Source organism: Caballeronia grimmiae (assembly GCF_000698555.1).
In the GTDB taxonomy this organism is placed as follows: Bacteria; Pseudomonadota; Gammaproteobacteria; order Burkholderiales; family Burkholderiaceae; genus Caballeronia; species Caballeronia grimmiae.
Genome location: NZ_JFHE01000038.1, coordinates 1 through 55395 on the forward strand (window position 1 = coordinate 1; position 55395 = coordinate 55395).

At 64.9% G+C, this 55395-nt stretch carries 60 protein-coding genes (1 of these 60 only partly in view); 32 read left to right on the top strand and 28 right to left on the bottom strand.

What is annotated here, in order from left to right; all coding sequences use genetic code 11:
- Positions 1-553: motility-associated protein (locus BG57_RS25230; RefSeq protein WP_035969277.1), on the bottom strand; the 553-nt coding region annotated here is incomplete at its 3' end.
- A gap of 234 nt (positions 554-787) precedes the next feature.
- On the opposite strand from BG57_RS25230, the gene BG57_RS25235 reads away from it, so the two are divergent.
- Both BG57_RS25235 and BG57_RS25240 read left to right on the top strand, forming a co-directional pair.
- On the top strand, positions 788-1615 hold the full coding sequence (locus BG57_RS25235) for a helix-turn-helix domain-containing protein (protein WP_035969378.1): 828 nt from the start codon (positions 788-790) through the stop codon (positions 1613-1615).
- Between the two features lie 109 nt (positions 1616-1724).
- Entirely contained in the window at positions 1725-1997 is a 273-nt protein-coding gene (locus tag BG57_RS25240; protein WP_035969280.1) for a hypothetical protein, read from the top strand.
- Between the two features lie 55 nt (positions 1998-2052).
- Here BG57_RS25240 and BG57_RS33125 read toward each other — a convergent pair whose 3' ends face one another.
- Together BG57_RS33125 and BG57_RS25245 are read right to left on the bottom strand one after the other, a co-directional pair.
- Positions 2053-2220, bottom strand: a complete 168-nt coding sequence (locus BG57_RS33125; RefSeq protein ID WP_160174750.1) for a hypothetical protein — start codon at positions 2218-2220, stop codon at positions 2053-2055.
- A 145-nt stretch (positions 2221-2365) separates the two neighbouring features.
- Entirely contained in the window at positions 2366-3667 is a 1302-nt protein-coding gene (locus BG57_RS25245) for an MFS transporter (protein ID WP_035969381.1), read from the bottom strand.
- Positions 3668-4160: 493 nt separating this feature from the next.
- Here BG57_RS25245 and BG57_RS25250 point away from each other — a divergent pair, with 493 nt between their 5' ends.
- The 8 genes from BG57_RS25250 (at position 4161) to BG57_RS25280 (ending at position 10893) form a co-directional block, all read left to right on the top strand.
- Positions 4161-4904: a response regulator transcription factor gene (locus tag BG57_RS25250; RefSeq protein WP_035969285.1), complete on the top strand. Its 744-nt coding sequence runs from the start codon at positions 4161-4163 to the stop codon at positions 4902-4904.
- A gap of 160 nt (positions 4905-5064) precedes the next feature.
- Positions 5065-5346, top strand: a complete 282-nt coding sequence (locus BG57_RS32725; RefSeq protein ID WP_152562696.1) for a hypothetical protein — start codon at positions 5065-5067, stop codon at positions 5344-5346.
- Positions 5347-5489: 143 nt separating this feature from the next.
- Positions 5490-6440 carry a 4-hydroxyproline epimerase gene (locus tag BG57_RS25255; protein ID WP_371875845.1) on the top strand — a complete coding sequence of 317 codons (951 nt, stop codon included), beginning with the start codon at positions 5490-5492 and terminating at the stop codon, positions 6438-6440.
- Positions 6437-7585 carry an NAD(P)/FAD-dependent oxidoreductase gene (locus BG57_RS25260; RefSeq protein ID WP_035969287.1) on the top strand — a complete coding sequence of 383 codons (1149 nt, stop codon included), beginning with the start codon at positions 6437-6439 and terminating at the stop codon, positions 7583-7585. Before BG57_RS25255 ends, BG57_RS25260 begins: the two co-directional genes overlap by 4 nt.
- Before the next feature lie 65 nt (positions 7586-7650).
- Positions 7651-7899: a (2Fe-2S)-binding protein gene (locus BG57_RS25265; RefSeq protein ID WP_035969289.1), complete on the top strand. Its 249-nt coding sequence runs from the start codon at positions 7651-7653 to the stop codon at positions 7897-7899.
- Positions 7896-9179, top strand: coding sequence for an NAD(P)/FAD-dependent oxidoreductase (locus BG57_RS25270; protein ID WP_035969292.1), 1284 nt, complete (start codon positions 7896-7898; stop codon positions 9177-9179). The genes BG57_RS25265 and BG57_RS25270 overlap by 4 nt, the downstream gene beginning before the upstream one ends.
- A 98-nt stretch (positions 9180-9277) precedes the next feature.
- Entirely contained in the window at positions 9278-10111 is an 834-nt protein-coding gene (locus tag BG57_RS25275) for an AraC family transcriptional regulator (RefSeq protein WP_167569275.1), read from the top strand.
- Positions 10112-10482: 371 nt separating this feature from the next.
- A complete protein-coding gene (locus BG57_RS25280) occupies positions 10483-10893 on the top strand; it encodes a response regulator (RefSeq protein ID WP_052005988.1) in 411 nt (136 codons plus the stop codon).
- A 38-nt stretch (positions 10894-10931) separates the two neighbouring features.
- On the opposite strand, the gene BG57_RS33405 is transcribed toward BG57_RS25280, so the two are convergent.
- Entirely contained in the window at positions 10932-11102 is a 171-nt protein-coding gene (locus BG57_RS33405) for a hypothetical protein (protein WP_167569274.1), read from the bottom strand.
- Between the two features lie 99 nt (positions 11103-11201).
- Between BG57_RS33405 and BG57_RS25285 the strand changes: the two genes are divergently transcribed.
- The 3 genes from BG57_RS25285 to BG57_RS25295 all read left to right on the top strand — a co-directional run bounded on the left by BG57_RS25285 (position 11202) and on the right by BG57_RS25295 (position 15455).
- Positions 11202-11873: a glutathione S-transferase family protein gene (locus tag BG57_RS25285; RefSeq protein ID WP_035969294.1), complete on the top strand. Its 672-nt coding sequence runs from the start codon at positions 11202-11204 to the stop codon at positions 11871-11873.
- Between the two features lie 65 nt (positions 11874-11938).
- Positions 11939-13576, top strand: a complete 1638-nt coding sequence (locus BG57_RS25290) for an ATP-binding domain-containing protein (protein WP_035969296.1) — start codon at positions 11939-11941, stop codon at positions 13574-13576.
- 34 nt (positions 13577-13610) lie between these two features.
- On the top strand, positions 13611-15455 hold the full coding sequence (locus BG57_RS25295; RefSeq protein ID WP_035969298.1) for an ATP-binding response regulator: 1845 nt from the start codon (positions 13611-13613) through the stop codon (positions 15453-15455).
- A gap of 18 nt (positions 15456-15473) precedes the next feature.
- Here the strand turns inward: BG57_RS25295 and BG57_RS25300 are convergent, their stop codons facing one another.
- From BG57_RS25300 to BG57_RS25315, 3 genes are all read right to left on the bottom strand, one after another.
- Positions 15474-16328: a helix-turn-helix domain-containing protein gene (locus BG57_RS25300; protein WP_035969299.1), complete on the bottom strand. Its 855-nt coding sequence runs from the start codon at positions 16326-16328 to the stop codon at positions 15474-15476.
- 496 nt (positions 16329-16824) lie between these two features.
- Complete coding sequence (locus tag BG57_RS25310; protein WP_035969303.1) at positions 16825-17028, bottom strand: cold-shock protein; 204 nt, start codon at positions 17026-17028, stop codon at positions 16825-16827.
- A gap of 80 nt (positions 17029-17108) precedes the next feature.
- On the bottom strand, positions 17109-17357 hold the full coding sequence (locus tag BG57_RS25315; RefSeq protein WP_035969304.1) for a hypothetical protein: 249 nt from the start codon (positions 17355-17357) through the stop codon (positions 17109-17111).
- 486 nt (positions 17358-17843) lie between these two features.
- Between BG57_RS25315 and BG57_RS25320 the strand changes: the two genes are divergently transcribed.
- From BG57_RS25320 to BG57_RS25335, 4 genes are read left to right on the top strand one after another with little or no spacing between them, the layout of a single operon-like run.
- Positions 17844-18605, top strand: coding sequence for an SDR family oxidoreductase (locus BG57_RS25320; protein WP_035969306.1), 762 nt, complete (start codon positions 17844-17846; stop codon positions 18603-18605).
- Between the two features lie 25 nt (positions 18606-18630).
- Positions 18631-19950, top strand: coding sequence for an MFS transporter (locus BG57_RS25325; protein WP_035969309.1), 1320 nt, complete (start codon positions 18631-18633; stop codon positions 19948-19950).
- Between the two features lie 17 nt (positions 19951-19967).
- The gene (gene rhmD, locus BG57_RS25330; protein ID WP_035969313.1) at positions 19968-21146 is read left to right on the top strand and encodes an L-rhamnonate dehydratase; all 1179 of its coding nucleotides are present in this window, start codon (positions 19968-19970) and stop codon (positions 21144-21146) included.
- A gap of 11 nt (positions 21147-21157) precedes the next feature.
- Complete coding sequence (locus tag BG57_RS25335) at positions 21158-21940, top strand: L-rhamnose 1-dehydrogenase Lra1 (protein WP_035969316.1); 783 nt, start codon at positions 21158-21160, stop codon at positions 21938-21940.
- On the opposite strand, the gene BG57_RS25340 is transcribed toward BG57_RS25335, so the two are convergent.
- Positions 21927-22883: a LysR family transcriptional regulator gene (locus BG57_RS25340; protein ID WP_035969318.1), complete on the bottom strand. Its 957-nt coding sequence runs from the start codon at positions 22881-22883 to the stop codon at positions 21927-21929. The two genes, BG57_RS25335 and BG57_RS25340, sit on opposite strands and share 14 nt — an antisense overlap.
- A 176-nt stretch (positions 22884-23059) precedes the next feature.
- Here BG57_RS25340 and rhaM point away from each other — a divergent pair, with 176 nt between their 5' ends.
- From rhaM to rhaS, 6 genes are all read left to right on the top strand, one after another.
- Positions 23060-23374 carry an L-rhamnose mutarotase gene (rhaM, locus tag BG57_RS25345; protein ID WP_035969320.1) on the top strand — a complete coding sequence of 105 codons (315 nt, stop codon included), beginning with the start codon at positions 23060-23062 and terminating at the stop codon, positions 23372-23374.
- A 25-nt stretch (positions 23375-23399) separates the two neighbouring features.
- Positions 23400-24290, top strand: a complete 891-nt coding sequence (locus BG57_RS25350; RefSeq protein WP_035969322.1) for an amidohydrolase family protein — start codon at positions 23400-23402, stop codon at positions 24288-24290.
- Positions 24291-24298: 8 nt separating this feature from the next.
- Positions 24299-25813, top strand: coding sequence for a sugar ABC transporter ATP-binding protein (locus BG57_RS25355; RefSeq protein WP_035969323.1), 1515 nt, complete (start codon positions 24299-24301; stop codon positions 25811-25813).
- Complete coding sequence (locus BG57_RS25360; RefSeq protein ID WP_035969402.1) at positions 25813-26853, top strand: ABC transporter permease; 1041 nt, start codon at positions 25813-25815, stop codon at positions 26851-26853. The genes BG57_RS25355 and BG57_RS25360 overlap by 1 nt, the downstream gene beginning before the upstream one ends.
- Positions 26846-27850, top strand: coding sequence for an ABC transporter permease (locus tag BG57_RS25365; protein ID WP_035969324.1), 1005 nt, complete (start codon positions 26846-26848; stop codon positions 27848-27850). Before BG57_RS25360 ends, BG57_RS25365 begins: the two co-directional genes overlap by 8 nt.
- A 61-nt stretch (positions 27851-27911) precedes the next feature.
- Positions 27912-28925, top strand: coding sequence for a rhamnose ABC transporter substrate-binding protein (gene rhaS / locus BG57_RS25370; protein ID WP_035969325.1), 1014 nt, complete (start codon positions 27912-27914; stop codon positions 28923-28925).
- Between the two features lie 48 nt (positions 28926-28973).
- Here the strand turns inward: rhaS and BG57_RS25375 are convergent, their stop codons facing one another.
- From BG57_RS25375 to BG57_RS25405, 6 genes are all read right to left on the bottom strand, one after another.
- Positions 28974-29378, bottom strand: coding sequence for a helix-turn-helix domain-containing protein (locus tag BG57_RS25375; RefSeq protein WP_035969328.1), 405 nt, complete (start codon positions 29376-29378; stop codon positions 28974-28976).
- 422 nt (positions 29379-29800) lie between these two features.
- The gene (locus BG57_RS25380) at positions 29801-30079 is read right to left on the bottom strand and encodes an H-NS family nucleoid-associated regulatory protein (RefSeq protein WP_229753878.1); all 279 of its coding nucleotides are present in this window, start codon (positions 30077-30079) and stop codon (positions 29801-29803) included.
- Positions 30080-30521: 442 nt separating this feature from the next.
- Positions 30522-30767 (bottom strand): hypothetical protein, encoded by a 246-nt coding sequence (locus BG57_RS25385; RefSeq protein WP_035969404.1) that lies wholly within the window; start codon positions 30765-30767, stop codon positions 30522-30524.
- A 215-nt stretch (positions 30768-30982) separates the two neighbouring features.
- On the bottom strand, positions 30983-31978 hold the full coding sequence (locus BG57_RS25390; protein ID WP_035969405.1) for a luciferase-like monooxygenase: 996 nt from the start codon (positions 31976-31978) through the stop codon (positions 30983-30985).
- Positions 31979-32395: 417 nt separating this feature from the next.
- The gene (locus BG57_RS25400) at positions 32396-33211 is read right to left on the bottom strand and encodes a phosphate/phosphite/phosphonate ABC transporter substrate-binding protein (protein WP_035969334.1); all 816 of its coding nucleotides are present in this window, start codon (positions 33209-33211) and stop codon (positions 32396-32398) included.
- Between the two features lie 12 nt (positions 33212-33223).
- Positions 33224-34243, bottom strand: a complete 1020-nt coding sequence (locus BG57_RS25405) for a fatty acid desaturase (protein ID WP_081850985.1) — start codon at positions 34241-34243, stop codon at positions 33224-33226.
- A gap of 293 nt (positions 34244-34536) precedes the next feature.
- Between BG57_RS25405 and BG57_RS25410 the strand changes: the two genes are divergently transcribed.
- The 3 genes from BG57_RS25410 to BG57_RS25420 all read left to right on the top strand — a co-directional run bounded on the left by BG57_RS25410 (position 34537) and on the right by BG57_RS25420 (position 37217).
- Entirely contained in the window at positions 34537-35037 is a 501-nt protein-coding gene (locus tag BG57_RS25410) for an OmpA family protein (RefSeq protein ID WP_035969409.1), read from the top strand.
- 218 nt (positions 35038-35255) lie between these two features.
- Positions 35256-36257 (top strand): HoxN/HupN/NixA family nickel/cobalt transporter, encoded by a 1002-nt coding sequence (locus BG57_RS25415; protein WP_052005990.1) that lies wholly within the window; start codon positions 35256-35258, stop codon positions 36255-36257.
- Between the two features lie 93 nt (positions 36258-36350).
- Positions 36351-37217, top strand: a complete 867-nt coding sequence (locus tag BG57_RS25420; protein WP_035969335.1) for a formate/nitrite transporter family protein — start codon at positions 36351-36353, stop codon at positions 37215-37217.
- 37 nt (positions 37218-37254) lie between these two features.
- Here BG57_RS25420 and BG57_RS25425 read toward each other — a convergent pair whose 3' ends face one another.
- The 6 genes from BG57_RS25425 to BG57_RS25450 all read right to left on the bottom strand — a co-directional run bounded on the left by BG57_RS25425 (position 37255) and on the right by BG57_RS25450 (position 41690).
- A complete protein-coding gene (locus BG57_RS25425) occupies positions 37255-37557 on the bottom strand; it encodes a hypothetical protein (RefSeq protein ID WP_035969337.1) in 303 nt (100 codons plus the stop codon).
- A gap of 151 nt (positions 37558-37708) precedes the next feature.
- Positions 37709-38014: a hypothetical protein gene (locus tag BG57_RS25430; protein ID WP_035969340.1), complete on the bottom strand. Its 306-nt coding sequence runs from the start codon at positions 38012-38014 to the stop codon at positions 37709-37711.
- A 282-nt stretch (positions 38015-38296) separates the two neighbouring features.
- The gene (locus tag BG57_RS25435) at positions 38297-38587 is read right to left on the bottom strand and encodes a hypothetical protein (RefSeq protein WP_035969343.1); all 291 of its coding nucleotides are present in this window, start codon (positions 38585-38587) and stop codon (positions 38297-38299) included.
- A gap of 20 nt (positions 38588-38607) precedes the next feature.
- The gene (locus BG57_RS25440; RefSeq protein ID WP_035969346.1) at positions 38608-38940 is read right to left on the bottom strand and encodes a hypothetical protein; all 333 of its coding nucleotides are present in this window, start codon (positions 38938-38940) and stop codon (positions 38608-38610) included.
- Positions 38941-39069: 129 nt separating this feature from the next.
- Positions 39070-40773, bottom strand: a complete 1704-nt coding sequence (locus BG57_RS25445) for a peptidoglycan D,D-transpeptidase FtsI family protein (RefSeq protein WP_035969350.1) — start codon at positions 40771-40773, stop codon at positions 39070-39072.
- 23 nt (positions 40774-40796) lie between these two features.
- Positions 40797-41690, bottom strand: a complete 894-nt coding sequence (locus tag BG57_RS25450; RefSeq protein WP_035969351.1) for an arylamine N-acetyltransferase family protein — start codon at positions 41688-41690, stop codon at positions 40797-40799.
- A 183-nt stretch (positions 41691-41873) separates the two neighbouring features.
- Between BG57_RS25450 and zwf the strand changes: the two genes are divergently transcribed.
- Genes zwf through BG57_RS25465 form a run of 3 tightly spaced genes read left to right on the top strand, consistent with a single transcriptional unit; the run spans position 41874 to position 45129 of the window.
- Positions 41874-43403, top strand: a complete 1530-nt coding sequence (gene zwf / locus BG57_RS25455) for a glucose-6-phosphate dehydrogenase (protein WP_035969352.1) — start codon at positions 41874-41876, stop codon at positions 43401-43403.
- Positions 43404-43429: 26 nt separating this feature from the next.
- A complete protein-coding gene (locus BG57_RS25460; protein WP_035969356.1) occupies positions 43430-44254 on the top strand; it encodes an ROK family protein in 825 nt (274 codons plus the stop codon).
- Positions 44251-45129, top strand: coding sequence for a Cof-type HAD-IIB family hydrolase (locus BG57_RS25465; RefSeq protein WP_035969358.1), 879 nt, complete (start codon positions 44251-44253; stop codon positions 45127-45129). Before BG57_RS25460 ends, BG57_RS25465 begins: the two co-directional genes overlap by 4 nt.
- 85 nt (positions 45130-45214) lie before the next feature.
- Here BG57_RS25465 and infA read toward each other — a convergent pair whose 3' ends face one another.
- The 5 genes from infA to BG57_RS25490 form a co-directional block, all read right to left on the bottom strand.
- Positions 45215-45481, bottom strand: a complete 267-nt coding sequence (infA, locus tag BG57_RS25470; protein ID WP_035969364.1) for a translation initiation factor IF-1 — start codon at positions 45479-45481, stop codon at positions 45215-45217.
- A 554-nt stretch (positions 45482-46035) separates the two neighbouring features.
- Positions 46036-47013: a magnesium/cobalt transporter CorA gene (gene corA / locus BG57_RS25475; RefSeq protein ID WP_035969366.1), complete on the bottom strand. Its 978-nt coding sequence runs from the start codon at positions 47011-47013 to the stop codon at positions 46036-46038.
- Between the two features lie 151 nt (positions 47014-47164).
- Positions 47165-47602 (bottom strand): bactofilin family protein, encoded by a 438-nt coding sequence (locus BG57_RS25480; RefSeq protein ID WP_035969367.1) that lies wholly within the window; start codon positions 47600-47602, stop codon positions 47165-47167.
- Between the two features lie 75 nt (positions 47603-47677).
- On the bottom strand, positions 47678-48034 hold the full coding sequence (locus BG57_RS25485) for a hypothetical protein (RefSeq protein WP_035969368.1): 357 nt from the start codon (positions 48032-48034) through the stop codon (positions 47678-47680).
- Positions 48021-48971 (bottom strand): M23 family metallopeptidase, encoded by a 951-nt coding sequence (locus BG57_RS25490; protein WP_152562698.1) that lies wholly within the window; start codon positions 48969-48971, stop codon positions 48021-48023. The genes BG57_RS25485 and BG57_RS25490 overlap by 14 nt, the downstream gene beginning before the upstream one ends.
- Before the next feature lie 387 nt (positions 48972-49358).
- Between BG57_RS25490 and BG57_RS25495 the strand changes: the two genes are divergently transcribed.
- The 3 genes from BG57_RS25495 (at position 49359) to BG57_RS25505 (ending at position 52404) form a co-directional block, all read left to right on the top strand.
- Positions 49359-50891, top strand: a complete 1533-nt coding sequence (locus BG57_RS25495) for a CoA-acylating methylmalonate-semialdehyde dehydrogenase (RefSeq protein WP_035969412.1) — start codon at positions 49359-49361, stop codon at positions 50889-50891.
- A 16-nt stretch (positions 50892-50907) separates the two neighbouring features.
- Positions 50908-51792 carry a 3-hydroxyisobutyrate dehydrogenase gene (mmsB, locus tag BG57_RS25500; protein WP_035969370.1) on the top strand — a complete coding sequence of 295 codons (885 nt, stop codon included), beginning with the start codon at positions 50908-50910 and terminating at the stop codon, positions 51790-51792.
- 255 nt (positions 51793-52047) lie between these two features.
- A complete protein-coding gene (locus BG57_RS25505) occupies positions 52048-52404 on the top strand; it encodes a hypothetical protein (RefSeq protein WP_035969373.1) in 357 nt (118 codons plus the stop codon).
- Between the two features lie 68 nt (positions 52405-52472).
- Here the strand turns inward: BG57_RS25505 and BG57_RS25510 are convergent, their stop codons facing one another.
- The 3 genes from BG57_RS25510 to glgA form a co-directional block, all read right to left on the bottom strand.
- Positions 52473-53909 carry a dihydrolipoyl dehydrogenase gene (locus BG57_RS25510; protein ID WP_035969414.1) on the bottom strand — a complete coding sequence of 479 codons (1437 nt, stop codon included), beginning with the start codon at positions 53907-53909 and terminating at the stop codon, positions 52473-52475.
- A 28-nt stretch (positions 53910-53937) separates the two neighbouring features.
- Positions 53938-54738, bottom strand: a complete 801-nt coding sequence (locus BG57_RS25515) for an SDR family oxidoreductase (RefSeq protein WP_035969374.1) — start codon at positions 54736-54738, stop codon at positions 53938-53940.
- A gap of 55 nt (positions 54739-54793) precedes the next feature.
- The coding region annotated (gene glgA / locus BG57_RS25520) for a glycogen synthase GlgA (RefSeq protein ID WP_035969376.1) crosses the window boundary (this coding region is incomplete at its 5' end): on the bottom strand, positions 54794-55395 show 602 of its 1060 nt. The annotated region continues 458 nt past the right edge of the window.

Consider the following 55395-nt stretch of genomic DNA (forward strand, 5'->3'; position numbering starts at 1 on the left):
CGACGCCCATCACCGCGGCGACGATGCCGAATGCCGGCAGGCCATCGGCCATCTTCTGGATCGCATTGGCGGCGATGGCGCTTTCCGCGTGATGCGTTTCGAGTTCTTCGTCCATCAGGTCCTGCAGTTCGAGCGCGTTCACATTGCCCGCCGACATCATGCGCAGGTAATCGACGATGAAGTCGAGCAGGTGATGATCAGCCATCACGTGTTCGTACTTTTGAAACAGCGGGCTGGCTTCGGGCGCGTCGACATCGGCTTCGAGCGCCATCATTCCTTCCTTGCGCGCCTTTTGCAGCAGCTCATAGAGCAGCGCGATCAGCGAAAGGTACTTCTCTTTGGTATAGCCGCCGCCCTTGAACACTTTAGGCAGCGCCTGAAGCGTTTTCTTGAGCGTCGCGGTCGGGTTCGATACGACGAACGCGCCAATCGCCGCGCCGAAAATACACAGCAGCTCGAACGGCTGAAAGAGCGCAGCGAGGTGGCCCCCGACGCCGATAAAGCTCCCGATCACCGAGCCGATGACGAGTACCCATCCGATAACGACAAACATGATTTCTCCGCAAATGTCCGGGCTTGGCGAGCCGTGCGCGCTCGTTCGACGAAACACGCACGGCTCGCAAAGCATTGTCTGCATGGTGCTGGGCTTTTTAACGGCGCAGTACACCGGGACATTAAGGGTGGCTCGCGGAAAGATTTCGAAAGCACGTTGGCGGCGGTAAATGTTACCCGGCGATTTACCTGGCAGGTAATGGAAGCACGTCCGCGCTTCATCTACCATCGGCGCATGAACTCGATACTGACAGCCCACACGTTGCGCGCCGCGCCTGCGACGGTTGGCGCGTTGCTGCGCGAATGGCGGCAGCGCAGGCGCATGAGCCAGCTCGATCTCGCGGGCATCGCCGACATATCGACACGGCATTTGAGCTTCGTCGAATCGGGACGCTCGATGCCGAGCCGCGACATGCTGATGCGCCTCGCCGAGCAACTCGACGTGCCGCTGCGCGAGCGCAACACGCTCTTCGTGGCGGCGGGTTATGCGCCGATCTATCGCGAGCGGACGCTGGCCGATCCGCAACTCGACGCCGCACGCCGCGCAGTCGATCTCGTGCTGAAGGGACACGAGCCGTATCCGGCGCTCGCCATCGACCGTCACTGGACGATGATCGCCGCCAACGCGGCGCTCGAGCCGCTGGTCGCGTCGGCGGATGCGTCGCTGCTCGCGCCGCCGGCGAACGTGCTGCGGCTGTCGCTGCATCCACGCGGGCTGGCGGGCGTCATCGGCAACTGGCACGCGTGGCGCGCACATGTGCTCGCACGCGTGAGGCGTCAGCTCGACGTATCGGGCGATACGGCGCTCGCCGCGCTCCTCGCCGAACTGGACGCTTATCCCGCGCCGCCGCACGCGGCAGACGAGCCGCACGGCGAACCAGACGCCGTCGTCGTGCCGCTCAGGTTGCGCACGGCACACGGCGTGCTTTCGTTCTTCAGCACGACGACTGTCTTCGGTACGCCCGTCGACATCACGCTGTCGGAACTGGCGATCGAAGCCTTCTTTCCGGCCGACGAGGCGACAGCCGTCAAGCTGCGCGAACTGGCCGACGCACGGCGCTGACGCTTACAAAGTGGAACCTGGCGGCGTCGTGCGGATCAATAATGAAGCTGAAGCGTGCGACGTCGTGCACGATGCAGTTTTCGTTCAATCAACGCGGAAAAAGGCAGCCATGATTCAGACATTCGAACAAGTGATCGGCGGCGAGCGCATGCAGTTTTGCGCCAGTATCGCGGAAGGCGGCGGGCCGCAACGGGTCATCATCAGCCGGGCGGATTCGGCGGAATCGCTCGTGATCGTGGAGGCCGACGGCATCATCGGCGCGATCAAGGCGGAAGTGGAAGCGCCCGATACGTTCGTCGCGGACGCGGTGCGCAAGGCGCAGCAGGACGCGCTCATCGAGCGTGCGCTGGAGACGGGCGAAGTGCAGACGACGAGCCTCTAAGGCCCGTCTTCGTTCGATGATGCCCGCGCGCGCCGGCGGCCGCGCGGGCATCGCTCTACATGCGCGGTTCGCCGTTATGGGGATCGGCGGGCACGAGCGGCGTCGCCGAATCGGGACCGTCCGGCATGTCGGGGTCTTCGGGATTGGGCGCTGCGTCGGGATCGAGCAACTTGTCCGGGTCCGGCTCGATGGATTCGTCCGGTGAGCGAGGCATGGTCGACATGATGGCGTGTTCTCCGGGAGGGTAGCGAAGGCGCGCGTTCGCGCGTTCCCGGCCAATGCTGCAACGGACGTACCCGGTACTGCGGCCCAGACAAAAACGGCGCACCCCGACCGCGAGTGCGCCATTGAACGTCGAACCGCGCGGCTCAGCGTGCAGCCGGCGCGTCCTTGATGAAGAGCGACGTCAGCGCGCCCACGATGCACAGCGCGCCGACATACAGCGCGGGCGCCATCGGGCTCGACTTCATCATCAGCGAGACGACGATCGGTGTGAGTCCGCCGAACACCGCATACGCGACGTTGTACGAGAACGAGATGCCCGAGAAGCGCACGGCGGGCGGGAAGGCCTTGACCATCACGAACGGAATCGCGCCGATCACGCCGACCGTGAAGCCCGTGAACGCATACCACGGCAGGAGCACGGAGGCATCCGCCGCCACTTGCTTGAAGAGCGCGTAGTACGACACGGCCAGCACGCATCCACCGATGAAAATCGTCTTGCCCGCACCGATGCGTCCCGCGATCGCGCCCGCCAGCACGCAGCCGATGGTCAGGCACAGCGTCGCGGCGCAGTTGGCGGCGAGCACCGTCGCCGGAGCGATGCCGAATTGCTTCTGCAGCAGCGTCGGCGTCATCAGGATCACGACGACGATCGCGGCGGACAGCATCCACGTCAGCAGCATCGACACGATCACCGCGCGTCCGTGGTCGCGCAGCACGGCCTTCAGCGGAATTTCCGCCGCAAGCGACTTGCGCTTTTGCAACTCCGCGAAGACCGGCGTTTCATGCAGCCAGCGGCGCAAATAGACGGAACACAATCCGAACATGCCGCCGAGCAGGAACGGCAAACGCCACGCGAAACCGGCGACATCGGCGGGGAGGAAGGCCTTGTTGATGGCCGTGGCGACCAGCGAGCCGAGCAGGATGCCCGCCGTGAGGCCGGCCGTCAGCGTGCCGCATGCATAGCCGATATGACGGCCCGGCACGTGCTCCGACACGAACACCCACGCGCCCGGCACTTCGCCGCCGACCGCCGCGCCCTGCATCACGCGAAACAGCAGCAACAGCACGGGCGCCATCATGCCGATCGACGCATACGTGGGCAGGAGGCCCACCAGGAGCGTCGGCACCGACATCAGCAGCACGGACAGCGTGAACATGCGCTTGCGCCCGAGCAGGTCGCCGAAGTGCGCCATGATGATGCCGCCCAGCGGCCGTGCGAGATAGCCCGCCGCGAAGATACCGAAGGTCTGCAACTGCCGCAGCCAGTCGGGAATCGACGGCGGGAAGAACAGTTGGCCGATGACCGGCGCGAAGAACACGAAAATGATGAAGTCGTAAAACTCCAGCGCGCCGCCGAGCGCGGCGAGCGTGAGCGTCTTGTAGTCGCTGCGCGTGAGCGAGCGGCCGGCGGCGTGCGATGCGCCGTCGAAAGGTGTTGCCTGCATCGAATGAGGACCCGGAATGAGGAAAGCCACGCGTGCGGCGAGCGACGCATGGAACGAGGCGATGCCCTGCGGGATGTCAGACGCGCCGGGTGAGCGCGAAACGGGAACGACTCGGGCGCGGATATGAAGCCGTCGCCCGCCATCCGCACTGCGCATGGCGACGGAGAGCCGCGGCGCATGCCCTCGCAGCGTCTCGGTAAAACGGCGAAGGCTGGATTTCGGCCATTGTGAGCCGAAGGCGGCATGTTACAGGATGTAAGCCGCCGCTCCACGAAATTCCTCAAACAAACGATCGCACGGTTGCGTCGGCGAGACGCATCCCGGTGACATGCCTTGACACTTTCGGACCAATCCGATGGGAAAGGGAAGCGTGGCTGACCAGAATGCCTGCCTGTAATGACCGTCTCCTTTTGTAACGAGACGCCCGGGGAGTGCAGCGGCAGTCACGCGCGGCATTCGGCCCATGTCCCTTAGACTCATCAGGCCTGACACTATGCGCGTCGCCGTATTGCAAACCGACACAACTTATCGAAATCTCATCAGCGAGGTCGTGAAACGCCTCGGCCATACGGTCGTGACGTTCGGCGACGGTCTTCTGCTGTCGAAAGCGCTGTCGCGCTCGACGGTCGACCTGCTGATTCTGGACTGGAATTCGTCGGGTCTCTGCGGTCTGGATCTTCTGAAATCCGTGCGCTCCAGCTTTGGCGAGCGCGTTCCGGTCATGTTCGCCACACCCGACGGCGCGGAGCACAACGTGGTCTGCGCGCTGACGGCCGGCGCGGACGATTACGTGGTGTATCCCATTCGGCCGGGCGAATTCGGCGCGCGAATCGAAGCGTTGCTGCGTCGCGCGTTTCCGGCCACGTCGAGCGCGTGCCTGGAGATCGGACCGTATCGCTTCGACTCGCGGCAGCAGACCGTCACCGTGCGCGGCCGCCCGGTCGAACTGAGCGGCACGCAGTTCCGTCTTGCGCAGCTATTCTTCTCGAACATTGGCCGGGTGCTGTCGCGCGATCACATCTTCGCGATGGTCTGGGGCCGCGAGTTCCGCGAAACAACGCGCACGATCGACAGCCACGTTTCCCGCCTGCGCCTTGCGCTCGAGATCGAGCCGGTGAATCACTTCCGCCTGCAGCCGGTCTACAAAAGCGGCTACCGTCTCCTGCATCTTTATGATGACAGCGAGAACTCCGGCGAAGACCGCGTGGAGCCGGAGCAGGCACGATTCGCCGCGTGAGTCGTGAAGACCGAATCAGCAGCACCTTGATGAATGCCGTCGCAAGACGGCATTTTTCATTTTTTAGCGGCGGCGTGCTGGCCGGGCTTCGATGCTGCGGCGGATCAGCGCCGCCATCTCTTGCGCTAACGGTGGAGTGTCTCGCGCCGGTTGGACAGATATGGACGCTTCCGGCGGCACCACTGAGCCAGTAGCGCCGAGCGGCGCGGCGCTTTCAATTGGCGATACCGTCGAGTGTGCTGTTCAGCAGCGCCGGTCAAGCGCCCGCGCGACGCCTTTCCGCGCGATCCGCGCACGGTGGCGCCGCATCGACCTGTGCTTCGATAATCCTCTCGCGAATGCGCGGTCTATGCTGGAATCGGCGTTGAATCGCGCGATGACGGCGGGCATTACGCGTTGCCAGCTACGCGCCAGGGCAGCTCTCGAAGGGTTCGCCGTGTGAAAGCCGGGCGGTTTGCGTGTTGTGCATCTGTGGCCACGCGAATTTTCGCCCCGCCGCAAACGCCAAGCATTATGCCGATTTCGTCATTCAAACCGCCTAGCCGCGCCAAGACTCCCGGCGCGAGCATTCCTACGATAGGCGGCATGAAAACCATCGACATCATCGACTCCCACACCGGCGGCGAACCGACGCGCCTCGTCGTCGCGGGCGGCCCGGACCTCGGCGGCGGCACGCTGGCCCAACGGCTCGACACATTCTGCACACAGTTCGACGACTGGCGGCGCGCCATCGTAACGGAGCCGCGCGGCTCGGACGTCATGGTCGGCGCGTTGCTGTGCGCGCCCGACGATCCGGACGCAGCGGCGGGCGTCATTTTCTTCAACAACGTCGGTTATCTCGGCATGTGCGGGCACGGGACGATCGGCCTCGTCGCGTCGCTGGCGCATGCGGGCAGGATCGCGCCGGGGCGGCATCGGATCGACACCCCCGTCGGCCCCGTCGATGCGACGCTCAACGCGAACGGCAGCGTCAGCGTGCGCAACGTGCCGGCGTATCGGCACCGGCATGCGGTGACCGTCGACGTGCCCGGCCACGGCCCGCTGACCGGCGACGTCGCGTGGGGCGGCAACTGGTTCTTCCTCGTCGCGGAGCATGGCCGGGAACTCGTGCCGGCGCACATCGGCGAGTTGACAGCGTTCACCGAAGCGATCCGCGACGCGTTGCACGCGCAAGGCGTCACGGGCGCGGACGGCGCGTATATCGACCACATCGAACTGTTCGCGGACTCGCCGAGCGCCGGACTCGACAGCCGCAATTTCGTGCTTTGCCCCGGCAGCGCCTACGACCGCTCGCCGTGCGGCACCGGCACGAGCGCGAAGCTCGCCTGCCTCGCGGCGGACGGCCTCCTCGCGCCGGGCGCGGTGTGGCGGCAGGAGAGCATCATCGGCAGCGTGTTCGAGGGCAGCTACGCACAGGCGGGCGGCGAACTGATTCCGACGATCACCGGCTACGCGCACATCATGGGCGAAGGGCGGCTCGTCATCGACGAGCGCGATCCGTTCGCCTGGGGCGTGTCAGCGAGCGCGGGCGCATGACGGCAGATGTGATCGTCGTCGGTGCGGGAATCGTCGGCGCGGCGTGCGCGGCGGAACTGGCGGCGCGCGGCTTGTCGGTCGATGTGATCGACGCGGGCGTCATCGGCGGCGGGGCGACGGCGGCGGGCATGGGGCATATCGTCCTGATGAACGATTCGCCCGCCGAATTCGCGCTTTCGCGCCTGTCCCGCGATCTGTGGCTCGCGCTCGCGCCGGACTTGCGTGCGCGAGATGCCTTCACCCGATGCGGCTCGATGTGGGTGGCGGTGGACGACGAAGAGTGCGCCGCCGCCCGCGCAATGCAGTCCGCGTTCGCCGCCGCCAGCGTCCGCGCGCATCTGCTCGACGCCGCCGCGCTGCGCAAGGAAGAGCCCGCGCTGAGTCACGCGATGCAGGGCGGGTTGGTCGTCGAAGACGACGCCGTCGTCTACGCGCCCGCCGCCGCACAGTTTCTGTTGACGTGTTCGGCTGGCGCGAGCCGCATTCGCGTATCGACGCAAAGCGCGGTCAGCGCGGTCGATGCCAACTGCACGCACGCAAGCGTCACGCTGGTGGACGGCGAGCGGCGCACGGCGGCGCATGTCGTGGTGGCGAACGGCCTGGCGGCGTCGCGGCTCGTCGATGGCGTGCCGCTCGAAGCGAAGAAGGGCCATTTGCTCATCACGGACCGTTATCCGGGGACCATTCGGCGTCAAATAGCGGAACTCGGCTATATCAAGAGCGCGCATCACGCGAGCGGAACCTCGGTCGCGTTCAACGCGCAGCCGCGTCCCACGGGCCAGTTGATGATCGGCTCGTCGCGGCAGTTCGGTACGACCGATCCCGCCGTCGAAATGAACGTGCTCGGCGCGATGCTGAAGCGCGCGTCGCGCTATCTGCCGGGCATCGGCGACATGAATGCGATCCGCACGTGGACCGGCTTTCGGGCGGCGACGCCGGATGGCCTGCCGATCATCGGCGCGGCGCGGCACGACAACGAACGCTTATGGCTCGCGACGGGGCACGAAGGGCTGGGCGTGACGACATCGCTGGGAACGGCGAAGCTGCTCGTCGCCCGCATGCTGAACGATCCGCCGATGCCCGGCTTGCCCGATCTTGCGCCGTTCTCACCGCGACGGTTCGTAGTGGCGCACGCCGACGAGTGACGCGTGCGATCCCGTTCTGCCCTGTGCCCCGAGAAACCCGATATTCGGCCCCAAGCCTCAAGCCAATGACCGACCGCATCCGCATCACGATTGACGGCACGCCGCTCGTCGTCGCCGAATATACGACCGTCGCGGCCGCGCTCGCGTTGCACGGCCGCGCCGCCGCGCGCCGCTCGGTCACCGGCGAGGCGCGCGCCGCGTTCTGCGGCATGGGCGTGTGCCACGAATGCCGCGTCGCCGTCGATGGCCGCGCGCACGTGCTCGCCTGTCAGACGCTTTGCCGCGATGGCCTCGTCGTCGAGACGGCGCGATGAAGACCACGCATTTCGATATCGCGATCATCGGCGCGGGACCGGCGGGCCTCGCGGCGGCGCGCGTGGCGTCCGCCGATGCGGGCGTTCGCGTGGCGCTGATCGACGACAATCCGCGTCCCGGCGGCCAGATCTGGCGGCAAGGACCGGCCGCCGCGCCGTCGCCGTTCCTGCGCGAGTGGATCGCCACGACAGCCCAGCGCACCAACCTCGAACGCATCAGCGCAACGAAGGTCGCCGCCGCGCCCGGCGACAAGCGGCTCCTGCTTGAACGCGACGGCGCGCCCGCCGTCGTCACCTATTCGAAGCTGATTCTGACCACCGGCGCACGCGAGCGGCTGCTGCCGTTCGAAGGCTGGACCCTACCCGGCGTGACCGGCGCGGGCGGCTTGCAGGCGCTCGTCAAGGGCGGCTTGCCGGTGCGGAGCGAGCGCATCGTCGTCGCGGGAAGCGGGCCGCTGCTGCTCGCCGTCGCCGATACCGCGCGCCGCCACGGCGCGGACGTTCTCGCGGTGATCGAACAGGCGCCGATGGCGCGCGTCGCGCGTTTCGTGGCGTCGCTCGGCGCGACGCCGGGCAAGTTCGCGCAGGCGCTATCGCTCGGGCGCGCGCTGGGCGTTTCGCGGTATCGCGCGGGAAGCGTCGTCGTGAAGGCGCAGGGGCAAGGGCGCGTCGAAGCCGTGACGATCCGCACGCGCAACGGCGATGAGGTGATCGAAGCCGATCGCGTCGCGTGTGGCTACGGACTCGTGCGGAACGCGACGCTCGCATTGGCGCTCGGCTGTACGGTCGATGAACGCGGCGCTATCCGCATCGACGATAACCAGCGCACGTCGCTCACCGATGTTTTCGCGGCGGGCGAATGCACGGGCATCGGCGGCATGGAGCTGTCGCGGACGGAAGGCGCGTGCGCGGGACATGCGGCGCTCGGCGTGCCGATCGACGCCCGCCTGGCTCGCGAGCGAAACCGCTGGCGCACATTCGCGGCGCGCGTCGATCGCGCGTTTGCGCTCGGAGCCGACGCGCGCGCGATGCCGCCCGCCGACACGCTGATCTGCCGCTGCGAGGACGTGCGCATCGGCGATGTCGCTGCTCACGGAAGCTGGCGCGACGCGAAACTTCAGACGCGCTGCGGCATGGGCGCGTGTCAGGGGCGTATCTGCGGCGAGGCGGCCGCGCTCTATTTCGGCTGGCCGCGGGCGATTGCGCGTGAGCCCTTCACGCCGATTCGCATCGACACGCTGATCGCGGCGTGCGAGCTTGCGGAACCGAACGAAGAATGACGGACGGAAAAGAATAGTGGGGACAGCGCGAATATTGGCGCAGTTCGCGCGTCACTATAATCGTCCCGAAATTTACGACCCCCGAACGCACGATGAGCATGCAAGGGCTGATTGCCGGACCCGCTTCGCCTCGTGCGGCCAACGACGATGCCTTGCCGTCGCCGCAGCCTTCGACGCTGCGCGACATGCTCTCGCACTTCGCCTTGCTCGCGCCGGTCTTCGATGCGATGCCCGACATCGTCTTCTTCGTGAAGGACCGCGACGCGCGCTACGCGATGGTCAACCGCACGCTTGCGCGCCGCTGTGGACACAAGGACGACAAGACGGCGCTCCTCGGCAAGACGGCGGAAGACGTGTTTCCGCGCCGCTTCGGCCGCATCTACACGGCGCAGGATCAGACCATCATCGCGCAGGGCGTGCAGTTGATCGATCAGCTCGAACTGCATCTGTACCCCGGACGTGAGCCCGGCTGGTGCATGACCTGCAAGCAACCGCTTTACGACGCGCAAGGCAGCATCGTCGGACTCGCCGGCATTTCGCGCGACCTGCAAGCCGCGGAAGGGACGCATCCCGCGTATAGCCGGCTCGCGGCGGTGGTGCAGCACATTCAGGAAAATTACGTGCAGCCGCTCAACATGCGCGATCTCGCACGGATGGCGAACATGTCGATTGCGCAGCTCGAGCGCTACTTTCACAAGGTCTTTCACCTGACGCCGCGCCAAGTCCTGCTCAAGACCCGGCTCGATGCCGCCACCGCGCTGCTCCTCACAGACGAGAAGGTCACGGACGTCGCCGCATTGTGCGGATACACCGATCACAGCGCGTTCACGCGCCAGTTCAAGGCGACGGTCGGCATCACGCCGACGGAGTATCGCGCGTTGCTGCAATCGGCGCCGGTGCGGGCGGATATTCCGAGCCTTGCGAATGTCTGACGAGAAAGTTGGACGCGTGCACGACGAAATTACACGGTCGTGCGTATCGCCGGCCGGTTTGCGGCAGACGGGCGCAATGCCTTGCGCCGTATGGGGCGAAGCTCCAGCGCAGACGCCGCTCGCCGGTCCGGATATTGCTAAATGTGCTTGCCGGGTTCCGGCGACTGTCCTGGTCAGGGCGGCGCTCCCCGGACACCGCGAGACGTTCCGCACCGGCGCACGCGCGGTAGAAAACACGGTGCGTTCGGAATTCCTGCCGCGTTTTTCTGTCAACGAAAGCGCACGAGCGCAAGGTAGACAGATTTGAACGAAGCGGCGAGCCGTGGAGACCGTGCGCGAGAATTCCGTTTTAGGCAGTCGAAAACAAAATCATGAACGAAGTTGCAAGACTGGGGCATACGCGGATCGTACTCATCGAAGACGATCCCGAAAGCAGGGCATCACTGCAGTTGTTGCTGGAAGAAGAAGGGGCCGATGTCATCGCCGTGGCCGACGCCGAAGACGGCGCGGAAACCGCGATCCGCGTGCTTCCCGATGCAGTGATCTGCGATCTAGACCTTCCGGGAATGGACGGTTTCTATCTCATCCAACGTTTGCGCGACCACGAGATACGCGGGAATCTGCCGCCGTCCGTCGCCATCGCGCTGACGGGGCATGACGGCGATGAGTATCGATTACGAAGCATCGGCGAAGGCTTTCAGCACTTCATGACGAAGCCAGCGAATCCCGACGAGCTCGTGACGCTGATTCAGGACGCGCTCAACGTGCGTGTCGTCGCCTGATGCCGGCAACGCGCCGCGCAGCGCGCGGCGCGTCGCACTCAGGAACGGTCGCGGTTGCGCGCTCGCGTGGCGCCCGTTATCACGGCGATACCGAGCAGGATGACCGCGACGATGGCGATCGTGTGCTGCGCCACGTGCATGGCGACGAGCGCCCACGACACCCCGCCGATGAAAATAAGCCAGCCCACGAGATAAATGATGAGCGTCATCGAGTTCTCCTTTTGCTTGGTCTAACGTGTTGAGCCGAATGGTTCTGCAAGATCCGTACCGTCCATCCTCGTACCCGCCGGCTCACCGCGAACAACACCATGCTGACTGTGCATCACCTCAATAATTCGCGGTCGCAGCGCGTGCTGTGGATGCTCGAAGAACTCGGCGTCGAATACGAGCTGAAGCGCTACGAACGCGATCCCCACACGATGCTCGCGCCGCCCGAACTGCGCGCCGTGCATCCGCTCGGCAAGTCGCCCGTCATTACCGATGGCGCGTTGACCATCGCGGAATCGGGGGCGATCCTCGAATATCTCGTCGACCGCTACGGCGAAGGGCGCTTTGCTCCGCCGCACGGCGCGTCGCCGGAACGCGTGCGCTACAACTACTGGATGCACTACGCGGAAGGATCGGCGATGCCGCCGCTGTTGCTCAAGCTCGTTGCTTCGCGGATTGCGGGCGCGAAGATGCCGTTCTTCGCCAGGCCGGTCGCCAAGCGCATCGCACAGACGCTGCAGTCGGGCTTCATCGATCCGCAACTGAAGTTGCACTTCGGCTATATCGACAGCGAGCTTTCGAAGTCGCCGTGGTTCGCGGGCGATACCTTCAGCGCCGCCGACGTGCAGATGAGCTTTCCGCTCGAAGCGGCCAGCCAGCGCGCGGGGGCGAAGCAACTGCCGCAGGTCCGCGCGTTCCTGGAACGCATTCATGCGCGGCCGGCTTATCGGCGTGCGCTGGAACGCGGCGGCCGATACGACTACGCGGATTGACCGTTGCGTACAATGAGGCGCACAGCGGGCGTATGCGACGCCTGAACTCACGCCAAAGGTAACGCATGGCCCGAATCGTTCCCGACGACTGGAAGAACCTCGAAGCGACCGGCGCCGCCGCACGCGAACTGGAAACGCTCTCGCTGCTCGAAAAGCTGCCTGAGGACTATACGGTCTATCACGGCGTTCACTGGACACGCATCAACGAAGGCTTCTCCGTCTTCGGCGAGGCGGACTTCGTCGTCGTCGCGCCGTCCGGACGCGTGCTGATGATCGAGATGAAAGCGGGCTTTCTGCGCGAAACGAGTGCGGGACTCGTCAAGGTGTATCTGCAGAAGGAGCGCAACGTCGCCATCCAGCTTGCACGCACGCTGGAGAATCTGCATCGGCGCTTCACGGCGGCGTTCGGCGCGGGGACGTATCGCATCGAAGAGCTGCTGTATTGCCCGGATTACACGGTGAAGGATGCGGCGATCGCGGGCGTGCCGCCGGGGCGTATCGTCGATGCAAGCCGCAAGGCGCAGCTTGCGCGCGTGGTGCTGGAGATTCTTCCGCCGGACGAGCCGCGCTTCGAAGCAGCCGCGCGCATCCATCACTTTCTCGCCGATGAACTCTCGCTCACGCCGGACACGAACGCGCTCGTCGGCGAGGCGAACACGCTCGTCACGCGTCTGTCGGGCGGTCTCGCGACGTGGGCGCGCCGGCTCGAGTTCGAGCCGTTCCGCTTGCGCGTGATCGCGACAGCGGGCGCCGGCAAGACGCAACTCGCCGTGCGCGTGATGCGCGATGCGCTCGCGGCGGGCAAGAGCGTGCTGTACGTCTGCTTCAACCGGCCGCTCGCGGACCATATCCGCGCGATTGCGCCGAAAGAAGCGAAGATTGCGAATTATCATCAGTTGAGCGCGGCGGTGGCGCGCGATGCCGGCAGTCCGCCCGATTTCAGCCAGCCCAACGTTTTCACGACGCTTGAAGAGCGCTTCGCCGCCGTGCCGGTGCCCGAGCACTGGAAGACGGATGTGCTGATCGTCGACGAGGGCCAGGATTTTCATGCGGCGTGGGTCGAAGCGCTGGAACGGCTGCTCAATCCGGATGGCGCATGGTGGTGGCTCGAAGACCCGATGCAAAACCTCTATTTGCGCGAGCCGGTTGCGCTGCCCGGCTGGACGATCCTGCGCGAAAGCACGAACTATCGCAGTCCGCGCGACGTGCTCGGCTTCATCCGCAAGATCGTCGGGCCGAACGTGCGGCTCGAGTCGGGGAGTCCGTTCGATGGTTCCGATGTCACCGTGTCCACTTACGAGGACGGCCATCCCGAGGAAGTGATCGAAGCGACCAAGCGCGCGATCACTCACGCGCTCTCGCTCGGCTTTCGCAAGCAGGACATCGCGGTGCTGTCGTTCCGGGGGCGCGAGGGCTCGGCGCTGACGGCGGTCGATCATCTCGGGCCGCATCGGCTGCGCGCGTTCACCGGAACCTATGATTTGTTCGGCAATCCGGAGTATCGCGAAGGCGACGTGCTGCTCGAATCGATCTATCGCTTCAAGGGCCAATCCGCGCCGTGCGTGATTCTCACCGAAGTCGATTTCGATGTCCTCGACGATCAGGCCGCGCGCAAGGTCTTCGTCGGCGCGACGCGCGCAACGATGAAGCTGATCGTCGTCGCGTCGGAGCGCGCGGCGCACGAAATCGACGCGCTCGGTTGAGCGGCGTCGCCCGCCGCGCCCGCTACGACCGAACATGGCCATCACTCGCACCGACGCTTCGCTTCGCACGCCGGCCGCGCGTCCGTGGCTGCGCCGCGTCTGGTATGCGGTGATTCTCGCGCTGGCGGTGGCGCCGCCGTTCGGCATCGTCGGCTATATGGTGTATTCGGGGCTCGTCTCGCGCGAGTCGCATCACATCGTGATGCCCTACGAAGGCGTTTACTGGAATGCCGCGCAGTTGCAGATCGCCTATGAGCGATTCGAGACGCAGGTGCTGCTGTATCGCAATGGCATCGACGAGGATGCCGACGCCGTGCGCGCAAGCTATGCGCGCCTGCTGGCACGCCTCGACGACGCATCGAAAACGACCCGCACGCCAGAGGGACACGAGGCGCTGCTCGCACGTCAGCGAGAGATTTTGCGGCAGTTGCGCACGGCGCTCGCGTCAATCGAGTTGGATGTGCAGACCCTCCAGGGCGAGCGACAGCGCACGCTGCGCATCATCGGCGTGCTGCGGCAGAACGCGCCCGCCGTCTCGGAACTGGCGAGCGGCCGGCGGCTCATGGATGCCGCCGAGCACGAGGCCATCTACTACGACTTTCAGGCCAAGCGCCGTTATCTGATCTATAGCGGCATTCTGCTCGGGCTGCTGTCGGCGGGGGCGACGTCGCTTCTGCTGCTCAACGGCTACCGGCGCACGCGGCTGATCGAACAGCAACGCGCCGCGCTCGCCGCGGAACATCAGGCCACGCGGGCGGCGCGCGAGGCGGGCGTCGCGAAGGACACGTTCCTCGGCATGATCAGTCACGAACTGCGCACGCCTCTGCATGCCATCGTGTCGTCGATCGAACTGCTCGGGCTCAATCTGCGCAACGAGGCGGACCGCAAGATCATTCAGCGGCTGGAAACCGGGGCGCGCCATCTCGAAGCGCAGATGCGCGATCTCACCGACTACGCGCGCCTCGGCGCGGGCAAGCTCGAACTGCGCATGGCCGTGTTCGATCCGGCGGAGTTGCTCGAATCCATCGTCGATGCCAACGCGCCCGCCGCCACGTCGAAGGGCCTGCATTTGCGCGGCGACTATACCGGCAAGCGCGGGCCGCTCGAGTCGGACCCGCATCGGGTGCGGCAGATCGTGACGAATCTCGTGACCAACGCGATCAAATACACGGATTCCGGTTCCATCGACGTGCATTTCGCGCGCTCGGAAACGCGCCTCGACATCACCGTGACGGATACCGGGCCGGGCATTTCGCGCGAGCAATTGCCGCTGATCTTTCAGGAGTTTACGCAACTGGATTCGTCCAGCACACGGCGTTTCGATGGCGCGGGCATGGGCCTCGCGGTCGTGCGCGGGCTCGTCGAACTGCTGGGCGGGACCATCGAAGTGTCGAGCGAAGTGGGCGAGGGCGCGGCGTTTCGCGTGAGCTTGCCGGCGGCGTCTGTCGAGCGCATGCCCGAACTTGGCGAAACGCATGCCGATGCGCCCGGCTCGCGCAAGTCGCGCGTGCTCGTCATCGACGATCACGAGGCGATCCGCGAATCGCTGATCGAAATGCTGACGCATCTGGGCTATTGGGCGGTCGGGGCGCCGGATGTGGACAGCGCGCTCGCGTGGCTGCGCGCCTACGACGCCGACGTGATCCTCGCCGACCTCCACATGCCCGGCAAGGACGGCTATTCGTTCGCGAACGAGTATCGCGCGCGCACGGCGCCGGGCGGGAGCGTGCCGATCATCGCGGTGAGCGCGTATGTGCCGGAACTGGTCGATCCGAGCGCGTCGGTGCTGTTCTTCGATTATCTGCTGAAGCCCGTGCGATACGACGTGCTGAAGGCCGCCGTGCATCGGGCCGCGACGGCGCGGCGGCGCGCCGCCTGATGCGCGGCGCGATTGCGCTCAGGCGCGCAATAGCCGCTTGGACAAGTCCGCGACCAGAATGCCGAGCCGCGCGGGTTTCTCGAAGCAGGTGACGTTGTAATCGCGGATGATCTGGCTGATCTCCGATTCGCTCGCCTTGCCCGTCATCAGTTCGCCGGTGAGCACGAACACCGGCGCATCGGGGTTGTCCGACTCGCGCACCGCCTTGATCGCGTCCGCCGACGTGTGGACGCCGAACAGCCAGTCGATCACCACCGCATCGAATACCTGCGACTGCAGCGCGTCGAGGAACGCGTCGAGACCGTAGAAGGCCATCGCCGTGAAGCCGGTCATCTCCAGATAGTCGTGGAGGTTGTCGGCGGAGGCGTGATCGTCATCGACGACGGCGATGATCGGCTTGTCGGTATCCGCCCGGCGCGGCAGGATTTCGATCTTGTGCACGTCGCAGGCTTCCTGCAACAGCACGCCTTCGTGACGCGTCACGACCCAGCGGCCGTTGACCTTCTGCGTGATGAAATCGGGCCGCGTGCCCGGTTCGAGGGCATTGCCGATCCACGCGGTGCACGGAATCTCGACGGAGCCGAGTTTCAGCACGGCGTCGTGCGGCACGCCTTCGGTGTCGTCAGGACGCGCGTTGATGGCGTCGAAGAGCTTGAGCGCGGGTTCGTCGAAGGCGTCGGCGACGCGGCGAATCTGCGCGATCGTCCACGGGCTGTTGCCGCGCAGTTTCCGGTGCCCCTGCGAAAAGCTGAGGTCCAGAATGCGGCACAACTCGGCCGTTTGCTGCCGCTTGCCGATGCCGTGACGGCTCATGAGCTCGCGCACGCGCTCGGCGACAGCGAGCGATTCCGAAGAAGACGTTTCAGTGACCATGCTGCCAGGCGAGTGCTGTAGGAGGTGGCGCGGGGCGGCGCCGGGGCGCATCGCGCGCACGCGGCCGATACGCGGTAAACGTCGATTGTAAACGCCGGCGCATCCTGCCCGAAAAAGCGAAACGGTCGATACACCGATGGTACGCGCCGCCGACAGCCCATCGCGTACGCTGGCGCGCACTCCGGTGTGATCACACGCCGTCGATGGCGCATCGGCGAGTTCGCGCGGCGTTGGAAGCGTGCTGTGGCGGCGGCAAGACGGTCGAGACGCTTGCGGATGACGCGGACGGGATCGGCCGCGCCGCTGGCGCTGATTCTCGTGACGTTTCGCGTCCAAGCGTCTTACTGGCGACGAGCGCATCGGCCGGAGCGATTCGATGTTCGCCGCGGGCTGGCGTTGCATCCCGCCCAAGCGCCCGCGTTCCACCGCGCGTGATCGTCGAAAAAAAGCCGTGAGAGTTGATCACCCTCACGGCTTTTCACTGATTGCGGCCGGCTTATTGCGGCTGAATGTTCGCGGCTTGCAGACCCTTCGGGCCTTGGCGCACTTCGAACAACACCTTCTGGTTTTCCTGCAGCGACTTGTAGCCGTCCGCGCGAATCTCCGAGAAATGCGCGAACACGTCGGGCGTGCCGTCATCCGGCGTGATGAATCCGAAACCCTTCGTGTCGTTGAACCATTTCACAGTGCCAGTTGCCATTTATTTCCTCTTCTTCTGCAGCGTTGAGCGAGGGCATTCCTCGCGTGGGTTGATTCGGTTGTGCGGGCGGCGGGCGTGCGTCACGCCATCGCCGGTTCTTGCGGCATTTCGTCCAGCAGCGTCGCTAGCTGGCTTTCGGTATCGCGTCCGCTGAACTCGCGCAAGGTCGCGAGCAGCGTGCGCCACGGGGCAGGCCAGCGCGTTTCCCGCACGCATCGGCCCGTGCTGGCATCGGTGATCCGAAGCAGCGTGGTATCCGGAAAGTAGGTCAGGGTGACGGGCATTCCGTCGAGAACACAGGTCGCGGTACAGGCTTTTGGTTTGAACATGCTTTTTTGGTCGGTAGAAGTCGCTGGCCATTCAGCGGTGGTCGCTTTAAGCAACGGGCGTGCCTGAGGCGCTTAGGGGCGCGCGTATTCGCCAAGTTCTGAAATTAGCTTCCATATTGTTGAACGAAGTATTGTCGCTTTAGCGGTTAATTGACTGAAGTTATCGTCTTATACTGCACTGCAGTAATGCTTTAGGAGCTATTCATGTTCGTCGCTGTTCTGCTTCTGTGCCCCATTGGTGTCGCTGCGCTTTTTGCGTTCGCACTCTTCGCCGACAAGGTTTTTCACAACGCCCGCTTGCCGAAAGCGCCGACTGCCGTCATTCCACAAGTGCCGCGCCGCGTCCGGATCAGGCATCACTGACGCGGGCCGATCCGCTTTCGCTATCGAACGATCGCCCTTTCGAATTGTTACGTTATTGGTCGCCGGTCTATAGTGCTTGTCACGGCGCAAAGCCGATGCAAGCACAACGACAGGAGACAGGGCATGAACCGTATCGATCTGGCAGGGCGCGTTGTCGTCATCACGGGCGGTGCGCGGGGCATCGGCCTCGCCGTTGCCGAGCGCGCGCTCGCGTCGGGCGCAAACGTCGCGCTATGGGATGTCGACGCCGAGCGGCTTCAGCGCACGAGCGCCGAACTCGCGTCGAAGAACAAGGAGCGCATCGTCAGCGACGCCGTCGTCGAACTGACCGATGAAGCCTCCGTCGAAGCCGCCGTGCAGAAGACGCTTGCCGCGCACGGCAAGATCGATGTGCTCGTAAACAACGCGGGCATCACCGGCGGCAACGGCGCCACATGGGAACTCGCCCCCGACGTGTGGCGGCGCGTGATCGACGTCAATCTGATCGGCCCGTTTCTGACCTGCCGCGCGGTCGTGCCGCACATGCTGAAGGCGGGCTACGGCCGCATCGTCAATATCGCGTCGATCGCGGGCAAGGAAGGCAATCCGAACGCCTCGCACTACAGCGCGTCGAAAGCGGGGCTGATCGGCCTCACCAAGTCGCTCGGCAAGGAACTCGCGGGCAAGAACGTCCTCGTCAACGCGGTCACGCCGGCCGCCGCCAAAACCGAAATCTTCGATTCGATGTCGCAGCAGCACATCGACTACATGCTCTCCAAAATCCCGATGAACCGCTTCCTGATGCCGGAAGAAGCGGCGTCGCTGATTCTCTGGCTCTCGTCCGAGGACTGCGCGTTCAGCACGGGCGCCGTGTTCGACCTGTCGGGCGGACGCGCGACTTACTGATCCGCCCGTTTCACCGGAGAGAGACATGGAACATTCCGCATCGGCGGAAGGCGCTGTCACGTCTCGCGTGATGCGCCGGCTGCTGCCATTCCTCCTGCTGATGTACGTGCTCGCCTTCCTCGACCGCGCGAACATCGGCTTCGCTCAGAAGGCGCTGCAACAGGACACCGGCCTCACGAACGCCGCGTTCGCATTCGGCGCTGGCGTGTTCTTCGTCGGTTACGCAATCTTCGAAGTGCCGAGCAATTTGCTGCTCCACCGCGTCGGCGCGAAGGTGTGGATGTGCCGCATCATGGTGACGTGGGGCATCGTTTCGGCGGCGATGGCCGTCGCGCATTCCGCGACCACCTTCTATGCGCTGCGCTTTCTGCTCGGTGTCGCGGAAGCCGGGTTTTTTCCCGGCATCGTCTATTACCTGACGCGCTGGTTTCCGCAGGCATCGCGTGCGCGGGCGCTCGGCGTGTTCTACTTCGGCGCGCCGCTCGCGTTCATCTTCGGTGCGCCGCTTTCCGGACTGCTGCTCGATCTGCACGGCATGCTCGGCCTCAAGGGCTGGCAGTGGCTGTTCCTCGTGGAAGGGCTGCTTGCGTCGATCGTCGGCGCATGGGCGTTCTGGTATCTCGACGACGATCCCGCCCGCGCACGATGGCTCACGCAAGAACAGCGCACGCTGCTCGTCGCGCGTCTCGCGGACGACTCGCGCCGCGCGTCGTCGCACGGACCGAAAAGCGTGCTGGCGGCGCTCGTCGATGCCCGCGTGCTCGTGCTGTGCTGCGTGTACTTCCTGATTCAGGCGTCGGTGTATGGCGTCGTGTTCTATCTGCCGCAACAGGTGGCGGCGCTGCTCGGCACGAAGGTCGGCTTTCGCGTGGGGCTCGTGACCGCGCTGCCGTGGATCGCGGCGGTCGTCGTCACGTGGATCGTCCCGCGCTATGTGGATCGCACGTCGAAGCACCGGACCTGCGCCGTCGCGCTGCTTTTGATGTCGGGTGTGGCGATCGCCGTCTCCGGTATCGCGGGTGCGCCGATCGTTTCGCTGCTCGCGCTGTGTTGCGCCGCGAGCGGCTTCATCGCCGCGCAGCCGCTGTTCTGGACGTTCCCGACGCGCTATCTCACCGGCGCGGCCGCCGCCGCCGGCATCGCGCTCATCAACTCGCTCGGCGGACTCGGCGGATTCTTCGCGCCGATGGCCCGCACCGCCGCCGAAGCCGCGTTCCATTCGACCAGCGCCGGTCTCGCCGTGCTCGGCGCGGCGAGCGTGCTGGCCGCGCTCGTCATCGTCGCGCTGGTGCGCGTGCCGGAGCGCGATCCGATTCCGGGCGGCGAGACCGCCAACGCATCCTGATCCAGAGGAGACAAACGATGTCCATGCCGACCATCAAGCACGTCCGCGCCTTCACCGTCCGCGGCGGCGGCGCCGATTACCACGACCAGGGCGCCGATCACTGGATCGACGATCACGTCGCCACGCCGATGGCGCGTTACCCCGAGTATCGCCAGAGCCGGCAATCGTTCGGACTGAACGTGCTCGGCTCGCTCGTCGTCGAGATCGAAGCGAGCGATGGGACCGTGGGTTTCGCGGTGACGACGGGGGGCGAAATCTGCGCGTTCATCGTCGAGAAGCATCTCGCGCGATTCCTCGAAGGACAGCGCGTGACCGACATCGAAAAGATGTGGGACCAGATGTACAACGCGACGCTGTATTACGGGCGCAAGGGCATCGTGCTGAACGCGATATCGGGCGTCGATCTCGCGTTGTGGGACCTGCTCGCGAAGGTGCGCCAGGAACCGGTGTTCCAGTTGCTCGGCGGCCCGGTGCGCGACGAACTGCAGTTCTATGCGACCGGCGCGCGTCCGGATCTGGCGAAACAGATGGGCTTTATCGGCGGCAAGATGCCGTTGCAGCACGGCCCGGCTGAAGGCGAGGAAGGGCTCGCGGCGAACATCGCGAAACTCGCCGACATGCGCGCGAAAGTCGGCGACGACTTCTGGCTGATGTTCGATTGCTGGATGTCGCTCGACCTGAATTACGCGAAGCGTCTCGCCACGGCGGCTCACGAATACGGCCTGAAATGGCTGGAAGAAACGCTTCCGCCGGACGACTACTGGGGCTACGCCGAACTGCGCCGCTCCGTGCCGCGCGGCATGATGGTGACGACGGGCGAGCACGAAGCGACGCGCTGGGGTTTTCGCATGCTCTTCGAAATGGGATGCGCGGACCTCGTGCAGCCCGACGTCGGCTGGTGCGGCGGCATCACGGAACTGATCAAGATTTCCGCGCTCGCCGACGCGCATAACGTGCTCGTCGTGCCGCACGGATCGTCGGTGTACAGCTATCACTTCGTGGTGACGCGCCACAACTCGCCGTTCGCGGAGTTCTTAATGATGGCCCCGAAAGCCGATCAGGTCGTGCCGATGTTCAATCCTCTGCTGCTCGATGAACCCGTGCCGGTCAATGGCCGCATGAAGGTGCCCGAGACGCCGGGCTTCGGCGTGCGTCTCAACCCAGAATGCGCGCTCACGCGGCCTTACACCCACTGACGAGGCGCACCATGCTGCTGGAAAACAAGGTCGTGATCGTGACGGGCGGCTCGCGCGGCATCGGCCGGGCGATCGCGCTGGCATGCGCGAGCGAAGGCGCGAACGTGGCGATCAACTACTGGCGCGACAACGATCAGTCGTACGGCAAGGCATCGGCGGCGGAGTCGATCATCGACGAAATCGAGGCGCTCGGACGGCGCGCGATTGCGGTCGAAGGCAACGTCGCCGAACGCGAGACGGGCATCGAACTGGTGCGGCGCACCGTGGAGGCGTTCGGACGCGTCGACGTGCTGTCGAGCAACGCGGGCATCTGTCCGTTTCATGCGTTTCTCGATATGCCGCCATCGGTCTATGAAACGACGGTCGCCGTGAATCTCAACGGCGCGTTCTATGTGACGCAGGCCGCCGCGACCCAGATGAAAGCGCAGGGCACGGGCGGCGCGATCGTCGCGACGAGTTCGATCAGCGCGCTCGTCGGCGGCGGCATGCAGACGCACTACACGCCGACCAAGGCGGGCGTGCATTCGCTGATGCAGTCATGCGCGATCGCGCTCGGGCCGTACGGCATCCGCTGCAATTCGGTGATGCCGGGCACCATCGCGACGGACCTGAACGCAGAAGACCTGTCCGATGCCGAGAAACGCGCGTATATGGAAAAGCGCATCCCGCTCGGCCGTCTCGGCGCACCGGACGATGTCGCACAATGCGTGGTTTTTCTCGCGTCGAACCGGGCGCGCTATGTGACGGGCGCGTCGCTACTGGTGGATGGCGGCTTGTTCGTCAACTTGCAGTGAGCGCAAGCGACGCCGCCGAATACTTGCGCAAGAGCGCGATGAAATACTCGGCCGGCTCGCTCAAGGTTTCGGATTTGCGTCGCAAGAGGCCGAAACCGGACAGGCTTTTGCCGATCTCGATGGGAAGCTCCGTGAGCAAGCCCGCGCGCAGGTAATCGCGCACGACGGACTCGGGGAGCATTGCGACGGCGTCGCTGTTCTGCAGCAGTTGCAAGGTGGCGAAAATGGACGCGCATTCGACGATATCGGCGGGCGTCGTCAGCCCGGCGCGTGCCAGTTCTTCCTCGAAGAGGCCGCGCGCCGGACTGGTGATCGGCTGAAGAATCCACGGCCAGCCGACGAGCATGTCGAGCGATAGCGATGTCTTCGCCGCAAGCGGATGCGCCGCCCGGACCACGAGGCGCATCGCTTCGCGTGCGAGCGGCTCGAAGTCGAAGTCGTTGTGTTGCAGAGGCGTCGTGAGCCGGCCGAGCGCGAGATCCACTTCGCGCCGATGCAGCAGTTGCACGACCTGATCGCTCGTCTCGCCTAGGATGCGCACGTTCAGAAGCGGCCGCTCGGACTTGAGTTCGGTGACGGCCATCGCGAGGACGTCGGGCGCGGCGCCCATGATCGCGCCGACGGTCAACTGGCCGTGGCCGCCGCGCCGCTTGTTGTCGAGATCGTCGGCGAAGCGGATGAGGTCCGCGAGTGAGCGTCGCGCGTAAGCGAGCGCGGCCGTGCCGAGCGGCGTCGGATGCATGCCGCGTGCGTTGCGCTCGAAGAGCAGGAAGCCGAACGCCTCTTCGATGTCCGCAAGCATCCGGCTTGCGCTCGGCTGAGCGACGTTGACGGTATCGGCTGCCTGATGAAGATTGCGCGTGTCGTCGAGCGCGACGAGCAGCGCGAGGTGCTTGAATTTCAGGCGGTTGACGAGCGATATCTGGGAGACGTTCTGATTCATTTGGCTGTCCGGATGATGCAAGCAACGCAACACGGCACCGCGACCCTGCCTGATACGCTTTTGCGATCGGCCAATCCTGCTTTCGAATTGTCGTGTTATCGGTCGGCGCATTATAGTCGCAGCACAACGCGCCTCGTCTCACCGACAGGCGCACACACATAAAAAGGCGGGCCGCCATGGAGACAGTGGCATTTCGCATGACCCTCAAGCCGGGCATGCGCGAGGAATACACACGGCGCCATCGCGACATATGGCCCGAACTGGCCGATGCCCTGCACGCCGCGGGCATCCGCGATTACCGCATCTTTCTCGACGAAGCGACCGGGCATCTGTTCGCCATCTACCAGCGCGCGGACCCGCACACCACCGATGCACTGCCTGCGTTGCCCATCATGCGCAAATGGTGGGATTACATGGCCGAACTGATGGACACCCACGCGGACAACGCCCCCGTTACGGCGCCGCTCGTGCCGGTGTTTCATCTTCCCTGAAGCGCATCGCTTGCGAGGAATCATCATGCAGGTCGTCGATCCGCATATTCATCTGTGGGATCTTTCCACGCATCACTATCCGTGGCTGGCGAATCCGCAGACATCGTTCGTCGGCGATGCGCGCGAACTGAAGCACGATTATCTGATTCGCGACCTGCTGCGCGACGCGGGCAGCGTCGCGGTGCTGAAAGTCGTGCATGTCGATGCGAATCACGATCCCGCCGATCCGGTGGAGGAAACGCGCTGGCTGCAAGGTATCGCCGATGAAGAAGGGCGCGGCATGCCCGATGGCATCGTGGCGGGCGCGGATTTGTCGGCGGACAACGCGCCGCAAGTGCTCGAAGCGCACGCGGCATTTGCGAACACGCGAGGCATTCGCCAGATTCTCAACGTGCACGACGATCCGCTTTACGACTATGTCGGACGCCACTACATGCACGAGCCGCAATGGCGCAGGCATGTCGCGCTGCTGAAACGCTACGGGCTGTCGTTCGACTTGCAACTGTATCCGTCGCAGATGAACGATGCGGCGGCGCTCGCACGCGAGCATCCGGATACGCAGTTCATCGTCAATCACGCGGGGATGTTCGTGGATCGCGCATCGCCTACGGGGTATCGCGCGTGGCGCGAAGGCATGCGCGCGCTGGCCGCATGCCCGAACGTCGCGGTGAAGATAAGCGGCCTCGCCATGTTCGATCACGACTGGACCATCGAGAGCTTTCGTCCTTACGTGCTCGAAACCATCGATACCTTCGGCTGCGAGCGCGCGATGTTCGCATCGAACTTTCCGGTCGACCGGCTCTTCGGCTCGTACACGGCGATATGGAATGCGTACGCGCGCATCGTCGCCGATGCAAGCGAGAGCGAGAAGGACGCGCTTTTCGTGCGCAACGCCGAGCGCATCTACCGCATCTAGGAGACACGATGACGACGCCCAGACTCGAACTGAGGCACGCGAGCAAGGCATTCGGCCGCGTGCGCGCGCTCGGCGATGGCAGCCTGCAACTCTTTCCCGGCGAAGTGCATGCGCTGCTCGGCGAAAACGGCGCGGGCAAGTCCACGCTCGTGAAGCTGCTCGCGGGCGTGTATCAGCCCGATGCGGGCGAACTGCTCGTGGATGGCTTCGTGCGGCGCTTCGGCAATCCCGCCGAAGCGCGTGATGCGGGCATCGCCGTGATCTATCAGGAACCGACGCTGTTCGCGGACCTGTCTATCGCGGAGAACATCTACATGGGCCGTCAGCCGCGCGACCGGTTCGGGCGCATCCGCTACGACGAGATGCATCGCGAAGTCGATGCGCTGCTCGCATCGCTCGGCGTGAGCTTGCGCGCGCAAAGGCTCGTGCGCGGGCTGTCGATTGCGGACCAGCAGGTCGTCGAAATCGCGAAGGCGCTGTCGCTCGATGCGAACGTACTCATCATGGACGAGCCGACTGCGGCGTTGTCGCTGCCGGAAGTCGAGCGTCTCTTCGCCATCGTGCGCGCGTTGAAAGAGCGCGACGTCGCGATTCTCTTCATCACGCATCGGCTCGACGAAGTGTTCGCGCTCACGCAACGCATGACGATCATGCGCGACGGCATGAAGGTCCACGACGCGCTCACCGCCGACATGAGCATCGACGCGATCGTGAGCCGGATGGTCGGCCGCGATCTCGACACGTTCTATCCGAAAGCCGATGTCGCGCCCGGCGACGTGCGGCTCGCGGTGCGCAATCTCACGCGCGAGGGCGTGTTCAAGAACGTTTCCTTCGATGTCCGCGCGGGCGAGATCGTCGCGCTGGCGGGTCTCGTCGGCGCGGGACGCAGCGAAGTGGCGCGCGCCATTTTCGGCATCGATCCGGTCGATGGCGGCGAAGTGGCCGTCGCGGGCAAGAAGCTCGCGCTCGGCAAGCCGGCGGCGGCGGTGCGCGCGGGCCTCGCGCTCGTGCCGGAAGACCGCCGCGCGCAAGGGCTCGCGATGGAACTGTCGATTGCCCGCAATGCCTCGCTGACGGTGCTCGGCCGATTGATGCGGCATGGCCTGATCTCGGCGCGCAGCGAATCGACGCTCGCCGCCGACTGGGGCAAGCGCCTGCGCCTCAAGGCGAGCGATCTCGATGCGCCCGTCGGCACGCTGTCGGGCGGCAATCAGCAGAAGGTCGTGCTCGGCAAGTGGCTGGCGACGAACCCGAAGGTGCTGATCATCGACGAGCCGACGCGCGGCATCGACGTCGGCGCGAAGGCGGAGGTGTATCGCACGCTGGCCGAACTCGTGAAGGAGGGCATGGCCGTGTTGATGATTTCGAGCGAGTTGCCGGAAGTGCTCGGCATGGCGGATCGCGTGCTGGTGATGCACGAAGGCCGCATCAGCGCGGACATCGCGCGCGCCGATGCCAACGAGGAACGGGTGATGAGCGCGGCATTGGGCGCGCCGTCGCCGGCCCTGGGGCGCGCAGCATGATGACACGACATTCTCCAGCGATGCCCGCGATGCCGCCCGCCGAAACGAAGCGCGACAGCCTCGCCGTTTCCATCGCGAAGAGCCGCGAGCTGACGCTTTTCATCGTGCTGCTCGTGCTCGTCGGCGCGACGGCCGCCGTCAAGCCCGATTTCCTGAATCTGCAGAATCTGCGCGACGTCCTGCTCAATGTATCGATCATCGGCTTGCTGACGGCGGGCATGACGATCGTGATGCTGATGCGGCACATCGACCTGTCGGTGGCGTCGATCGTCGGCGTGAGCGCGTACGCGGTCGGCAGTCTCTTCGTGATGTTCCCGCACATGCCGGTGGTCGTCGCGATGTTCGCGGGCGTCTGCGTCGGGTTGGCAATCGGCGCGGTGAACGGCGCGCTCGTTACCTTCGGGCGCGTGCCGTCGCTCGTCGCCACGCTCTCGACGCTGTATATCGTGCGGGGCGCGGACTACGCGTGGGTCCACGGCGGACAGATCAACGCGACCAGCCTGCCCGATACGTTCGCCGCCATCGCGACCGGCACGCTGATCGGCGTGCCGAACCTGGTGTTGACCGCGCTCGTCGTGCTCATCGCGCTGTCGGTGTATCTGAAGCAGTATCGCGGCGGGCGCGAGCACTATGCGATCGGCTCGAATCCCGAAGCGGCGCGGCTGGCGGGCATCCGCGTGGACCGTCGCGTGATGATCGGCTTCCTGCTGTCCGGCGCGATCGCGGGGCTGGCCGGCGTGCTGTGGCTCGCGCGTTTCGGCACCGTCGACGCCAGCACGGCGAAGGGCATCGAGCTGCAAGTGGTCGCGGCGGCGGTCGTTGGCAGCGTCGCGATCACGGGCGGCGTGGGCACTATTGCCGGCGCGACGCTCGGCGCGCTCGTGCTCGGCGTCATCAACATCGCGCTGGTCGTGTTGCGCGTGTCGCCGTTCTGGCAACAGGCGATTCAGGGCGCGCTGATCGTCGCGGCGATCACGCTCGATACCTTGCTCGCGCGCTCCGTCGCGCGCCGCATGATGAGGAAACGCGATCATGGCTAAGCCCGACTCCGCCTTGTCCACGGCCCGGCGCCGTCACGTGCAGTGGGAAACGATGCTCGTCGTCGTGCTCGCCGTCTCGCTCGCGGCGGGGCGCGTGCTGTCGCCGATGTTCCTCTCGTCCGCGAATCTCTCGAACATGCTCGCGGATTTCACCGAGATCGCGCTGATCGCGTTGCCGATGACACTCGTGATCGTCGCCGCCGAAATCGATCTGTCGGTGGCGTCGGTGCTCGGCGCATCGAGCGCGCTGATGGGCGTGCTGTGGCACATGGGCTTGCCGATGCCGCTCGTCATCGCGCTGGTGCTCGCCTTCGGCACGCTGGCGGGGCTGCTCAACGGGCTCGTGATCGTGCGCTTCGGCCTGCCGTCGCTCGCGGTGACCATCGGCACGCTCGCGCTGTTTCGCGGGCTGGCCTACGTGCTGCTCGGCGATCAGGCGATCGCGGATTTTCCCGCGTCGTACACGGCGTTCGGCATCGAGACCATCGCCGGTACCTTCCTGCCGATGCCGTTCGTGCTCGTCATCGCGGGCGCGATCGTTTTCACCGTGCTCCTTCAGGCGACGCCGTTTGGCCGCAGCCTGTACGCGATCGGCGCGAATCCGACCGCCGCGCAGTTCTCCGGCATCGACGTCGCGAAGACGAAGCTCAGGCTTTTCATGATGGCCGGCGCGATGGCCGCGCTCGCGGGCGTCGTCTATACGCTGCGCTTCACGAGCGCACGCGGCGACAACGGCGAGGGCTTCGAACTGTCCGTGATCGCGGCGGTGCTGTTCGGCGGTGTGAGCATCTTCGGCGGACGCGGCTCGATGATCGGCGTGCTGTTGTCGCTCGTCATCATCGGCGTGCTGCGCAATGCTCTGACGCTCGCGGATGTATCGAGCGAAACGCTCACCATCGTGACCGGCGCGCTGTTGCTGTCGTCCGTGCTGATACCGAATCTCGTTGCGCGCTGGCGGGCGGCGCGCGAGAAGCGCCTGATGGCGCAGTTGCCCTGAACGCGTGTCGTGCCCGTTGATAACCAGCGCAGCCCTGCGCAATGACAGGAGACTTACCGACATGAAAACACCGTACCGACTCATGCGCGCCCCGCTGCTCGCGGCGGTTTTAATGGCGGCCAGCGTCGCGCTGACGGCGAGCGCCGCCGAAGTGAAAAGCGGCCTCAAAATCGCGTTTCTGCCGAAGCAGATCAACAATCCCTACGAAGTCATCGCCGACGATGGCGGCATGGCCGCGATCAAGGAGTTCAAGGGCGAAGGCAAGGTCGTCGGGCCGTCGGATGCGGGGGCGTCGTCGCAGGTGAGCTACATCAACACGCTGATCACGCAGCGTCAGAACGCGATCGTCATCGCGGCCAACGATGCGAACGCCGTCGTGCCGTATCTGAAGAAAGCGATGTCGCAGGGCATCAAGGTCGTCACGTTCGATTCCGACACCGCGCCCGAAGGACGGCAGATTTTCGTCAACCAGGCGGAATCGGAGGCTATCGGGCGCGGGCAGATTCAACTGCTGTCGAAGCTCGTCGGCGGCGAAGGCGAATTCGCGATTCTCTCCGCGACGCCCAACGCGACGAATCAGAACACCTGGATCAAATGGATGCAGGACGAGTTGAAGAAGCCCGAGTATTCGAAGCTCAAGCTGGTGAAGATCGCCTACGGCAACGACGACGATCAGAAGTCGTTCGTCGAAACGCAGGGCTTATTGCAGGCGTATCCGAACCTGAAGGGTATCGTTGCGCCTACGTCAGTGGGAATCGCGGCGGCGGCGCGGTATATCTCGACTTCGCCGTCGAAGGGCAAGGTCGTCGTCACCGGGCTCGGCACGCCTAATCAGATGCGTGCGTTCGTGAAGAACGGCACCGTCACCGCGTTTCAGTTGTGGGACCCGGGCCAGTTGGGCTATCTGGCCGCGTTCGCAGCGGCGAATCTCGCGTCCGGAACCATCACGGGCAAAGAAGGCGATTCCTTCGACGCAGGCAAGCTAGGCAAGCGCACCGTCGGCAAGAGCGGCGAAGTGATTCTCGGCCCGCCGACGACCTTCGATGCGAGCAACATCGACCGCTTCAACTTCTGAGGCGTCGCACGCGTGAGGGGGAGCGCCATGCTCACATGCCGCTTCGCCTCAACGCCGCGACTTGGACAGCAAATGCCCGAGCCCGAGATTCGTCGCGATTTGCCAGACATAGACGCGCGAGTAGCGCACGCCGTAGCGCCGCTCGATCACTTCGCGCAGGCGCGAGTTGGTCCACGTATCGCTTGCGAAGCCGTGATCGCGGGCGGAGCCTTGCAGCGCCGCCGCGATCCAGCCGAGCGCGTCCTGATCCAGCACCGAGGCCCGCCCGCCGACGCCCATTTTGGCGAGCGCGTCGAGACCGCCTTCCGACACCAGCGCCTTGTAGCGGCGCACAGTCTGCACCGACAGATGCAGTTCATCCGCCACCTGTTCCACCGATACCCCTTCGAGCAGCATGCGGCCCGCCGTCATGCGGCGCACGACGGTCGGGAGGGAGGCGGAGCGGGAGTGCATGGCGCTCGTCCCTCGATGCGTCAACGAAGGCCGCACATCGTGATTCAGGCGCGGCACCCGCAAGCGCGATCGCCGTCCGGCGTTCGCCCAGGCGGGAACGGAAGTGCGTCGAGGATAAGTTCGCGGCGTGCCTGTGCGTTCATGCGTGGCTCCTCCCGACCGGGAACGTTCGGACGACTCAACAGAGTCGATGCGCGGCGGACTTCGGCCCGCCGGCTACAGAGAAGAGCAATAAACCGTTTCCGGCACGATGGGGATGCATCGCCGAAAATTTTTGAACTTGATAAACGGCAGCGAATTGCCTATGACGCGATGGCGCTTCGATGCGCCATGCGTAACGTCGCGCGCGTTGATTTCGCCCGGTTCAAGCGCGATCGTTCGATGCAATGTTCATGGCAACGGTTGGCCATGAAGCCGTCGCCTCACACGCGATAAAACTCGATGTCCTGTCCGGCATGCACCGCGCGTTTGAGCCATTCGGGCATATCGCCGACGCCGTCCCATGTATCGCCGCTGGCGTTGCGGAAAACCGGCTGGTCGCCACGGCTTTGCGGCATGACCGGAAGTTGCGGCATCGCCCGTTTGGGTTTCTGCGCGCCATTTGCTCCGTTGGCTTTCGTGAGCATGGGCGGCGGGGGCGTCTCCGACGCTTCGGCTAATGCTTCTGCCAATGCGCTTTCGGTGATGCCGAATTCGGCCATACGGCTGCGCAAATACGCAATGATGCTATCTCGCTTTCTTTCGTCCACGGCTTCCCTGATTCAGCTTTTTGATTTGCAGAAGACGAACCGATGCCCGCGCGGACCGGGGCGGTTCGATGGCCTGAATATGTATTTAATACAAGCGTGGCGCAGCGGCTGCTGCGCGTCAATTAGTGTATTTACCGCAAGGCTGTTTTTTTAATCCGCCAGTCGATGCCTGAATAGCCGGCATCGGGCCGATTGCGGATATCGTCAGTTCGGGGATCACCGTGACGGACGCGCGACGAGCGTGCGCGCGGAAGTCACGCCGCAAGGCCTGAACTGGCCATGATCCGTGGAACACGAGGCTCGCGCCGCCGCGATCGCCGTATGGCTACATCCTCGCTTTGAACGCCGCTTTGGACTCTATTGTATGCTGCGCGCGGCAATTATTAAAAAAGTTTTAACGGCTATGCTGCTCTCCCGGTAATTCCGCACCGTGCGCGCGAATCGCGGCAATCAGTTCCGCCGGCGTAATCTCATAACGCACTTCACGATGAATTCCGGGTTTGCGCTCGTCGATTTCGATCAGCAGGACGGCCTTGCCGTCAGCGGCGGGTTCGAGCCGCAGCGAGCGCACTTCCTGGCCGCTCGCCTCATCGTATTCGGTCAGGAGCGTCATGGCTCCGGTGGCAGCGCTTCTCGGCATCGACATTCTTCCTCCCACTTGCGACATCGTTGTTGTTGTCCGCCGCATCGCCGGGCCGCGCGCAGGAGAACGTGCGCGCCCATTCGACGATGCGTGGCGGTAAGACAGACGCGAAGCGCGGCCGCTTGATGCGGCGGGCGGCGCGGCTCCGGTGTCTCATTATTGCCTGTCAAAAGCGCGCGCGTCCAGCATGGGCCGCTATCCGGCGCGCCGATTCAGGCGGCTGCGCCGATGGCGTCCCGGGCTTCGGCGGTGATTTCGAACGAGCGCAGGCGCGCCTTGTGGTCGAAAATCTGCGCCGTCACGATCAGTTCGTCCGCCTGCGTCTGCTCGATGACCGAGCGCAGCCCCGCCTCGACGTCCGCGCGATTGCCGACGACGGAACACGCGAGCGAGCGCTCGACGCCCGCGCGCTCGGCCGGCGTCCAGTCGATCGACTCGACGGGCGGCGGCAGTTGCCCCGGCGTGCCGCGCCGCAGATTGACGAACTGCTGCTCGAGGGACGTGAACAGGAAACGCGCTTCTTCCGTGGTATCGGCGGCGAAGACGTTGACGCCGACCGCCGCATAGGGCTTCTGAAGCGTCGCCGAAGGACGGAACTGCGAGCGGTATACGTCGAGCGCCGTCAGCAGATAGTCCGGCGCGAAATGGGACGCGAACGCGAACGGCAGTCCGAACGCGGCGGCGAGCTGCGCCGAAAACAGCGACGAGCCGAGCAGCCAGATCGGCACGTGCAGGCCCGCGCCCGGCACCGCACGCACTCGCTGACCCTCGACAGGATCGGCGAAGAAGCGTTGCAACTCGGCGACATCGTCCGGGAACGAATCGGCGCTGCCTTGCAGATCGCGGCGGAGCGCCCGCGCGGTGGTCTGGTCGGTGCCCGGCGCGCGGCCGAGCCCGAGGTCGATCCGGCCCGGAAACAGCGACGCGAGCGTGCCGAACTGCTCGGCGATCACGAGCGGCGCATGGTTCGGCAGCATGATGCCGCCGGAGCCGACGCGGATCGTCTTGGTGCCCGCCGCGATATGGCCGATCACGACCGACGTCGCCGCACTGGCGATGCCCGTCATGTTGTGATGCTCCGCGAGCCAGTAGCGCAGATAACCCCAGCGTTCAGCGTGCTGCGCGAGATCGAGCGAATGGGCGAACGCATCGGCGGCGGTAGAGCCGAGCGGAATGGGGGAAAGGTCGAGCAGCGAGAAGGGGATCATGGCGAAATCTTGGCTTTCGGTGACGTGACGCTCCCGCGCAATTAACACGGCGGCGAACGCGGCGAACGCGGCTACGCGGGGGAAAACTCGATTGTGCCGAAAGTCAGGAAAGTCTGCCGGGACCGGCTTGGGGATGCGCGGCATGTATCGCGATTATTCGCAAATGGAAGCTGCCGCCGTGCTACACGTCCGGCCGCGGTTTGTCCCCGAACGAAACGCAAGCATCAATCCGCGAGAAGGCCGTCTACCGAAACAACGACGCACGAACGCAACAATCAGCATCCCGAACGGAATGCGTCCCGCTTTGACGCACCGCGCACTGACGAGCGCGCGCAACACTCCGGGTTCACCGACGGGCGCGAACGCCATGGGCGACGCGCAGTGGCAGGCGCTCGCCAGGATATGCGCGGCCTGAACTCACGCGAGCCGCGGATACCCCAGCTCGATCGCCTCGCGTTCGTATCGGTCGATGCACGCGTAATCCGCTTCCGTGAAGCGCAGGACGCCGCGGAGCCTTAGCCGCCCAGCCAAGGCTTCGTCCTGCGCGATGACATCGGACAGCGCGGCGGCGAGTGCATCGACGAGACCTTTCGGCACGCGCTTCGACGCGATAAACGGCAGCGCAGGCGCGCTCGCCGTCACGCCGATTTCGCGGATGCCCGCCGCCAGTTCCGGCCGATGCGCCCGCACGAACGCGAGCGTGACGCAATCGATGGCGGCGACATCGGCTGACCGCTCGACGGCGATCGCCCGCAGCGACGCCAGATGCCCGCCGCTCTTCGTGGCCGACGAAAAGAACCGCCCGCCCGATGTCAGCGGGGCGACCGCATGGCGAAACAGGTTCATGCCGCTGTTGGAATCCTCATCGTTGTAGACGGCGCGCAGTCCCCGGCACGCTTCGAGCGACGACGCGCCGGCCTGTGCGCCCGCTACCAGCACGCTGCGATAGCCGCCGCGCTCGCAGCCGGGCGCATCGAACGCGGGCGTCGCGACGAGCTGCACGCGGCCACTCAGCGCGTGCAGCAGCGGATAGCCGCAGGTTTGCGAGAGCAGCACGTCGTCGCGCAGCCAGAAGGCGGTGAGGTCTGCGCCGGGATCGACGATCCGCACGGTATCGCCACGCGCGTCGAGCCACGGCGATATGCGCCCCAGCACGGCGCCGAGCAGGGCGCGCCAGTCGTCGGCGAGGGCGGGCGCGATGTTGTACATCGGCAGAGCGGCGATCCACTGCATGAAGGCGGGTAATCAGGCGGAAGGAGACTGCATCGTACCCAGTTCGCGACGGCCCGGCGCAATCCGCGCCGCAGCCTGCGCGCCCGTGTCCTGCGCAAACGGATGCACCGGCGACGCCGCCTTCGTGAACGCGTGCCGCGCGAACCATTCGCCATATCCCTGTACGACGAAGCCCCCGTTACCCGCGCGGTACGCGTGGCGCCGTTGCGCATAGATTTCGCCGAGGCCATACCACGGCACGCCGGGCAAGTCGTGATGCACCGCGTGATAGTTGTTGTTGAGGAAAAGCAGTCGCCACGGCCACGCGGCCTCGTTGATGACCGTGCGTTCGCGTTCGTCGTGAACCGCGCGATGCTCGCGAAACGATCGCACCGAAGCCAGCGCCAGCGACGCATAGCCGACGCCGAAAATAAACGCGCGCCACGGAATGCCGCATCGCGCATCGAGCCACCATGCGAGCGCAATGAGCGCCGTTACGTGGACGATCCAGCTTGCGACGATCCGCCATTGCCGCGTCGCGAGTGCCTGCGCCGCTTCGCGCCACGACGCCGCGATCGAAAACCACGGCCCGATCAGCATGCGGCCTGCAAACGTGTTGCGCGCAGCGATCGCGGCCCGCAGCAGCGCGCCCGCGTTGTTCCATTGTTCGGGCGTGACGTAATAGCTCTCCGGGTCGCGGCCGGGGACGGTGAGATGCGCGTCGTCGTGATGGCGCAGATGCGAGTCGCGATACACCGCGTACGGAAACCACACCGCGAGCGGCGCGATGCCGAACAGCATGTTGACGAACGGCCAGCGCGTCGGATGCCCGTGCAGCAGTTCATGCTGCAGCGACATGTACCAGCACGACAGCACCGTCAGCAAGACGAGCGCGACCGGCAAGCCGAGCCTCTGTGCGTTGATCGCGACGGCGAACCAGCCGCCATGCACCGCGGCGATCACGAGCCACGTCGGCCATTCGCTGCGCCAGCGCCACGACGCGCGCCGATCCTGGATTGCATCGCGTTGTGCGTCGTCGATATAGCGTGGCATGGCGGGCTCTGTTCAGCGGAAGGGCCATGTTAGCCGCGCAGCCTCATTCGCCCAACGAACGAATCGGCCTATGTTTTTCGCGGTGAAGGGAAAGGCGCGGCATCTCCTGCGCCTTGGGCTTTGCAAATGTTGACAAGTCGATCGCACGACCGTGCTATACCTCTGCCCGCTTGAATAAGCGCATCCGTAACATGCCGACATTGCTTGATGGTTAGACATGCCAACGTGATGCAGTCACGGCGCGCGGCGATGCTTTCCGCGACGCCAATTTCATGAGCTGCAAGGAGAAAGAGTTGAAAAAGCTGATGGCTATGAGCGCCTGTGTGGCGGCCATTTCCGTGCTGACGGGTTGTTCCAGTCTGAACCGCACGAACGAGGAAGCCCTGAACCAGGCGGCGGGGATCGAAGTGACGAAGACGGATCAGGGCGTCGGCGTCCGTCTGCCGGAGAAGGTGCTGTTCGACTTCGACAAGGCTGCGTTGCGCGCCGGTTCCGCCGCCGCCATCGACCGCTCGGCCGTGCTGATCAAGCGCAGCACGAAGCCGGTGCTGGTCGAAGGTCATACCGACAACATCGGCGATCACGCCTACAACCAGACGCTGTCGCAGGAGCGCGCCGAGACCGTCGCGCGGGCGATCGCTGACAAGGGCGTGGCGCCGGCGCGCATCAACTACAAGGGCTATGCGTATGACCGTCCCGTCGCCAGCAACGACACCGACGAAGGCCGTGCGCGCAATCGCCGCACCGAAATCGTGATCATCGGCGAGTCCGTCGAAACGATCATGGGCAAGTAAGCGGGTTCGTTGCCGACTCGTCCATCGCCCGGCCGTCGCATGCTTCGCGGCGGCCGGGCGATTTCGCTTGGGCGATAGCGAATATTGGCCGGGGACCGAAGCGGGGTATTCTCTGACGCTCCGTCCAGCCCCGCGCGCATATGGCCCGACCTCCAGAAACCGGCACCGCGTCACTTTCCCCGAGTTCTTCCATCACGCCCCGGCTGCCGCGCCGCTCGATGCGCCTGCTCGCGGGGCTCGTCGTGTTCAATATCCTCGCCTGGGTCTGGGCGCTCATCGCGTTTCGTCACTATCCGCTGCTGCTCGGTACGTCGATGCTCGCGTATTCGCTGGGGCTTCGCCATGCCGTCGACGCGGACCACATCGCCGCCATCGACAACGTCACGCGCAAGCTGATGCAGCAGGGGAAGCGCCCCCTCGCCGTCGGCATCTTCTTTTCGCTCGGGCATTCGACCGTCGTCGTGCTCGCGACGGCGCTCATCGCGGCGACCGCGCTCGCGGTGCAGGACCGCTTCTCGTCGTTTCGCGAGATCGGCGGACTGATCGGCACATCGGTGTCTGCGCTCTTTCTGTTTGCGATCGCGGCGATGAACCTGTTCGTGCTGCGCGGCGTGTGGCGCGCGTTCCAGCGCGTGCGCCGCGGCGGCGCCATCGCCGAAGCGGATGCCGACATGCTGGTCATCGCCGGCGGTCCGCTCGCGCGCATCGTGCGTCCGCTGTTCGGCTTGATCGGCAAGAGCTGGCATATGTATCCGCTTGGCTTTCTGTTCGGACTCGGGTTCGATACGGCCACTGAGATCGGGCTGATGGGCATCGCCGCAAGCGAGGCGGCACGCGGCATGCCGGTCTGGTCGATCCTCGTGTTTCCGGTGCTCTTCACGGCGGGAATGTCGCTGATCGATACGGCCGACAGCATGCTGATGCTAGGCGCGTACGGCTGGGCCTTCATGAAGCCGGTCCGCAAGCTCTACTACAACCTGACGGTGACGCTCGTGTCGGTGGTGATCGCCGTGTTCGTGGGCGGCGTCGAAGCGCTCGGCCTGATGGCGGACCGGATGCAACTGAAGGGCGGGCTATGGGATTTCGCCGCAATGCTCTCGGAGCACTTCGGCGCGCTCGGCTATGCGATCGTCGGCCTCTTCGCCGCATGCTGGCTCGTGTCGGCGCTGATCTACAAGTGGCGCGGCTACGACGCGCAGGACGCCGTCAATGCGCGCTGACTGACAATTTCTTTACACGGGCATCGTTCCTGCTGTCACCGTGCGCCTGCCGCCCATCGATCCTGCATCGGGCGGCCTACACGGAGAACAATCATGGCAGAGCTGGACAAGGACCCGTCCGCGGGACAAGACTCACCGCACCTCGACGACGCCGAACGCGAACAGGCGGCCGAGCACTCGACGCCGCGCGCACTCGTGATTCACGAGATTGTGCGCGAAGAGGGCGAGGCCGCGATGGAGCGCACCTTCGCGGCCCTCATGTGGTCCGCGCTCGCCGCCGGCCTCTCGATGGGCTTCTCGTTTCTCGTCCAGTCGATCCTCGAAAGCGAACTGCCCGATACGAGCTGGCGCAGCCTGATCGCGAGCTTCGGCTATACGATCGGCTTCGTCTTCGTGATCCTCGGACGCCAGCAGCTTTTCACCGAAAGCACGTTGACGGCGGTTCTGCCGGTGCTGACGCGGCGCGACCTGAAGACGCTCGGAAAGACGTTCCGGCTGTGGGGCATCGTGCTGTTCTTCAACCTCGTCGGCACGGTGATTTTCGCGGGCCTGCTGCAGATCCCCGGCGTGTTCTCGCCGGACGTGATCGAATCGCTCATGAAGGTATCGAAGGTGCCGCTGTCAGGTGAATTCGGCGTGACCGTCGTGCGCGCGATGTTCGCCGGCTGGCTGATCGCGCTGATGGTGTGGCTGCTGCCGAGCGCGCGTTCCGCACGTCTTCTCACGATCCTGCTCGTGACCTACACGGTCGCCGTGAGCAAGCTGTCGCACGTGATCGCGGGATCGGTCGAATCGGCGTATGCGGTGATGACCGGCGCGGCCAGCGTATCGGACTACTTCCTCGTGTTCCTCGTGCCGACGTTCATCGGCAATGTGATCGGCGGCGTGTCGCTGGTGGCGATCGTCAATCACGGCGCCATCGCGCCGGAGATCAACGGGACGGCGCGGCACGCGGACTGAACACAAGGACGGCCCGCGCGCTGCGATGCGACGCGGGCTACTTGTTGTTGCCCGCGCCCGTGCCGTACAGGCCGTTGTTGAATCCGCCCGCGCCGTCGGTCTTGTGTTCCTTGCCGACGGTCGCGCCGCGCGCCTTGCCGGCGGCATCCTTCGATTGCGGACGCTGCGATTCATGCACCACCGTTCCCGATGGATTAGCCCGGGTGGTCGAATCCGAGGTGCGGTTTTCCTGCTGATCGGAACCGGCAGGCTGCGTGATCTGGGCGTGGCTGGTCGTGCCGAATGCAGCGGCAGCGCACGCGAAAAGAGTGGCGGCGATTCGATGTGACGATACTGACATGGCGCCTCCAGGCGTGGCTCTAAGGAGTTTCATATCGAGCACGAACGATGCCTGAGGCCGATTCGCCCGCCGGGTATTGCAAGCACGCGCGGTATGCCCCGCGCAAGACGACCGGGGATCGCGCCCGCGGCGCGAGTGGCGAAAGCGGTTGTCAGGCCGCTTTCGCCCAAAGCCTGTTGGTCGTCCTTTTGCGGCTTCCGCCGTCGCGTGGCGTGCTTTGCATGGCGTCGAGCGCGATGCGCAACGCCTCGATGCGCTGCGTCTGCGCCGGCACGAGCGCATAGCCGTTGACGACGGCCGTGAGCCGTTCACGCCAGTATTCGACGTTGAGCGTGCCGGGCGACTGATTGTTCATCGTGCGAAGCTGCGCGACCGCGCGTTCGATATGCTGAAGTTCGACATCCGCCAAAGCCGAGGGCAACAGGCTGCCCGTGGCCTCGCTTTTTTTCTTCTTCATCGCTGGTCTTCCTCTCAGCCGCGCGGCGCACGCTCTTCGTCGTTACGCCAGCCGGCACCCCGTTTCGCCCGCGCGATTTCTGCTGAATCGTCGTGAGCGGCCCTTGCTCGTTATCTTCACGATCGTGACCGTTGTGCTTCTTTGAATCTTTGTCGATCAAAGGTACGACCGTTGAACGAAATGTACGCAACGAGCCCCGTATGGCTCCGTCTGTCAACGCACACTCGACACGGGCGACGCCCGGCTTTCGATGCTGCGACGCGCCACACGCGATGCAAGGGACTACGCGTCTTCGTCCGACGACGGCCCGCCCGCGCGCTTCCCGCTGCGTCCGATTTGCGCTTCCATCGCCTGGTCGAGCTTGCTGACCTTGCGCGGCCTGGCCGGTTCGCGCGCGTTGACGAATGCGATGAAGTCGTCCATCGGCAGCGGCTCGCTGAGCTTGTTCGAGCCTTCCGCCGAACGTTCGATGAGATAGAAGTAGCCGCCCGGCATGCTGACGGCCGCATAGTGCGGATTGCCGCTGCGGGTCTTGAGCCGTTCGACGGCGTTGATGGCTTTGGTCGAGCGCATGAGGCTTCAGGCTCCGCGCGTCACGGCGCGCATTTCTTGCCCGCGCCTTCGAGCCACAGGTTCGATGCGTGGCGCTCGCCCGGATAGAAGCGATAAACCGTCTGGCCGTTGTCGTAACGGACCTTGATGACGTTCGAATCGCCGAATTCGAGCATCGCGCCTTGCGGAATCGCGGTCTGCTTGAATGTGGCGTCGTGCTTCTTCGCTTCGCCGGCGATGCATTGAACGATGCTGTTGACCTTGTTTTCCGTCGATGCGGTATCGACTTCCGGCTGGCCTGCATCGGCGTTATAAAAGCGGCCGCAAGCGGCGAGGAGCATGGGCAGCGCGAGGGCCGCGGCGAGTTTTTTCATGGTCTTCCCGTTATCGTGGGTTCAGGCGATCACGTGATTAGAGCACAGCGCCTTTACAGTTCGGACAAGTAGCGCAGCAACCTGCGCGCCCGCGCTTCCTTGCCGCTGCATCGGCGCTCTATCGGCGCCTCATGCGTCCGGCGGGATGCCGAGCAGCGGCAGCGTCGCGCCGACGATACCCGAGAAGACCGGCCCCGCGACCGTTCCGCCGTAATACGTGCCGCCGGACGGCTCGTCAATCATCACCGCGACGATCACGCGCGGATCGCTCATCGGCGCGATGCCGACGAACGACGCGCGGTACTTGTTCGCCGCATACGACCGCCCGACCTGCTTGCGCGCGGTGCCGGTCTTGCCGCCCACGCGATAGCCTTCGACTGCGGCGGCGCGTCCGGTGCCGTTCGGGCCCATCGCCATTTCGAGCATGTTGCGCACGGCGGCCGCCGTCGCGGGCTTCATGACAGGCACGCTCTCGCGCCGTTTCTCGCCATGAATGAGCGTCGCCGCGTGGAAGCGCCCGTCGCCGGCATAGGGCGTGTAGAGCTGCGCGATTTGCAGCAGCGAGAGCGAAAGGCCGTAGCCGTACGCCATCGTCGCCTGTTCGATCGGCTTCCATCGCTCGGGCGAGCGCAGCCGCCCCGTCGCCGCGCCGGGAAACGTGAGTTCCGGCGCGCGCCCGATGCCGTATTCGCGATACTTGTCCCAGATGGTCTGCGCGGGCAGTTGCAGCGCGAGCTTCGTCAGCGCGACATTGCTCGACATCTGTACGGCTTCCGACACGGTGATGACGCCGTGATTCGACGTATCGTGAATCACGTTCGGGCCGATCTTCATGGTGCCGGGGCTCGTGTCGATGCGCGTATCCGGCCGCACTTTGCCGAGGTCGATGGACAGCGCCGCGACCAGCGGCTTGATGGTCGAGCCGGGTTCGAACGTGTCCGTCAGCGCGCGATTGCGCAACTGCTCGCCGGTGAGCCGGCTGCGGTCGTTCGGATCGAAACTCGGATAGTTGGCGAGCGCGAGCACTTCGCCGTTCTTCGCATCGAGCACGACGACGCTGCCCGCACGCGCCCGATGCTTCGCGATCGCCATCTTCAGTTGCGAATGCGCAAGCTGCTGAATGCGCCGGTCGATGGTCAGTTGAATCGTCTCGCCGTTCTGCGGCAGGTCCGTTTCGCCGATCTGCGAGACGACGCGCCCCAGCCGGTCGCGAATGACTTCGCGCTGGCCCGCTTCGCCGGCGAGACGCGCATCGGCGGCCAGTTCGACGCCTTCCTGACCTTTGTCCTCGTTATCCGTGAAGCCGACGACATGCGCCGCCGATTCGCCTTCGGGATAGAAGCGTTTGGTGTCCGGCACGAGCGTCACACCCGCGCGCCCCATCTCTGCGATGTGCTCGGCGGCTTGCGCTTCCACCTGCCGCTTGAGCAGCACGAAGCTGCGATCGGTGCCGAGACGCCGCGTCAGCTCGCGCGGCGGCATGTCGAGGAGGCGGGCGATGTCGTCGGTGCGCGCGCCGTCGAATCGTTTCGGATTCGCCCAGACCTCGTACGTGGACAGGCTCACGGCGAGCATCGCGCCATGCCGGTCGACGATGCGCCCGCGTGTCGCCGCGAGCGCGAGCGTGCGTTGATAGCGCTTCTGTCCTTCGCCGATATAGAACTCGCGATCGACCACTTGCACCCACATCGCACGTCCGGCGAGCGCGAGAAACGCGGCCGTCACGCCAGCGAAGACGAGCCGCGAGCGCCAGGCGGGCAAGCGGCTTCCGAGCATCGTGCTGCGGTGATGCGTATGAAACTCGCGGCCGCCGGTCGTTTTTTTTCTGAACATCGGGTGTGTGCGGTCTCGTGTGATCAGGCCGGATCGGTTGATGGAGGCGTGAAGAGCCGTGCGAGCGCGGCGTCCAGGTCGGCGGAAGAAACGGGGTTCGCGCAATCGGGCGCATCCGGCAGATGAATGCCGATTTCTCCGCTCAACGTGCGGCGCAGGTCCGCCACGCCGGACGCCTCGCGATGCGTGGTGCCTTCGTGATCGTCGTGCGAGGAGAAGCGCTGGTTGAACAGGCCGTAGCGGCGGCCCGGCGCCAGGCGCGCGGCGAGCAGGTTATGCACGAAGATCGACTGCGGAAAGGTCGAGACGAAGTGGTTCGACATCTCGTAGTCGATGTCGTATTGCGGATCGAAGTCGAAGCGATAAACCGGCGTCCACTTGCCTTGGATCAGCGCATCCAGCCGGTAATGCGGCAGCCGCGCGTCGGGCTCGATGCTCTCCAGGCGAAACGCGCCGTGAGGCGTGATCTGTTCGAGCCCGCTTGCGAGCGCGAGCGGCGCGGACAGCGTCATGCCGCCGAAGCCGACATCGGTGACGAACGCGCCTTCGTCCAGTTCGACGACCAGCAGCATGTGCGAACGCGGCGGCATCGCGGCATCGGTGCGGCCCCACAGCACGCGCGCCGCGTAGCTTCTGACGCGAAAACCCAGCGCTTCGAGTACGCTGCGGAAAAGCAGATTGTGTTCGTAGCAGTAGCCGCCGCGCCGGTCGGTCACGAGCTTACGCTGCAACGACGCCAGATCGAGCCGCACCGGACGCCCGAGCAGCACGTCGAGATTCTCGAAAGGGATCGCCTGAGGATGAAGCAGATGCAACGCGCGCAGTGTGTGGAGCGTCGGCGCGGGACGTTGTGCGTCGCGATAGCCGATGCGCGCGAAGTAAGCGGACAAATCGATGGATGTGTCGGTTGCATTCATGTGAGTAAGCGGTGAAGGCGCGACGCGTCGTCGTCAGCGCGGACATTTTACGACACGAAAGGCGAGAAATTACAAAAAGCATACAAAGAAGCGCATGCGCCGAAAGACGCCGCGTCGAATTGAACTGTGCCGCATCGGCGAGGGTCTTTCCAGCTTCAGCCCAACGGATAAGGATTTCAGGTCATGTCAAATGACGCAAAGCAGTCGAGCGATTCGAGCACATCGGCGAAGCGCGCGCCCGCGTGCACGCTGGTCATCTTCGGCGCCGCAGGCGATCTCACGAAGCGGCTGCTGATGCCCGCGCTCTACAACCTGTCCGCCCAGGGCTTGCTCGACGACGACATGCAGATCATCGGCGTCAATCATGGTGAGCGGGAAACCGCGCAATGGCGCGATGAACTGACGCAGGCGCTGCGCAAGTTCGCCGCCGACAAGGCGAGCACCTTTCACACGTCCGAGTTGAATGAGGACGCGTGGAACCGCATCGCGCAAAAGCTCGAATACTTCTCGGGCGAGTTCGCCGAAGACGAAACCTTCACGCGCCTCAAGGAACGGCTCGCGCAGCAAAAGAGCGGCAATGTCGTGTTTTATCTCGCCGTGAGCGCGCGCTTCTTCGCGCCGATTGCCGAGCGGCTCGGGCGCACAGGCTTGCTGGAGCAGAAGGACGGCGCGTTCAGGCGGATCGTGATCGAGAAGCCGTTCGGCACGGACCTCGCCTCCGCGAAGGAACTGAACCGCTGCATCCTCGCGCATGCGGACGAATCGCAGGTGTATCGCATCGATCATTTTCTCGGCAAGGACACCGTGCAGAGCATTCTCGCGGTGCGCTTCGCCAATGCGATGTTCGAGCCTGTCTGGCGGCGCGAGTACATCGACCACGTGCAGATCACGGCGGCGGAAACCATCGGCGTGGAAGGGCGCGGCAGCTTCTACGAGCAGACGGGCGCATTTCGCGACATGTTGCCGAACCATCTGTTCCAGTTGCTCGGCATGGTCGCGATGGAGCCGCCGAATTCCTTCGATGCCGAAAGCGTGCGCGACAAGAAAGCCGACGTATTCGATGCGATCAAGCCGCTGACCGCGAACGATGTCGTGCTCGGCCAGTACGAAGCCGGGCCCGCCGGCCGCGCGTATCGGGATGAGCCGGGCGTCGCGAAGGACAGCCGCACCGAGACCTACGCGGCGGCGCGCGTTTATGTCGAGAACTGGCGATGGGCGGGCGTGCCGTTCTATCTGCGCACCGGCAAGCGGCTGACGGAGCGGCGCACGGAGATATCGGTGCAATTGAAAGCTGTGCCGTTTCGCCTTTTCCGCGATACTCCGGTCGATGCGCTAACGCCTAATGTTTACACGCTTCGTATCGATCCGGCGCACGGCACGAGCTTCGATTTCAACGTGAAGATCCCCGGCCCGCTGATGCAGGTCGGCGCGGTCCGATCGGCGTTCGACTACAGCGATTTCTTCGCCGCGAGCGCGAATGTCGGCTACGAGACGCTGCTGTACGACTGCATGCTCGGCGACCCGACGCTGTTTCAGCGCGCCGACAGCATCGAGACGGCGTGGGCGGCGGTGGATCGCGTGCTGCATCCGGATGCCGAATTGCCCGTGCATGGCTATGCGTCGGGCAGCGCGGGCCCGGAAGCGGCGGACCAGCTGCTCGCCGCCGATGGCCGCGCGTGGCGTCCGCTGACCGATGCCATCGTCAAGAAGTAATTCTCTTTCGAACGAGGACAAGCAGCGTGAGCACGGAATCCAAAACGAAGCACAGGACGCGCGTTTCCACCGCCAAGGGCGCGCCGAAGGCTGACCGTATCCTCGCCATCGACATCGGCGGCACGGGGTTGAAGGCGGCGGTTCTCGCCGAAGACGGCGAGATGAAAAGCGAGCGCGTGCGGGTGCCGACGCCCAGGCCCGCCACGCCCGATGCCGTCGTCGATACGCTGATGACGCTCATCGAGCCGATCATCGCGGAGCCGCCGACGCATCTTTCGATCGGCTTTCCCGGCGTCGTGCGCGACAACGTCGTGCTCACTGCGCCGAATCTCGGCAACGAATACTGGTATCGGGTGCCGCTCGCGGACATGATCGCCGCGCGTCTTGGCGGCGTGCCCGCGCGGATGATCAACGATGCGGAGATGCAGGGCCTCGCTGCGATCGAAGGCAGCGGCATCGAAATGGTGCTGACGCTTGGCACGGGCGCGGGCACCGCGCTCTTTCGCGACGGCGAACTGATGCCGCATCTGGAGCTTGCGCATCATCCGGTCTCGAAGGGCCGGACTTACGACGAATACATCGGCAATGCGGCGCGCGAGAAGGCGGGCAACAAGCGCTGGAACCGGCGCGTCGAGAAGACCATCGGCATACTGGCGACGCTCGCGAACTACGACAAGCTGTGGATCGGCGGCGGAAACGCCGCGCATCTGAAGTTCGACTTGCCGCCGAACGTCGCGGTCGTGTCCAACGCGGCGGGCATCGAAGGCGGCGCGAAGCTGTGGCATCCGCGTTCGGTTCGCGAGACCCGTCAACTGCCTCACTTCAATCAGCGCGAAGGAGCGCTCTCATGAACGCCAAAGGCCAATACGGTTTGCATAGCGTCGACGGCGACGGCGCGGCCGCCTTCGAGGCGCTTGCGCACGTGGAACTCGTCGTATCCGATTGCGACGGCACGCTGCTTCATACCGACAAGTCGATCAGCGACGCCGCGAAGGACGCCGTGCGCCGCCTGCACGAAGCGGGCGTCGCGTTCACCGTGGCGAGCAGCCGGCCGGGTGCGGGAATGCGGCATATCGTCGAGACGCTTGCCGTCGACATGCCTTACGCGTCGTACAACGGCGGCAATCTCGTCGATCCGCGCACGCGCGAAGTGCTCGCCGCCCACAAGCTGCCGCGCGACGCGGTGCAAACCTCGCTCGAAGCGCTCGCGGCGGCGGGCGTCGATGCGTGGGTGTTCGTCGGCGACGTGTGGTATCTGACGAATGCGGAGGGCGCATACGTGCCGCGCGAGCGTCGCACGGTCGGTTACGACGGCGTGCTCGTGCAGCGTTTCGATGACGTGGATCTGGATGCGGTCGACAAGATCGTCGGCTCGACCGCCGATGCGCCGCTGCTCGAACGTGTCGAGCAGCAATTGCAAACGCGGCTCGAAGGACGCGCGAACGCGGCGCGCTCGCAGAGCTATTACCTCGACATCACGCACGTGCTGGCCAACAAGGGCGAAGCGGTGCGCGAACTGGCGCGTCGCAAGAACGTGCCGCTCGAACGCGTGGCCGTGCTCGGCGACATGAGCAACGACATCGCGATGTTCGAGATAGCGGGGGTATCGATTGCGATGGGGCAGGCGTCGGAAGGCGTGCAGCGCCGCGCGAGCCTGGTATCGGCGACGAACGACGCCGATGGATTTGCGGTGGGAATCAACGCGCTGCTGTCGGCGCGAGGGTAAAACAGGGGCGCCGCCCGCCGCGGATCAAGGGCTTTGACGCAGCCTTCGGATCAGCGGTGGACGCTATTGACACACGCCGGTTGCTTTAGCGCCGGCGCATCGGTGCGCGTGCCGCGCCGCCGCTTGCACGTTCGTCTTTGTGACGGAAGTTGATGCGGCCTTTCGTCAGGTCGTACACGGACAGTTCCAGCGTGACGCGATCGCCCGCCAGAATACGAATGTGGTTCTTCCGCATGCGGCCCGATGCGTACGCGCCGACGACAACGCCGTTGTCGAGCGTCACGCGATAGCGGCTGTCGGGGAGGACTTCGTCAACGATGCCATCGAGTTCGATGAGTTCTTCTTTCGCCATGTGAGCTCCAGTTATGAGTTTGTAAGGTGATGCGCTTGCCTGATGCACACATCCGTTGCCCGCGTCGGCGCAATCGCGCGCTCTTTCTCAGGCACACAACGCCGATTCGCGGATGGAGGCATGAACGGCCGCGCCAGAAGGCATCGTCGCTGCAATGCGTCAGAAGCGATGTAAAGCGTAGTCCGGCACGCTCGAACGGCGAGCGCGCCACGTCTCGATTCAGGCTCGTCTTGAGCTTGACGGCATAGGCCGGAACGACTGCGCTCGCCGGAAGACGGGGAACGCTGGCCGGCATGACCGGGACGGCGACATTGGCGCGGGAATCGCCCGACGTGAGGGTCAGGCGACGGCACGGCTGCCAACGTGCGGTGTGATGCGTGACTGCAGGAGTGATGTGTCCGCCGTTGCTACTAGTTGCGGCCTGCGAGCCGAAATGCAAGGCTCCGGGCTTTCAGCAAACATGTCCGATTAGACAGACGACACCGCGCAAAAGTTCCCGCGCGACGCCCTATGAATGATCGTTATTCGATGCAGACTTCACATCGCAGGCGCCATTATAACCAACCTGCCCTCTTGAAGCGCAGATAAAGCAGGACATCGACGATCAGCATGACCGCGATGCACGTCGGATAGCCGTACGTCCAGTCCAGTTCCGGTATGCGATGAAAGTTCATGCCGTAGATGCCGGCGATCATCGTAGGGACGGCGAACAGCGCAGCGAACGAGCCGAGGCGCTTCGTCACCTCGCTTTCGGCGAGCGCGATCAGACCGAGATTCACCTGAATCGCCGTGACGATCATTTCCCGGCGGCCTTCGATGGTCTTCACGATGCGCAGCAAGTGGTCGTACACGTCGCGGAAGTAGTCCTGCATGCCCGCGCATACGCCGGGCGGCCGGCCGCCGTACAGCTTGCTGACGGCTTCGAGCAAAGGCGCGGTGTGATGCTGCATGAGCGTCATGCGGCGCTTGAGCGAATAAAGATCCTCGATGATCTCCCGCGACGCCGCCGAACCGTTGTGCTCGAAGATGCGCTCTTCCACTTCGTCGAGATCTGCGCCGAGCGTCTCCAGAATCGGGAAATAGCGGTCGACGACGGCATCCAGCAGCGCGTACATCACGAAGGCCGGGCCGTGCTTGAGCAATTGCGGCTCGCGCTCGCAGCGCTTGCGCACTTCCTGAAAGCCTTGCGTCGTGCGATTGCGCACCGAGATCACGTAGTTCCGTCCGACGAACACATTGATCTCGCCGACGAGCAGTTCGCCTTCTTCATCGAACTCGACGGTGTGGAACACGGCAAAGAGCGAATCGCCGTATTCCTCGATCTTCGGCCGCTGATGCCCGTGTTGCGCATCTTCGACCGCCAGTTCATGCAGGCCGAACTGATGCGCCATATGCGCGAGTTCGCCCGGCCCGGGTTCCTTCAATGCGACCCAGATGAAAGAGTCGGGCAGGTCACGATACGCGTTGATGTCGTCGATATCGACGTCTGCCAGTTTTCGGCCGTTCTGATAAGCCGCGCAATTGACCAGCATGGGGCGCCCTTGTTAACTCGATGTAATGAGCCGTGCGCCTCATGCCCGGCGGGCGCGAGCGTGCGGCTTCGTCATCGTTCGAATCTTAGCGGATTGGCTTGTATAACGGGCCTTGGCGTCCCGCGCGGATACCGAATGCGTACAGCCTCGTTCAGTTCGGCGAGTAGTCGAGCGCGGGCACGACTTCGGAAGCGGGCAGTGCGGCGGGGCCCGATTGCATCGAGTCGAGCTTGGTCAGCTTGCCCTCGACCGTCGCGCCGACATCCATGCGCAGCTTTTGATAGTAGATATTGCCGTGGACGTGCGCGTTCGGTTGCAGCTCGACGAAATGCGCGACCATCACGTCGCCGACGACGCGGCCGTTGATGATGACATCGTATGCGCTCACGTTGCCGTGAATCGCGCCCTGATCGCTGATGACGAGAAGCGACTCGTCGCCGGGGCGGCCGGTGACGTTGCCGGTCACCTGACCGTCCATGCGCAGCCCTTCGCTGAATTCGAGGTCGCCCGAAATATGCACGTTATGTGCGATGAGCGTGGAGAGCTTGGCCGGCTTGACGCCGTGGGGGTCTTTCTTCGATGAAAACATGGCGAGTCCTTGCGATGCGATAAAGGTTGCTTCAAACAGCCACGCCGCGCGGCGTGGCTGTGTCGTCCGGATGAATCAGCGTTGCTTCCTGAGGAAGGCGAGGTCCGTCTGCAGTCGTTCGATCTGCTCGGTGCCTTGCGCCACCCGCTGCTCGAGCGCGGTGCGGGTGGCGGCTTCCTGTTCGAGCGCGAATTGCGCGTGCGTCAGTTGCTCGCGCAGTTCCTGTTCGGCGACGGGCGGCGCGCACAGCACGTCGAGCTTGCGCGACTGGTCCTGCGAATTCTTGAGCGCGAAGCCCGCCGCCACGAGCGCGCCGGCCGCGCAGATCGCGGCGATGATGCCGGGCACGTAGGCGGCGTTGCGCTTCGGCGTCAGCGAATAGCTATGCTGCGTGAGCTTCAGCGACGCGCGTTTGGAATCAGCTTTGCGCATGGGGCTTGGGCCTGAAAAGCGAGAGATAGGGCTTCGGATCGAGTTGCGCGCCGCCGACGATCACTTCGAAGTGCAGATGCGGCCCGGTCGAGCGGCCCGTCGATCCGACTTCGGCGATTTCATCGCCGGGCATCACGAACTGGCCTTCCTTGACCAGCAAGCGCGATGCATGGCCGTAGCGTGTGACGACGCCGTTCGCATGACGGATATCGATCGCGTTACCGTAGCCGTTGCGCTCGCCCGCCAGAACCACACGGCCGCCTGCGCTGGCATAAATGGCCGTGCCAGTCGGCGCGACCATGTCGAGGCCCGGATGAAAGCTCACGTGGCCCGTGAACGGATCGACGCGGTTGCCATAAGGCGAGCCGTAGCGAGAGCCGGGTGCGGGATCGCGGCCCGGAAACGCCATGTACGCCGTGTAGTGCGCGAGCGTCTGCCTTTGCAGTTGCGAAAGGGTGTCGTCGAGACATCCGACCATCTTTTCGGCGCGCTTGAGCCTCTGCGCCGGCGTGCCGACGCTCGCGCGATCCGCATTGCACAGGCGCGGCGGCAGTTCGGGGCCGCCGGAGCCGTCGAGCGCCGTCGCGGATTCCTCGCTGTCGGGCAGCGGCGGAACGTCGTGCACGCCTGACGCCGCGCCGCTGCCCGGCGACCCCTTCAGCCGGCTGTCGAAGTCGCGCAGTTCGCCCACTTGCGCCGACAGCGCCGCGACGCGCGGAGCAAGCGAGCTGAGATCGGCGTCGATGCGGCCAAGCTGCTCGATCTCGAATGAACGCCGCGCTGCGAGCGCCTGCTTTTCGCCGAGATGCGTGCGGGCGAACATCGTGCCGATGACGATGCCGAGCGCAAGCGCCGCGACCAAAAGCGCAATCAGCGCGATGACGGCGATGGTGCGCGCGGTGCGCGCTTCGACGAAGCGAACGCGCTGGCTGGACATCGACCGCCTGGACCAGATGACGAACGACATCAGCGGGCGGCAGTCGGTTGACGAGGTTGATCGAAGCAGGATTCGTGACGAATCGCGCGATGCATCGGCGTTTGTTCGGGATAGCGAATCAAAATAATACGGAGCTGGTTGTTGACGTCTTGTGACGATGTGCGATGCATCGTCGGAAAGCGGCATTAAAACACTTGACCGCGATAACAACGTCAAAAAGGGTGAACGGGCGATGGAGCCTGGCCCCGGCGTGCGGCAAGTGGAGCGCAACGGCCCAAAGGCGGGCGTCGCCGTATCGATCGGGTGTTGCTCTAGTGCCGTGAAGGACGGTTGCCTCACTATACTCAGGGGGTCGAGCATTCCGATAATCCGACCAAGGAGACATCCGTGAACACCGTTGCTGAACAACCGGCGCAGCGCGCGTCCGTGCGCACCGCCAAGCTGCTGATCGACGGCGAGTTCGTCGATTCGAAAACGAGCAAGTGGCGCGATATCGTCAATCCGGCGACGCAGGAAGTCGTCGGCCGCGTGCCGTTCGCGACCGCCGACGAAGTGAACGCGGCCGTCGCCGCCGCGCAAAAGGCGTTTCAGACGTGGCGCACGACGCCGCTCGGCACGCGGATGCGGATCATGCTGCGCCTTCAGGACCTGATCCGGCAGAACATGAAGCGGATCGCACAGACGCTGACCGCCGAGCAGGGCAAGACGCTCGCGGACGCCGAGGGCGACATCTTCCGCGGGCTCGAAGTGGTCGAGCACGCATGCTCGATCAGCACGCTGCAACAGGGCGAATTCGCGGAGAACGTCGCGGGCGGCGTCGATACGTACACGCTGCGTCAGCCGATCGGCGTCTGCGCGGGCATCACGCCCTTCAACTTCCCCGCGATGATCCCGCTCTGGATGTTCCCGATGGCGATCGTGTGCGGCAACACGTTCGTCCTGAAGCCGTCCGAGCAAGACCCGCTTTCGACAATGGAACTCGTGGAACTCGCGATGGAAGCGGGCATTCCGCCGGGCGTGCTCAATGTCGTGCACGGCGGAAAGGATGTCGTCGATGCGCTGTGCACGCATCCCGACATCAAGGCGATATCGTTCGTCGGCTCGACGGCCGTCGGCACGCACGTCTATAACCTCGCCAGCCAGCACGGCAAGCGCGTCCAGTCGATGATGGGCGCGAAGAATCACGCCGTCGTGCTCCCCGACGCCAACAAGGAGCAGACGCTCAACGCGCTGGCGGGCGCGGGCTTCGGCGCGGCGGGCCAGCGCTGCATGGCGACGTCGGCTGTCGTGCTGGTGGGCGCGTCGAACCAATGGCTGCCGGAACTCGTCGAGCGGGCGCGCGGGCTCAAGGTGAACGCGGGCGCGGAGCCGGGCGCGGACCTGGGACCGGTCGTGTCGCGGGCGGCGCAGGAGCGCATCCTCGGGCTCATCGACAAGGGCGTGGAAGAGGGCGCGACACTCGCGCTCGACGGACGCGGCGTCAAGGTGCCGGGCTATGAGAACGGCAACTTCATCGGCCCGACGATCTTTTCCGGCGTCACGACCGACATGAGCATCTACAAGACGGAGATCTTCGGGCCGGTGCTGTGCGTGCTCGAAGCGGCCACGCTCGACGACGCCATCGCGCTCGTCAATCGCAATCCGATGGGCAACGGCGTCGGCCTCTTCACGCAAAGCGGCGCGGCGGCGCGCAAGTTCCAGAGCGAGATCGACATCGGCCAGGTCGGCATCAACATTCCGATTCCGGTGCCGGTGCCGTCGTTCAGCTTTACCGGCTCACGCGGCTCGAAGCTCGGCGATCTCGGCCCGTACGGCAAGCAGGTCGTGCAGTTCTACACGCAGACCAAGACGGTGACGGCGCGCTGGTTCGACGACGCCACGGTGAACGATGGCGTCAACACGACAATCGCGCTGCGATAAAGACAGGAGGATGGCAATGCAAATCGGTTTTGTTGGCCTCGGTCACATGGGCGGCCCGATGGCTGCGAATTTGCTGAAAGCGGGTCATGCGGTGACCGCCTTCGATCTGTCGGCGCCCGCGCTCGATGCTGCGAAAGCCGCGGGCGCAACGCTCGCCGCGTCGCCGCGTGCGGCGGCGGAAGGCGCCGAAGCCGTCATCACGATGCTGCCCGCCGCGCAGCACGTGAAGGCGGTCTATCTGAACGACGACGGCGTGCTCGCGGGCGTGAGCGCGGGCGTGCCGCTCATCGACAGCAGCACGATCGATCCCGCGACGGCGAAGCTCATCGGCGAAGCGGCCGCTGCGCACGGCAATCCGTTCGCGGATGCGCCGGTGTCGGGCGGCGTCGTCGGCGCGCAGGCGGGCACGCTGACTTTTATGGTCGGCGCGGACGAGGCGCTGTTCGAAACGCTGCGTCCGGTGCTCTCCGGCATGGGCAAAAACATGGTGCGCTGCGGCGAAATCGGGACCGGGCAGATCGCGAAGATATGCAACAACCTGCTGCTCGCGGTCTCGATGATCGGCGTTGCCGAAGCGATGCAGCTCGGCGAAACGCTCGGCATCGATCCGGCGAAGCTGGCGAACATTATCAACACCTCGACGGGGCGATGCTGGAGCGCCGACACGTGCAATCCGTATCCGGGCGTCGTCGAAACAGCGCCGGCATCGCGCGGCTATAGCGGCGGCTTCGGCGCGGACCTGATGCTGAAGGACCTCGGTCTTGCCGTCGATGCGGCGCGCGGCGCAAAACAGCCGGTTTTCATGGGGGCCTTGGCGCAGCAGTTATATCAATCAATGAGCCAGCAAGGACTGGGCGGACTCGATTTTTCGGGCATTATCAAGCTATACGGGAAGCAATAGTTCGCACGCACGTGCGTGCAGAATAAAGGCTCATAAATAGCTGTTTTATTAAGCTGCACTGCACAACGCGTCGCGCTCTGCCTTAGTGGTCGAACTGATCGGGAATACGATGATTCGCTTTCCCAAAAAATGTCCTATTCTGAAAGCACGACGCGCGTGTGCCGTTGAATTAAGCGTCTCGCTAAACGGCTTCACGCGTGTCACCGATGCAGGCGAAAAGCCCGGCCTTTCGGGCGATCAGATGAGGAGTACGCGATGCAAGTCACACGTCACTTGAACATGGAATTGCGGCACGCCACCGTGCCGACTTATGTCGCCAGCTATTTCTTTCCGTTGCTCTTATTGGCATACGAAGCGTGGCGAGTGGGATCGTGGGTCGCGGTGAATGGCTTCAACTTCACCAACTTCAGCGCGATGGGCTATGAGTTCGCGTTGATGATCGCGGTGTTCGCCATGCAGGTGATTGTCGAAATCGCGTTTCTGGCGGGCGCCGTGCTGACGCGGCACAAGGACGTCGGCCACCGGCTGGCGAATCTGTCGCTCGGTCTGTTCTGCTCGCTGGTCGTGCTCGGCTTCGACCTTGCACTGCAATATGGCTTGGGCGGAAGTTGATCGACTGCGGTTGCATCGCAATGACAAAGGCCGGCTTTGCAGCCGGCCTTTTTCGTTGAATGCGCGGTTTAGCAACCCGCCGCGCTTGGCAGTCCGGGCGGCGTTTCCGCGCGCTCCTCGTAGCACTTCTTGTCGGCGTCCTTCAGCGCCGTGCGCAAGCCTTCCTCCACCACCGGGTGATAGAACGGCAGCTTGAGCGCGTCATCGAGCGTCAGTTCCAGTTGAATCGCCCACGCGAGCAGATGGCCCAGGTGCTCCATCGCCGGACCGCAGCCTTGCGCGCCGCGCAGCGTGCCGGTCTTCGCATCCGCATAGACGTGCAGCAGGCCGCGATTCTGCCGCATCACGCGGCTGCGGCCCTGCGTTTCGAACGATGCCTCGCCGGTCACGGTCATCTGCGTGTCGAGACTGTCGTACGATGCGCCGACGACCACCGCCTGCGGCTCGCAGAACACGATCGAGAACGGCACCTTGCGCTTGACCGCCTGCACGTCGGGAAAACGCGCGGCGTTGTCACCGGCGAGCTTGCCTTCGTCGGCGGCGTCGTGGAGCCACGGACGCGTGCCGTCGCAATCGCCCGCGATGAAGATGGCGCTCTCGCCGCATTGCATCGTGGTTTCGTCGAACAGCGGCACGCCTTTGTCGTTCAGTTCGATGCCCGCTTTATCCAGCGCGAGCGGCTTCAGATTCGGCGCACGGCCCGTCGCGGCCAGCACGAGGTCGAAGCGTTCGGTGCGCTTCGCGCCATCGGGCGAGGTGAAGCGCAACGTCGGCTGACCGTCTTCGAGCGACATCTCGTCGATCTTCGCGTCGGGGTCGAAGTAGAACTCGCTCTGGAGCGCGGCGGTGAGCGCATCGCGCACCGGCGTGTCCGACAGCGCCGCGACACTGCCGCCCTTGCCGAACATGAAGACGTCGACCGACAGCCGCGACAGGGCTTGCCCCAGTTCGAGCGCGAGCGGCCCCGCGCCGAACACCGCAATGCGCTTCGGCAGCGAGCGCAGTTCGAAGAGATCGTCGCTCGTGATGAGCTTGTCGCCGAACACTCTCAGCTCGTCGGGGATGCTGGGCGATGCGCCCGTCGCAATGACGACACGCTTCCCATCGACGCGCGTGTTCGCGCCGACCATCAGGCATCCCGGCGATTCGAACCGCGCCTGACCGCGCAACAGTGATCCTTCCGGAAAGTCCCGCGTTTCCTCGATGACGCCGCTCACGAAGTGATCCCGCTCGCGCCGCACGTAATCCATTACGCGAGCGGAATCGGCCTGAAGCGCATCGCCGCCGCCGATGCCGCGCGGTTCGAGCGCGCGTGCGTCGTGCAGGCCGTTGGCAGCGGCGAGCAAGAGTTTCGACGGCATGCAGCCGACCCGCGCGCACGTCGTCCCGAGTTCGCCGCCTTCGATCAACACGGCTTTCGCGCCCGCATCGCGCGCTGCGCGAAATGCGGCCATGCCGGCCGTGCCCGCGCCGATCACGGCGACATCGACTTCGATTGTTTGCATGAGACCGCCGTTCCCGTTCGGCCGCATGTCAGCCGTTGTCCGCGAAGCCGGGATAAAGCGTCATCCCGCCATCGACAAAAAGCGTGGTGCCGACGACGTAATCGCTCTCGTCGGAAGCCAGCCACACCGCCGCGCGCCCGATATCGTCCACTTCGCCGATGCGTCCGTATGGCACGAGCGTCAGCAGCCGGTCCATCGCTTCCTTCGATGCCCACGCGTCCTGGTTGATCGGCGTGCGGATCGCGCCGGGCGCAATCGAGTTCACGCGAATGCGCTGCGGCGCGACTTCCTGCGCGAGCGATTTCATCAGCATCTGAATGCCGCCTTTCGACGCCGCGTAGTTCACATGGCCCGCCCACGGAATTACTTCATGCACGGAACTCATGCAGATGATCTTGCCAAGCGCCTTCGAGACCGGGCGCGGTCCGCGTCGCTGAAACTCGCGCACCGCGCGCTGCGCCGTCAGGAACTGACCGGTGAGATTCGTATCGATGACCTTGCGCCAATCGGCGAGCGTCATGTCGGCGAAGGCCGCGTCCTGCTGCAAGCCCGAGTTCGCGACCACGATATCGACGGTGCCGAAGCGATCGACGACGGCCTTGAACATCGCGTCGACGTCGTCTTCGTCGGAAACATCGGCGGCGACCGGCAGCGCTTCGCCGCCAAGCGACGCGATCTCGTCGGCGAGCTTTTCGGCAGGCTCCGCGTGCGAGTGATAGTTGATGGTGACGTGCGCGCCCGCTTCGGCGAGCGCCTTCGCGACGCCCGCGCCGATACCCGAACTTGCGCCCGTCACGAGCGCGATCTGGCCTGCGAGAGCTTTTTGCATGGATGTCCCTGCTGTCGTGTGAATAATGGGCTGGCGAGCAAGGGACGCGCCCGCATCACGGCGCGAGCAGTCCCTGATACACCTCCGCGTAGCGCAGCGCCGCCGATTCCCAGCCGAAGTTCTGCGTCATCGCGCGCTTGACGACCGCTTTCCACTCGGTGCGGCGTCCCTTGAGCGCGAAAGCCCGGCGGATCGCGGCGACGATGCCCGCACGGTCGAAATGCTCGAATACGAAGCCGGTCGCGAGCCCGTCCGCGAGATTTTCCAGCGAGCAGTCGGCGACCGTGTCCGCGAGCCCGCCCACGCGATGCACCAGCGGCAGCGATCCGTAGGCGAGCGCATAGAGCTGCGTGAGCCCGCAAGGCTCGAAGCGCGAGGGCACCATGACGACGTCGCTGCCCGCGATGATCGAATGCGAGAGCGTTTCGTCGAAACCCAGCACGACCGCGACCGCGCCGGGATGCGCCGCCGCTGCGTTCTTCATGCCGGTTTCGAGCGCCGGATCGCCGGTGCCGAGCACGACGAGCTGTCCGCCGCGCTGCACGATGTCCGGCACCGCCGACAGCAGCAGGTCGAGCCCCTTCTGTTCGGTCAGCCGGCTGACGACGCCGAACAGCAGGGCGTCGTCGTCGCGCGCGAGGCCCACGCGTTCCTGCA

Bases quoted from the DNA above. Each gene is read 5' to 3' on its own strand.
- rhmD (WP_035969313.1), top strand. From the start codon at position 19,968: ATGTCCATGCCGACCATCAAGCACGTCCGCGCCTTCACCGTCCGCGGC.
- BG57_RS25275 (WP_167569275.1), top strand. From the start codon at position 9,278: ATGCAAGGGCTGATTGCCGGACCCGCTTCGCCTCGTGCGGCCAACGAC.
- BG57_RS25260 (WP_035969287.1), top strand. From the start codon at position 6,437: ATGACGGCAGATGTGATCGTCGTCGGTGCGGGAATCGTCGGCGCGGCG.
- BG57_RS25400 (WP_035969334.1), bottom strand. From the start codon at position 33,211: ATGCAGTGGATCGCCGCTCTGCCGATGTACAACATCGCGCCCGCCCTC.
- BG57_RS25515 (WP_035969374.1), bottom strand. From the start codon at position 54,738: ATGCAAAAAGCTCTCGCAGGCCAGATCGCGCTCGTGACGGGCGCAAGT.
- BG57_RS25445 (WP_035969350.1), bottom strand. From the start codon at position 40,773: ATGTTCAGAAAAAAAACGACCGGCGGCCGCGAGTTTCATACGCATCAC.
- rhaM (WP_035969320.1), top strand. From the start codon at position 23,060: ATGGAGACAGTGGCATTTCGCATGACCCTCAAGCCGGGCATGCGCGAG.
- BG57_RS25265 (WP_035969289.1), top strand. From the start codon at position 7,651: ATGACCGACCGCATCCGCATCACGATTGACGGCACGCCGCTCGTCGTC.
- BG57_RS25350 (WP_035969322.1), top strand. From the start codon at position 23,400: ATGCAGGTCGTCGATCCGCATATTCATCTGTGGGATCTTTCCACGCAT.
- BG57_RS25510 (WP_035969414.1), bottom strand. From the start codon at position 53,909: ATGCAAACAATCGAAGTCGATGTCGCCGTGATCGGCGCGGGCACGGCC.
- BG57_RS25300 (WP_035969299.1), bottom strand. From the start codon at position 16,328: ATGGTCACTGAAACGTCTTCTTCGGAATCGCTCGCTGTCGCCGAGCGC.
- BG57_RS25435 (WP_035969343.1), bottom strand. From the start codon at position 38,587: ATGCGCTCGACCAAAGCCATCAACGCCGTCGAACGGCTCAAGACCCGC.
- BG57_RS25280 (WP_052005988.1), top strand. From the start codon at position 10,483: ATGAACGAAGTTGCAAGACTGGGGCATACGCGGATCGTACTCATCGAA.
- BG57_RS25490 (WP_152562698.1), bottom strand. From the start codon at position 48,971: ATGTCCAGCCAGCGCGTTCGCTTCGTCGAAGCGCGCACCGCGCGCACC.
- BG57_RS25425 (WP_035969337.1), bottom strand. From the start codon at position 37,557: ATGTCAGTATCGTCACATCGAATCGCCGCCACTCTTTTCGCGTGCGCT.
- BG57_RS25375 (WP_035969328.1), bottom strand. From the start codon at position 29,378: ATGCACTCCCGCTCCGCCTCCCTCCCGACCGTCGTGCGCCGCATGACG.
- BG57_RS25270 (WP_035969292.1), top strand. From the start codon at position 7,896: ATGAAGACCACGCATTTCGATATCGCGATCATCGGCGCGGGACCGGCG.
- BG57_RS25310 (WP_035969303.1), bottom strand. From the start codon at position 17,028: ATGGCAACTGGCACTGTGAAATGGTTCAACGACACGAAGGGTTTCGGA.
- BG57_RS25390 (WP_035969405.1), bottom strand. From the start codon at position 31,978: ATGATCCCCTTCTCGCTGCTCGACCTTTCCCCCATTCCGCTCGGCTCT.
- BG57_RS25335 (WP_035969316.1), top strand. From the start codon at position 21,158: ATGCTGCTGGAAAACAAGGTCGTGATCGTGACGGGCGGCTCGCGCGGC.
- BG57_RS25315 (WP_035969304.1), bottom strand. From the start codon at position 17,357: ATGTTCAAACCAAAAGCCTGTACCGCGACCTGTGTTCTCGACGGAATG.
- BG57_RS25360 (WP_035969402.1), top strand. From the start codon at position 25,813: ATGACACGACATTCTCCAGCGATGCCCGCGATGCCGCCCGCCGAAACG.
- BG57_RS25380 (WP_229753878.1), bottom strand. From the start codon at position 30,079: ATGGCCGAATTCGGCATCACCGAAAGCGCATTGGCAGAAGCATTAGCC.
- BG57_RS25415 (WP_052005990.1), top strand. From the start codon at position 35,256: ATGCGCCTGCTCGCGGGGCTCGTCGTGTTCAATATCCTCGCCTGGGTC.
- BG57_RS25365 (WP_035969324.1), top strand. From the start codon at position 26,846: ATGGCTAAGCCCGACTCCGCCTTGTCCACGGCCCGGCGCCGTCACGTG.
- BG57_RS25250 (WP_035969285.1), top strand. From the start codon at position 4,161: ATGCGCGTCGCCGTATTGCAAACCGACACAACTTATCGAAATCTCATC.
- zwf (WP_035969352.1), top strand. From the start codon at position 41,874: ATGTCAAATGACGCAAAGCAGTCGAGCGATTCGAGCACATCGGCGAAG.
- BG57_RS25450 (WP_035969351.1), bottom strand. From the start codon at position 41,690: ATGAATGCAACCGACACATCCATCGATTTGTCCGCTTACTTCGCGCGC.
- BG57_RS25505 (WP_035969373.1), top strand. From the start codon at position 52,048: ATGCAAGTCACACGTCACTTGAACATGGAATTGCGGCACGCCACCGTG.
- BG57_RS25285 (WP_035969294.1), top strand. From the start codon at position 11,202: ATGCTGACTGTGCATCACCTCAATAATTCGCGGTCGCAGCGCGTGCTG.
- BG57_RS33125 (WP_160174750.1), bottom strand. From the start codon at position 2,220: ATGTCGACCATGCCTCGCTCACCGGACGAATCCATCGAGCCGGACCCG.
- BG57_RS25485 (WP_035969368.1), bottom strand. From the start codon at position 48,034: ATGCGCAAAGCTGATTCCAAACGCGCGTCGCTGAAGCTCACGCAGCAT.
- BG57_RS25355 (WP_035969323.1), top strand. From the start codon at position 24,299: ATGACGACGCCCAGACTCGAACTGAGGCACGCGAGCAAGGCATTCGGC.
- BG57_RS33405 (WP_167569274.1), bottom strand. From the start codon at position 11,102: ATGACGCTCATCATTTATCTCGTGGGCTGGCTTATTTTCATCGGCGGG.
- BG57_RS25430 (WP_035969340.1), bottom strand. From the start codon at position 38,014: ATGAAGAAGAAAAAAAGCGAGGCCACGGGCAGCCTGTTGCCCTCGGCT.
- rhaS (WP_035969325.1), top strand. From the start codon at position 27,912: ATGAAAACACCGTACCGACTCATGCGCGCCCCGCTGCTCGCGGCGGTT.
- BG57_RS25240 (WP_035969280.1), top strand. From the start codon at position 1,725: ATGATTCAGACATTCGAACAAGTGATCGGCGGCGAGCGCATGCAGTTT.
- BG57_RS25290 (WP_035969296.1), top strand. From the start codon at position 11,939: ATGGCCCGAATCGTTCCCGACGACTGGAAGAACCTCGAAGCGACCGGC.
- BG57_RS25340 (WP_035969318.1), bottom strand. From the start codon at position 22,883: ATGAATCAGAACGTCTCCCAGATATCGCTCGTCAACCGCCTGAAATTC.
- BG57_RS25405 (WP_081850985.1), bottom strand. From the start codon at position 34,243: ATGCCACGCTATATCGACGACGCACAACGCGATGCAATCCAGGATCGG.
- BG57_RS25465 (WP_035969358.1), top strand. From the start codon at position 44,251: ATGAACGCCAAAGGCCAATACGGTTTGCATAGCGTCGACGGCGACGGC.
- BG57_RS25385 (WP_035969404.1), bottom strand. From the start codon at position 30,767: ATGCCGAGAAGCGCTGCCACCGGAGCCATGACGCTCCTGACCGAATAC.
- infA (WP_035969364.1), bottom strand. From the start codon at position 45,481: ATGGCGAAAGAAGAACTCATCGAACTCGATGGCATCGTTGACGAAGTC.
- BG57_RS25295 (WP_035969298.1), top strand. From the start codon at position 13,611: ATGGCCATCACTCGCACCGACGCTTCGCTTCGCACGCCGGCCGCGCGT.
- BG57_RS25480 (WP_035969367.1), bottom strand. From the start codon at position 47,602: ATGTTTTCATCGAAGAAAGACCCCCACGGCGTCAAGCCGGCCAAGCTC.
- corA (WP_035969366.1), bottom strand. From the start codon at position 47,013: ATGCTGGTCAATTGCGCGGCTTATCAGAACGGCCGAAAACTGGCAGAC.
- BG57_RS25245 (WP_035969381.1), bottom strand. From the start codon at position 3,667: ATGCAGGCAACACCTTTCGACGGCGCATCGCACGCCGCCGGCCGCTCG.
- BG57_RS32725 (WP_152562696.1), top strand. From the start codon at position 5,065: ATGGACGCTTCCGGCGGCACCACTGAGCCAGTAGCGCCGAGCGGCGCG.
- BG57_RS25325 (WP_035969309.1), top strand. From the start codon at position 18,631: ATGGAACATTCCGCATCGGCGGAAGGCGCTGTCACGTCTCGCGTGATG.
- BG57_RS25420 (WP_035969335.1), top strand. From the start codon at position 36,351: ATGGCAGAGCTGGACAAGGACCCGTCCGCGGGACAAGACTCACCGCAC.
- mmsB (WP_035969370.1), top strand. From the start codon at position 50,908: ATGCAAATCGGTTTTGTTGGCCTCGGTCACATGGGCGGCCCGATGGCT.
- BG57_RS25255 (WP_371875845.1), top strand. From the start codon at position 5,490: ATGAAAACCATCGACATCATCGACTCCCACACCGGCGGCGAACCGACG.
- BG57_RS25235 (WP_035969378.1), top strand. From the start codon at position 788: ATGAACTCGATACTGACAGCCCACACGTTGCGCGCCGCGCCTGCGACG.
- BG57_RS25440 (WP_035969346.1), bottom strand. From the start codon at position 38,940: ATGAAAAAACTCGCCGCGGCCCTCGCGCTGCCCATGCTCCTCGCCGCT.
- BG57_RS25320 (WP_035969306.1), top strand. From the start codon at position 17,844: ATGAACCGTATCGATCTGGCAGGGCGCGTTGTCGTCATCACGGGCGGT.